The 57671-nt window shown below is 72.7% G+C and carries 46 protein-coding genes and 3 pseudogenes (2 of these 49 only partly in view); 29 read left to right on the forward strand and 20 right to left on the reverse strand.

The window, feature by feature from the left end; genetic code table 11:
- From DDQ41_RS26075 to DDQ41_RS26090, 4 genes are all read right to left on the reverse strand, one after another.
- On the reverse strand, window positions 1-263 hold the start of the coding sequence (locus DDQ41_RS26075) for a thiolase family protein (RefSeq protein ID WP_109296647.1). It extends 964 nt beyond the left edge of the window; the window shows 263 of its 1227 coding nt (coding positions 1-263); it begins with the start codon at window positions 261-263; its stop codon lies beyond the left edge, outside the window.
- A gap of 711 nt (window positions 264-974) precedes the next feature.
- Complete coding sequence (locus DDQ41_RS26080) at window positions 975-2258, reverse strand: HRDC domain-containing protein (RefSeq protein WP_109296648.1); 1284 nt, start codon at window positions 2256-2258, stop codon at window positions 975-977.
- A gap of 82 nt (window positions 2259-2340) precedes the next feature.
- Entirely contained in the window at window positions 2341-3003 is a 663-nt protein-coding gene (locus tag DDQ41_RS26085; protein ID WP_109296649.1) for a helix-turn-helix transcriptional regulator, read from the reverse strand.
- A gap of 481 nt (window positions 3004-3484) precedes the next feature.
- The gene (locus DDQ41_RS26090) at window positions 3485-4162 is read right to left on the reverse strand and encodes a DUF3000 domain-containing protein (RefSeq protein ID WP_109296650.1); all 678 of its coding nucleotides are present in this window, start codon (window positions 4160-4162) and stop codon (window positions 3485-3487) included.
- Between the two features lie 90 nt (window positions 4163-4252).
- Here DDQ41_RS26090 and hemE point away from each other — a divergent pair, with 90 nt between their 5' ends.
- A complete protein-coding gene (gene hemE, locus DDQ41_RS26095; RefSeq protein WP_109296651.1) occupies window positions 4253-5365 on the forward strand; it encodes a uroporphyrinogen decarboxylase in 1113 nt (370 codons plus the stop codon).
- 168 nt (window positions 5366-5533) lie between these two features.
- On the opposite strand, the gene DDQ41_RS26100 is transcribed toward hemE, so the two are convergent.
- Window positions 5534-6937: an FAD-dependent oxidoreductase gene (locus DDQ41_RS26100; protein WP_109296652.1), complete on the reverse strand. Its 1404-nt coding sequence runs from the start codon at window positions 6935-6937 to the stop codon at window positions 5534-5536.
- 28 nt (window positions 6938-6965) lie between these two features.
- Window positions 6966-7982: a DUF4349 domain-containing protein gene (locus tag DDQ41_RS26105; protein ID WP_109296653.1), complete on the reverse strand. Its 1017-nt coding sequence runs from the start codon at window positions 7980-7982 to the stop codon at window positions 6966-6968.
- A gap of 349 nt (window positions 7983-8331) precedes the next feature.
- Between DDQ41_RS26105 and hemG the strand changes: the two genes are divergently transcribed.
- Both hemG and hemQ read left to right on the forward strand, forming a co-directional pair.
- Window positions 8332-9777, forward strand: a complete 1446-nt coding sequence (hemG, locus tag DDQ41_RS26110; protein ID WP_109296654.1) for a protoporphyrinogen oxidase — start codon at window positions 8332-8334, stop codon at window positions 9775-9777.
- A gap of 4 nt (window positions 9778-9781) precedes the next feature.
- Window positions 9782-10501, forward strand: coding sequence for a hydrogen peroxide-dependent heme synthase (hemQ, locus tag DDQ41_RS26115; RefSeq protein ID WP_109296655.1), 720 nt, complete (start codon window positions 9782-9784; stop codon window positions 10499-10501).
- A 70-nt stretch (window positions 10502-10571) separates the two neighbouring features.
- Here hemQ and DDQ41_RS26120 read toward each other — a convergent pair whose 3' ends face one another.
- The 4 genes from DDQ41_RS26120 to DDQ41_RS26135 all read right to left on the reverse strand — a co-directional run bounded on the left by DDQ41_RS26120 (window position 10572) and on the right by DDQ41_RS26135 (window position 16450).
- On the reverse strand, window positions 10572-12167 hold the full coding sequence (locus DDQ41_RS26120) for an alpha/beta hydrolase (protein WP_109296656.1): 1596 nt from the start codon (window positions 12165-12167) through the stop codon (window positions 10572-10574).
- Window positions 12168-12707: 540 nt separating this feature from the next.
- On the reverse strand, window positions 12708-14318 hold the full coding sequence (locus DDQ41_RS26125; protein ID WP_109296657.1) for a DUF692 domain-containing protein: 1611 nt from the start codon (window positions 14316-14318) through the stop codon (window positions 12708-12710).
- A gap of 192 nt (window positions 14319-14510) precedes the next feature.
- The gene (locus tag DDQ41_RS26130) at window positions 14511-15290 is read right to left on the reverse strand and encodes a DUF4142 domain-containing protein (RefSeq protein ID WP_172607569.1); all 780 of its coding nucleotides are present in this window, start codon (window positions 15288-15290) and stop codon (window positions 14511-14513) included.
- Between the two features lie 476 nt (window positions 15291-15766).
- On the reverse strand, window positions 15767-16450 hold the full coding sequence (locus tag DDQ41_RS26135) for a peptidyl-tRNA hydrolase (protein ID WP_394342194.1): 684 nt from the start codon (window positions 16448-16450) through the stop codon (window positions 15767-15769).
- A gap of 303 nt (window positions 16451-16753) precedes the next feature.
- On the opposite strand from DDQ41_RS26135, the gene DDQ41_RS26140 reads away from it, so the two are divergent.
- The gene (locus DDQ41_RS26140) at window positions 16754-17869 is read left to right on the forward strand and encodes a S1 family peptidase (RefSeq protein ID WP_435864027.1); all 1116 of its coding nucleotides are present in this window, start codon (window positions 16754-16756) and stop codon (window positions 17867-17869) included.
- A gap of 750 nt (window positions 17870-18619) precedes the next feature.
- Here DDQ41_RS26140 and DDQ41_RS26145 read toward each other — a convergent pair.
- The 3 genes from DDQ41_RS26145 to zapE all read right to left on the reverse strand — a co-directional run bounded on the left by DDQ41_RS26145 (window position 18620) and on the right by zapE (window position 21793).
- The gene (locus DDQ41_RS26145; protein WP_109296661.1) at window positions 18620-20056 is read right to left on the reverse strand and encodes an alkaline phosphatase PhoX; all 1437 of its coding nucleotides are present in this window, start codon (window positions 20054-20056) and stop codon (window positions 18620-18622) included.
- 194 nt (window positions 20057-20250) lie between these two features.
- A complete protein-coding gene (locus DDQ41_RS26150) occupies window positions 20251-20676 on the reverse strand; it encodes an OsmC family protein (protein WP_109296662.1) in 426 nt (141 codons plus the stop codon).
- A 61-nt stretch (window positions 20677-20737) separates the two neighbouring features.
- Complete coding sequence (gene zapE / locus DDQ41_RS26155; protein ID WP_109296663.1) at window positions 20738-21793, reverse strand: cell division protein ZapE; 1056 nt, start codon at window positions 21791-21793, stop codon at window positions 20738-20740.
- A gap of 423 nt (window positions 21794-22216) precedes the next feature.
- On the opposite strand from zapE, the gene DDQ41_RS26160 reads away from it, so the two are divergent.
- From DDQ41_RS26160 to DDQ41_RS26210, 12 genes and pseudogenes are all read left to right on the forward strand, one after another.
- Window positions 22217-22996, forward strand: a complete 780-nt coding sequence (locus DDQ41_RS26160; protein WP_109296664.1) for a pyrimidine reductase family protein — start codon at window positions 22217-22219, stop codon at window positions 22994-22996.
- 120 nt (window positions 22997-23116) lie between these two features.
- Window positions 23117-23569, forward strand: coding sequence for an indole-3-glycerol phosphate synthase (locus DDQ41_RS26165; RefSeq protein WP_172607552.1), 453 nt, complete (start codon window positions 23117-23119; stop codon window positions 23567-23569).
- A 42-nt stretch (window positions 23570-23611) separates the two neighbouring features.
- Window positions 23612-25006, forward strand: a complete 1395-nt coding sequence (gene murC, locus DDQ41_RS26170) for a UDP-N-acetylmuramate--L-alanine ligase (protein ID WP_109296666.1) — start codon at window positions 23612-23614, stop codon at window positions 25004-25006.
- 35 nt (window positions 25007-25041) lie between these two features.
- A complete protein-coding gene (gene msrB / locus DDQ41_RS26175; protein ID WP_017944744.1) occupies window positions 25042-25449 on the forward strand; it encodes a peptide-methionine (R)-S-oxide reductase MsrB in 408 nt (135 codons plus the stop codon).
- A 102-nt stretch (window positions 25450-25551) separates the two neighbouring features.
- A complete protein-coding gene (locus DDQ41_RS26180; RefSeq protein WP_109296667.1) occupies window positions 25552-26724 on the forward strand; it encodes an acyltransferase family protein in 1173 nt (390 codons plus the stop codon).
- 486 nt (window positions 26725-27210) lie between these two features.
- Window positions 27211-28908: an IS1634 family transposase gene (locus tag DDQ41_RS26185; RefSeq protein ID WP_109297466.1), complete on the forward strand. Its 1698-nt coding sequence runs from the start codon at window positions 27211-27213 to the stop codon at window positions 28906-28908.
- A 338-nt stretch (window positions 28909-29246) separates the two neighbouring features.
- Window positions 29247-29630 carry a CU044_2847 family protein gene (locus DDQ41_RS26195; RefSeq protein ID WP_109296668.1) on the forward strand — a complete coding sequence of 128 codons (384 nt, stop codon included), beginning with the start codon at window positions 29247-29249 and terminating at the stop codon, window positions 29628-29630.
- A gap of 2 nt (window positions 29631-29632) precedes the next feature.
- Window positions 29633-30175: pseudogene (locus tag DDQ41_RS33115) on the forward strand (S1 family peptidase); the annotation flags it as partial.
- A 405-nt stretch (window positions 30176-30580) separates the two neighbouring features.
- Window positions 30581-31663, forward strand: a complete 1083-nt coding sequence (locus DDQ41_RS32705) for a VMAP-C domain-containing protein (RefSeq protein ID WP_245990639.1) — start codon at window positions 30581-30583, stop codon at window positions 31661-31663.
- A complete protein-coding gene (locus tag DDQ41_RS26205; protein WP_109296670.1) occupies window positions 31660-32631 on the forward strand; it encodes an AAA family ATPase in 972 nt (323 codons plus the stop codon). Before DDQ41_RS32705 ends, DDQ41_RS26205 begins: the two co-directional genes overlap by 4 nt.
- Window positions 32603-33907 (forward strand): annotated as a pseudogene (locus tag DDQ41_RS33120) (SAV_2336 N-terminal domain-related protein); the annotation flags it as partial. The gene DDQ41_RS26205 and the pseudogene DDQ41_RS33120, both read left to right, overlap by 29 nt.
- 159 nt (window positions 33908-34066) lie before the next feature.
- Window positions 34067-35368, forward strand: a complete 1302-nt coding sequence (locus DDQ41_RS26210; protein WP_162602743.1) for a TIR-like protein FxsC — start codon at window positions 34067-34069, stop codon at window positions 35366-35368.
- A gap of 123 nt (window positions 35369-35491) precedes the next feature.
- On the opposite strand, the gene DDQ41_RS26215 is transcribed toward DDQ41_RS26210, so the two are convergent.
- Window positions 35492-35644 carry a hypothetical protein gene (locus DDQ41_RS26215; RefSeq protein ID WP_162602744.1) on the reverse strand — a complete coding sequence of 51 codons (153 nt, stop codon included), beginning with the start codon at window positions 35642-35644 and terminating at the stop codon, window positions 35492-35494.
- Between the two features lie 180 nt (window positions 35645-35824).
- A pseudogene (locus DDQ41_RS26220) lies at window positions 35825-36846 on the reverse strand (MerR family transcriptional regulator).
- 99 nt (window positions 36847-36945) lie between these two features.
- Here DDQ41_RS26220 and DDQ41_RS26225 point away from each other — a divergent pair.
- Complete coding sequence (locus tag DDQ41_RS26225) at window positions 36946-37746, forward strand: alpha/beta fold hydrolase (protein ID WP_109296672.1); 801 nt, start codon at window positions 36946-36948, stop codon at window positions 37744-37746.
- Between the two features lie 59 nt (window positions 37747-37805).
- Here the strand turns inward: DDQ41_RS26225 and DDQ41_RS26230 are convergent, their stop codons facing one another.
- Together DDQ41_RS26230 and DDQ41_RS26235 are read right to left on the reverse strand one after the other, a co-directional pair.
- Window positions 37806-38054: a DUF397 domain-containing protein gene (locus tag DDQ41_RS26230; protein ID WP_109296673.1), complete on the reverse strand. Its 249-nt coding sequence runs from the start codon at window positions 38052-38054 to the stop codon at window positions 37806-37808.
- Window positions 38051-38899 carry a helix-turn-helix domain-containing protein gene (locus DDQ41_RS26235; RefSeq protein WP_109296674.1) on the reverse strand — a complete coding sequence of 283 codons (849 nt, stop codon included), beginning with the start codon at window positions 38897-38899 and terminating at the stop codon, window positions 38051-38053. The genes DDQ41_RS26230 and DDQ41_RS26235 overlap by 4 nt, the downstream gene beginning before the upstream one ends.
- Window positions 38900-39015: 116 nt before the next feature.
- On the opposite strand from DDQ41_RS26235, the gene DDQ41_RS26240 reads away from it, so the two are divergent.
- A complete protein-coding gene (locus DDQ41_RS26240) occupies window positions 39016-39495 on the forward strand; it encodes an ATP-binding protein (protein ID WP_109296675.1) in 480 nt (159 codons plus the stop codon).
- 144 nt (window positions 39496-39639) lie between these two features.
- Here the strand turns inward: DDQ41_RS26240 and DDQ41_RS26245 are convergent, their stop codons facing one another.
- Entirely contained in the window at window positions 39640-40029 is a 390-nt protein-coding gene (locus DDQ41_RS26245; RefSeq protein ID WP_109297955.1) for a VOC family protein, read from the reverse strand.
- A gap of 77 nt (window positions 40030-40106) precedes the next feature.
- Here DDQ41_RS26245 and DDQ41_RS26250 point away from each other — a divergent pair, with 77 nt between their 5' ends.
- Complete coding sequence (locus tag DDQ41_RS26250) at window positions 40107-40742, forward strand: nucleoside/nucleotide kinase family protein (protein WP_109296676.1); 636 nt, start codon at window positions 40107-40109, stop codon at window positions 40740-40742.
- A 241-nt stretch (window positions 40743-40983) separates the two neighbouring features.
- Here DDQ41_RS26250 and DDQ41_RS26255 read toward each other — a convergent pair whose 3' ends face one another.
- On the reverse strand, window positions 40984-41817 hold the full coding sequence (locus tag DDQ41_RS26255) for an oxidoreductase (protein WP_109296677.1): 834 nt from the start codon (window positions 41815-41817) through the stop codon (window positions 40984-40986).
- Between the two features lie 206 nt (window positions 41818-42023).
- On the opposite strand from DDQ41_RS26255, the gene DDQ41_RS26260 reads away from it, so the two are divergent.
- The 3 genes from DDQ41_RS26260 to DDQ41_RS26270 all read left to right on the forward strand — a co-directional run bounded on the left by DDQ41_RS26260 (window position 42024) and on the right by DDQ41_RS26270 (window position 45671).
- The gene (locus tag DDQ41_RS26260; protein WP_109296678.1) at window positions 42024-42605 is read left to right on the forward strand and encodes a TetR/AcrR family transcriptional regulator; all 582 of its coding nucleotides are present in this window, start codon (window positions 42024-42026) and stop codon (window positions 42603-42605) included.
- Window positions 42606-43199: 594 nt separating this feature from the next.
- Window positions 43200-44159 (forward strand): hypothetical protein, encoded by a 960-nt coding sequence (locus tag DDQ41_RS26265; protein WP_109296679.1) that lies wholly within the window; start codon window positions 43200-43202, stop codon window positions 44157-44159.
- 375 nt (window positions 44160-44534) lie between these two features.
- Window positions 44535-45671, forward strand: coding sequence for an aminopeptidase P family protein (locus DDQ41_RS26270; protein WP_109296680.1), 1137 nt, complete (start codon window positions 44535-44537; stop codon window positions 45669-45671).
- 249 nt (window positions 45672-45920) lie between these two features.
- Here DDQ41_RS26270 and treZ read toward each other — a convergent pair whose 3' ends face one another.
- Window positions 45921-47672 carry a malto-oligosyltrehalose trehalohydrolase gene (treZ, locus tag DDQ41_RS26275; RefSeq protein ID WP_109296681.1) on the reverse strand — a complete coding sequence of 584 codons (1752 nt, stop codon included), beginning with the start codon at window positions 47670-47672 and terminating at the stop codon, window positions 45921-45923.
- 968 nt (window positions 47673-48640) lie between these two features.
- Here treZ and DDQ41_RS26285 point away from each other — a divergent pair.
- From DDQ41_RS26285 to DDQ41_RS26315, 7 genes are all read left to right on the forward strand, one after another.
- Complete coding sequence (locus DDQ41_RS26285; protein WP_109296683.1) at window positions 48641-49192, forward strand: DUF1707 and FHA domain-containing protein; 552 nt, start codon at window positions 48641-48643, stop codon at window positions 49190-49192.
- Between the two features lie 450 nt (window positions 49193-49642).
- Window positions 49643-50500: a universal stress protein gene (locus DDQ41_RS26290; protein WP_109296684.1), complete on the forward strand. Its 858-nt coding sequence runs from the start codon at window positions 49643-49645 to the stop codon at window positions 50498-50500.
- A gap of 625 nt (window positions 50501-51125) precedes the next feature.
- Entirely contained in the window at window positions 51126-53192 is a 2067-nt protein-coding gene (gene tkt / locus DDQ41_RS26295) for a transketolase (RefSeq protein WP_109296685.1), read from the forward strand.
- Between the two features lie 61 nt (window positions 53193-53253).
- Window positions 53254-54285 (forward strand): phosphogluconate dehydrogenase (NAD(+)-dependent, decarboxylating), encoded by a 1032-nt coding sequence (gene gnd, locus DDQ41_RS26300; protein WP_109296686.1) that lies wholly within the window; start codon window positions 53254-53256, stop codon window positions 54283-54285.
- A 3-nt stretch (window positions 54286-54288) separates the two neighbouring features.
- Entirely contained in the window at window positions 54289-55740 is a 1452-nt protein-coding gene (zwf, locus tag DDQ41_RS26305) for a glucose-6-phosphate dehydrogenase (protein WP_109296687.1), read from the forward strand.
- A gap of 400 nt (window positions 55741-56140) precedes the next feature.
- On the forward strand, window positions 56141-56884 hold the full coding sequence (locus DDQ41_RS26310; RefSeq protein ID WP_167450282.1) for an HAD family hydrolase: 744 nt from the start codon (window positions 56141-56143) through the stop codon (window positions 56882-56884).
- Window positions 56881-57671 carry the 5' portion of a glycoside hydrolase family 65 protein gene (locus DDQ41_RS26315; RefSeq protein WP_109296689.1) on the forward strand. 1606 nt of this gene lie beyond the right edge of the window, so only the first 791 of its 2397 coding nucleotides appear in the window; its start codon is at window positions 56881-56883; its stop codon lies off the right edge, out of view. Before DDQ41_RS26310 ends, DDQ41_RS26315 begins: the two co-directional genes overlap by 4 nt.

Consider the following 57671-nt stretch of genomic DNA (forward strand, 5'->3'; position numbering starts at 1 on the left):
GGGACGGACTGCGGCAGACCCGCGAGGATGCCGGCGGTGCGGCCGATCGTCAGACCCTGGTCGCCGATCTGGGTGGTCGCCGCGATGGCGACCTCGTCGATCCTCGCGGGGTCGAGGTCCGGGTTGCGGCGCAGCAGCTCCCGGATGGCCTTCACGACGAGATCGTCGGCACGGGTCTCGTGGTAGATGCCCTTCGGGCCCGCCTTGCCGAACGGGGTGCGGACGCCGTCGACGAAGACGACGTCCCTGACGGTACGAGGCACGATGGCTCTCCTCCAGGGTGCGGGATGGCACTGCTGCGTGACACGCGGCTAAGCGTGCGCTTGCTACCCTCATGCTACTTGCGGGTAACAGGGTTGCCCACCCCTCGTCGCGGGAGCGGTGAACGTCACACCCCACACGGTCGCGCCTGCCCGCCGCGCGGGGCTCCCGCCACGCCGACGCCTCCGTCGGCGGACACCGCTACCCTGCGCCCCACCCTTGCCCCGCAGCCCCGCAGCCCCGCAGCCCCGCAGCCCCGCAGCCCCGCAGCCCCGCAGTGCCGCGCCGCGTCGGAGCGTTCGCTCCCGGTCGGCTGGCCTTCGGGTGTCGGGTCCCGGTGTGCGGCGTTCGGTGTCGCGGTGCTCGGCGGAAACGTGCCTCGGTTCTAACAGATGACAGATTTCGATATCTGTTATCTGTCATCCGGTATCTGCTATCCGGCACCTGTCGTCTGCTGTCCGTCGTCTGATGTCTACGGGCCGGTGCCCAGTGCCCCAGTGCTCCAGTGCCCCAGTGTCAGGCGGCTGACGTCGGGCTTGCCCCTCGAGCGGCGACGCATACGTCTGCGGTCCGACGACCGACGACCGACGTTCCGACGACCCGACGTCCGCGGTCCGACCTCGGACGTTCGGCCCGCCGTACCCGCCACGCCCCGAGCACGCCCGGCGTCCGGGGGATACGCCGGGCAGCCGGCACCACCCGCGGGCAGTGCGTCAGGGAGTCGCCCGCAGCGCCCTCGTCAGCAGGGGCGTCACCTGTTCGACCTGCCAGGGCCGGGCCCCCAGTGCGGTCAGCACGGAAACGACCGCCTCCGGGCCCGGTTCCGCCGGCGGCTCCCAGCACAGGCGCCGCACGGTGTCCGGTGTGATCAGGTTCTCCTGGGGCAGGTTCAGCCGCTCCGCCAGTACGGACACCGCCGCACGAGCCGCGGACAACCGCGCCGCCGCGGCCGGGTCCTTGTCCGCCCAGGATCGCGGCGGAGGGGGTCCGGTCACCGGCTGGCCCGGCTGCGGTAGCTCCCCTTCCGGCAGCGCCAGCGCGCGGTCCACCGCAGCCTGCCACTGCTCCAGCTGCCGCCGGCCCGCGCGGTGCCCGAACCCCGGCAGGGTCGTCAACGCGTGCACGTTCTGCGGGAGCGCGAGCGCCGCCTCGATGATCGCCGCGTCCCCGAGCACCTTGCCCGGGGACACGTCGCGGCGCTGGGCCACCTTGTCGCGGGCCGTCCACAGCTCCCGTACGACGGCCATCTGACGGCGGCGGCGCACCTTGTGCATGCCCGAGGTGCGCCGCCAGGGGTCCTTGCGCGGGGCGGCGGGTGGGGCCGAGGCGATGGCGTCGAACTCCTGCCGCGCCCACTCCAGCTTCCCCTGCCGGTCCAGTTCCTTCTCCAGCGCGTCCCGCAGGTCGACGAGCAGTTCGACGTCGAGTGCCGCGTACCTGAGCCAGGGCTCCGGGAGGGGGCGGGTCGACCAGTCCACCGCCGAGTGCCCCTTCTCCAGGGCGTAGCCGAGCACCGACTCGACCATGGCGCCCAGGCCCACCCGGGCGAAGCCCGCGAGCCGCCCGGCCAGCTCGGTGTCGAAGAGCCTGGTCGGCAGCATGCCTATTTCGCGCAGGCACGGGAGGTCCTGGGTGGCGGCGTGCAGGATCCACTCGCTGCCGGCGACGGCGTCGCCGAGGGCGGAGAGGTCGGGGCATCCGACGGGGTCGACGAGCGCTGTGCCGGCACCCTGGCGGCGCAGCTGGACGAGGTACGCGCGCTGTCCGTACCGGTAGCCGGAGGCGCGTTCGGCGTCGACGGCGACGGGACCGGAGCCGGCGGCGAAGGCGGCGACGACGGACTCCAGTCCGCCGGGCGTGGAGACCACCGGAGGGACGCCCTCCCGCGGCTCCAGCAGGGGGATCGGCGCCGCCTCGGCGGTGACGCCGCCGTCCGGGGGGCCGCCCCCGGTGGTGCGCAGGTCCGGCTCTGCTGCGGTCTCTTGGGCGTCGGTCACCTGTCAAGGGTATCCGTCAACGGCAAGCGCCCGTCGACGGAACGTTCCGTCGACGGGCGCTGGTCCGGTGTAAAGGCGGGGCTCAGTGGATGATGCCGGTGCGCAGCGCCACGGCCACCATCCCCGCGCGGTCGCCGGTGCCGAGCTTGCGTGCGATGCGGGCCAGGTGGCTCTTGACCGTCAGCGCGGACAGGCCCATCGAGACGCCGATCGCCTTGTTCGACTGCCCCTCCGCGACCAGCCGGAGCACCTCCACCTCGCGGCCCGACAGTTCGCGGTAGCCGCCCGGGTGGCTCGGGGCGCCGGGGGGACGGCGGTGCAGCCGGGCGGCCGCGGCGCCGATCGGGGCGGCCCCGGGGCGGCCGGGGTGGCCGAGGTTGGTGCGGGTGCCGGTCACGACGTAGCCCTTCACCCCACCGGCCAGGGCGTTGCGGACGGCGCCGATGTCGTCGGCGGCGGAGAGGGCGAGGCCGTTGGGCCAGCCTGCGGCTCGGGTCTCGGACAGCAGGGTCAGTCCGCTGCCGTCGGGCAGGTGGACGTCGGCCACGCAGATGTCGCGCGGGTTGCCGACGCGGGGGCGGGCCTCCGCGATGGACGACGCCTCGATGACATCACGCACCCCGAGCGCCCACAGGTGGCGGGTGACGGTGGAGCGGACGCGCGGGTCGGCCACGACGACCATGGCCGTCGGCTTGTTCGGGCGGTAGGCGACCAGGCTTGCGGGCTGCTCGAGGAGAACGGACACCAGGCCTCCTGGGAAGGTGGGGGACGGAGCCGGCTCGGGGATGAAGCCGGGGCGGAGCGTGCTTGCTGGGTCACCACCTCTTCGGCAGCAAACCTGGTCGCCTTTAGAGAAAGATCACGATTTAGTGAGTAACAATTGCGGCAATTAGGACGCGTGAGCGATCATGCTGCGATCCCGTCCGGACATCCCTGCCCGCTCCACGACCCCTCTCCTGAACTCGGCCGCACGCGCTTCACCTCACCCGCCGTCGTGGGCCCCGGGGCGATCGGGCCGGGCGACGCGGACCGCAGTCCGGCGCCGGTCCGCGTTTCTCCACCCCACCCCCCACCACCCGAGCCGACCCCACCACCCGCGCCGCCCGTTCCGTACTCCCCGCGCGTCCCTGCCACGCGGGCCCAGCGGTTCCGCGGCGCTCCCCACCCCGCGGCGCGGGCCCCGGGACGAGGCGGGGAGACAGCCGGGCGGGGCGATGGCGATGCGGCTAGGGCGCGTGCGGGCCCCGGCGCTGGGGCAGGGTGACGACGCCCGCCGCCGCGCCGCCGGAGTCGCCCGCGGGTCCCGCGGGCGGGAGGCCGCCGACCTGGCACAGCAGGTCGCACCACGCCCCGAAGTGCGCCGCGGTGTCCGGGGCGCCGTCGCCGCCCTCGCGCGGGGTCCACGAGGCCCGGATCTCGATCTGTGTCGCGGGACGCCGGTCCGCGAGTCCTCCGAAGTAGTGAGAACCCGCCCGGGTGACCGTGCCGCTCGGCTCCCCGTACGAGAGGTTTCGCGCCTCCAGCGCGCCGGTCAGCCACGACCAGCACACCTCGGGCAGCAGCGGGTCCGCCGCCATCTCCGGCTCGAGTTCGGCGCGCACCAGAGTCACCAGCCGGAACGTCCCCTGCCAGGCGTCGTGACCCGCCGGGTCGTGCAGCAGGACGAGCCGCCCGTCCGCCAGGTCCTCCCCGTCGTCGACGACCGCCGCCTCCAGCGCGTACGCGTGCGGTGCGAGGCGCTGCGGCGGCCTGGCCGGGTCCACCTCGATCCCGGGACGCGGCCGTGCCGCGCGCAGCGCGTCGACCGCGAGCCGGAACGCCCGCGGCGAGGAGCCCCGCCCGGAGCCGTCCGTGCCCTCGGCGCCGTCGGATGGATCGGAGAACTGTCCCTGAGCCGCAGCCATGCGGGGAAGAGTAGGCGGAACCCGGGCCCGGCGCAGGGAGAGACACCCACCCGCGCATGCTCCCTGCCCGTACATGCGAAGATTCTGCGCGTGAGCGCCAACGACCTCCCCCCGGCTCGGAGCACCTCCCCCGCCGGGGGCGCCCCGTCCGCGGGCCAGCAGCCGACGACCGACGCCCTGCGGGATTCCGCGTTCCTCCGGGCGTGCCGACGCGAACCCGTGCCCCACACCCCGGTGTGGTTCATGCGGCAGGCGGGCCGCTCGCTGCCCGAGTACCTGAAGGTGCGCGAGGGCGTCCCCATGCTGGAGTCGTGCATGCGGCCCGAACTCGTCACCGAGATCACGCTCCAGCCGGTGCGCCGCCACAAGGTCGACGCGGCGATCTACTTCAGCGACATCGTCGTGCCGCTGAAGGCCATCGGTATCGACCTCGACATCAAGCCCGGCGTCGGCCCGGTCGTCGCCGAACCGGTGCGCCGCCGCGAGGACCTCGCCCGGCTGCGCGACCTCACCCCCGAGGACGTCTCGTACGTCACCGAGGCGATCGGGATGCTCACCGGTGAACTCGGCGCGACACCGCTCATCGGCTTCGCCGGCGCCCCCTTCACCCTCGCCAGCTACCTCGTCGAGGGCGGGCCGTCCCGCAACCACGAGCACACCAAGGCACTCATGTACGGCGACCCGCAGCTGTGGGCCGACCTGCTCGGCCGGCTCGCCGGGATCACCGCGGCCTTCCTGAAGGTGCAGATCGAGGCCGGGGCCTCCGCCGTGCAGCTCTTCGACTCCTGGGTCGGCGCGCTGTCCCCCGCCGACTACCGCCGCTCGGTCATGCCCGCCTCCGCGAGGGTGTTCGCCGAGGTCGAGGGGTACGGCGTGCCGCGTATCCACTTCGGCGTCGGAACGGGCGAGCTGCTCGGCCTGATGGGCGAGGCCGGCGCGGACGTCGTCGGCGTCGACTGGCGCGTACCGCTCGACGAGGCGGCCCGCAGGGTCGGGCCCGGCCGGGCGCTCCAGGGCAACCTGGACCCGGCGGTGCTGTTCTCCACCCCGGAGGCCGTCGAGGCCAAGACCCGCGAGGTCCTGGACGCGGCGCGCGGCCTGGAGGGGCACGTCTTCAACCTCGGACACGGTGTGCTGCCCACCACCGACCCGGACGCCCTGACCCGCCTCACGGACTACGTCCACACCCGTACGGCACGCTGACCGCCGGGGCGGTCGCCCCGGCGGCCGCGCTTCGTCACCACCCGCCCGCGGGCGGCGCCGCACGGTGCCGTCGCAAGGCGCCGCCGGGGGGCGGTCGTACCGCCCCCCCCGGCGGCAGACGGTCGTACCGCCCTTCGGCGGCGCCGCGCGATACCGCCCGCAGGACCCTCAGCCGGCCTGCGCCACCGCGGCCGTCGCCTTGCGCGCCGCGACCAGCACCGGATCCCAGACGGGGGAGAACGGCGGGGCGTAGCCCAGGTCCAGGGCCGTCATCCGCTCCACCGTCATCCCGGCGGTGAGCGCGACCGCCGCGACGTCCACGCGCTTGCCCGCGCCCTCGCGCCCCACGATCTGGACCCCGAGGAGCCGGCCCGTACGCCGCTCGGCGAGCATCTTGACCGTCATCGGGGCCGCGCCCGGGTAGTAGCCCGCACGGCTGGTCGACTCGACCGTGACCGACACGAAGCGCAGGCCCACCGCGCGGGCCTCCTTCTCGAGCAGGCCCGTTCGGGCGATCTCCAGGTCGCAGACCTTGCTGACCGCGGTCCCCACCACTCCCGGGAAGGTGGCGTAGCCGCCGCCGGCGCCCGCGCCGATGATCTGGCCGTGCTTGTTGGCGTGGGTGCCGAGGGGGATGTGCCGCTCGCGACCGGAGACCAGGTCGAGGACCTCGACGCAGTCGCCGCCCGCCCAGATGTTCTCGTACCCGCGCACCCGCATCGACAGGTCGGTGAGCAGACCTCCGTACGTACCGACCGGGAGCCCCGCCGCCCGCGCCAGCGCCGTCTCGGGTTCGACGCCGATGCCGAGCACCACCACGTCCGCCGGGAACTCCCGGCCCTCCGTGGCGACCCCGCGCACCCTCCCGTCCGGCAGCCCGGGCACGGGAGACGCACCCGCCCCCGGATCCGTGAGGATCCCGGTGACCTCCGCGCCGTTCACGGTGGTGATGCCCATGCCCTCCATCGCCTCGTGCACCAGGCGGCCCATGTCGGGATCGAGCGTCGCCATGGGCTGCTCGCCCCGGTTGACGACGGTGACCTCGAAACCGTGCTTCAGCAGCGCCTCGGCCATCTCCACACCGATGTAGCCCGCGCCCACCACCACCGCACGGCGGCCCTCCAGCCCCGCGAGGGTGTCCAGCAGGGCCTGCCCGTCGTCGAGGGTCTGCACGCCGTGCACGCCCGGCGCGTCGATCCCGGGCAGCCCCGGCCGCACGGGCCGGGCCCCGGTGGCGACGACCAGCTTGTCGTAGCCCGTCCAGGACTCCGCGCCCGACTCCAGGTCACGGCACCTGACCCGCTGCCCCGGGACATCGATCTCGACGACCTCCGTGCGCATGCGCAGATCGATTCCGCGTCTCCGGTGCTCCTGGGGTGAGCGTGCGACGAGTTGCTCGCGGTGCCGCACGTCGCCGCCGACCCAGTACGGAATGCCGCACGCCGAGTACGACGCGAAGTGCGACCGCTCGAAGGCCACGATCTCCAGCTCTCCGGGACCTCTGAGCCTGCGCGCCTGCGAGGCGGCGGACATCCCCGCCGCGTCACCGCCGATGACCACCATGCGCTCCATACGGAACACGCTACGTGGGAGCGGCCGTTCAGTCCTGCCCGGAGCCCTGCCCGCGGTTCTGCGCGGACTGTACGGGGTTCTGCCCGGGGCTCTGCTCGGACTGCCCGGGGTCCTGCGACGGTGAGATGCCGGAGCCCCGGGCTGCGCGCTGCGTCCGCAGCGGCCGGACCACCCACCGCCACACCGCGTACAGCAGGGCGAGCGCCGCGCCGAACGGGAACGCCGCGGCCACCACCGCGGCCACCCACCGCGCGGTCGACGCCAGCGCGCCCCAGCCGCCGGACAGCGCGTCCAGGAAGCCCGGGGCGCCCTCCTCATCCGGCTGTTCCCGCTGCCCGGGCTCGGACAGCCGCAGTGTGATCGTCGCCATCGACGTCCGGTCCTCCAGCGACGCCTGGCGGGCCAGCAGGGACTCCAACTCCGCCTGACGCCTGCTCAGCTCGCCCTCCAGCGTGACCACATCGGACAGCCTCGTCGCCCGGTCCATCAGCGCCCGCACCCGTGCCACGCTCGCACGCTGCGTCGCGACCCGGCTCTCCACGTCGACGACCTGGTCGGTGACGTCCTTGGCGTCGGCCTTGCGGGACAGCAGCTCCCCGGCGCCCGAGAGCCGGGCGAGGACCGCCGCGTACCGGTCCTGCGGCACCCGCAGCACCACCGTGGACTCGACGCGGGCCTCGTCGACCCGCTCCGTGGACTCGTCGGCGACATGCCCGCCGGCCTGCTCGACCGCGGTACGGGCCTGGGCGAGCGCGCGGGCGGCGTCCTTCACCTCCACGGCCAGCTCGGCGGTCCTGATGACATGTGCCGCGGGCAGGCGCTGCGTCCCACCGTCGTCGGGCGCGCCGTCGTCGGGCGCGCCGGCTCTCGCGCCGGCGGCTCCGGCCGAGGCGTCGGCGGCGGATCCGGGGGCGGCGGCCGTCGCGGCCTCGCCTCCGGCGGCCCGGTCGGCGGTCGAGGCGGATCCGTCGTCGGAGGCGCCGCAGCCGGCGAGTGAGAGTGAGACGACGAGTAGCGCCGCCGCCGGCCTGTGCCGTGCACGCATGGTGGTCCCCCCAGGGGAATGCGATGGGTTTCGGTGCCGGTTTCGACGTGCGGCCGCCGAACGGGGTTGCCCCGTCAGGTTCCGAGGCGGTCACGGTAGGGACTCGATTGGGGACGCCGAGCCACCGTGCGCTGCGCCGCCGACCGCGGACCACGGACCGCCGACCGCCGACCGCGGACCACGGACCGCCGACCGCGGACCACGGACCGCGCCGCCCGGTCAGCGCGGCCCCCACCGGCCCGTGCACGCGAGACCAGCCCGTGCACGGGAGACCGGCCCCTGCACGGGCACCGGCCGCCGAGCCCGAGCCGATGCCGGTCCGCCCGGGGCGGTTTGAGAGAGTGGAGGCATGCTGCCCACGTCAGAGGACCCCCGGGCCCGCGCAGGCCGTGTCGTCGTCATCGGCGGTGGTATCGCCGGCCTCGCGGCGGCGCACCGGCTGGCCACGTCCGGAGTGCGGGTGACCCTGCTGGAGGCCGGCGGCCGGCTCGGAGGCAAGCTCCGGACCGGGGAGATCGCCGGAGCCCCCGTCGACCTCGGCGCCGAGTCGGTGCTCGCCCGGCGGCCCGAGGCGGTCGCCCTCGCACGCGCCGTCGGGCTCGGCGACCGGCTGCGGCCCCCGGCCACCACCACCGCCTCCGTCTGGACCCGCGACGCCCTGCACCCCATGCCCCGGGGCCATGTGATGGGTGTCCCCGGCACCCCGGAGGCACTGTCCGGGCTGCTGTCCGCCGAGGGCGTCGCCCGGATCGGGCGGGAGCGCGAACTGCCCCCGGCTGAGCTGGCGGAGGACGTCGCCGTCGGCACGTTCGTGGCCGAGCGCCTCGGTCACGAGGTCGTCGACCGGCTCGTCGAGCCGCTGCTCGGCGGCGTGTACGCGGGCGACGCCTACCGCATCTCCATGCGCGCCGCCGTCCCCGCCCTCTTCGACGCTGCCCGGGCCGCCGGAGGCAACCTGCTGGACGGCGTCCGCGAGGTGCAGCGCCGGACCGCCGAGCGGCACGAGACCGGCCCCGTGTTCATGGGCCTCGACGGCGGGGTCGGCACCCTCCCGGCGGCGGTCGCCGACGCCGTCCGGGCCGCCGGCGGCGAGATCCTCACCGAGACCCCGGTGCTCCGTCTGACCCGCGGCGCCGACGGCTGGCGGATCCGCACCGACGCGGCGGAACTCATCGCGGACGGTGTCGTCCTCGCGGTCCCCGCCTGGTCTGCCTCCGTGCTCCTCGCCGACGCGGCACCGGCGGCGTCCGCCGAGCTCTCCCGGGTCGAGTACGCGTCGATGGCCCTCGTCACGCTCGCCTTCCGCGCCGCCGACACGGCCGTGCTGCCCGCCGGGTCCGGCTTCCTCGTACCCCCGGTGGACGGGCGAACGATCAAGGCGTCCACGTTCTCCGCGCAGAAGTGGGGCTGGGTCGCCGACCGCGCCCCCGGGCTCTTCCTGCTGCGCACCTCCGTCGGCCGGTACGGCGAGGAGAAGCAGCTCGACCGGGAGGACGACGACCTCGTGGCCGCCTCGCTCGGGGACCTCGCCGAGGCGACCGGGCTCACCGCCCGCCCCGTCGCCTCCCGCGTCACCCGCTGGACCGACGGGCTGCCGCAGTACCCCGTCGGCCACCTGGGCCGGGTCGCCCGCGTCCGGGACGCCGTGGCCGCGCTGCCCGGGCTGCGGGTCTGCGGGGCGGCGTACGACGGCGTCGGCATCCCCGCCTGCGTCGGCAGCGGGCAGCGCGCGGCGGACGAGGTCATCGCCACGGCCCCCCTGGTGCGGGGCGCCGTCCGCGAAGGGCGAGAATAGCCCCATGACTGCGCCCGAGAAGATCCCGAACGCCGGTAAGAAGGCGAAGGACCTCAACGAGGTCATCCGCTACACCCTGTGGTCCGTGTTCAAGCTGCGGGACGTGCTGCCGCAGGACGCGGACCGCGCCGGGTACGCAGGCGAGGTCCAGGAGCTGTTCGACCGGCTCGCGGCCGAGGACGTCACCGTTCGCGGTACGTACGACCTGTCCGGTCTGCGCGCCGACGCCGACCTGATGGTCTGGTGGCACGCCGAGACCGCGGACCGGCTCCAGGACGCGTACAACCTCTTCCGCCGCACCCGCCTCGGCCGCGCGCTGGAGCCGGTCTGGTCGAACATGGCGCTGCACCGCCCCGCCGAGTTCAACAAGTCCCACATCCCCGCCTTCCTCGCCGACGAGACCCCGCGCGACTACGTCTCGGTGTACCCGTTCGTACGCTCCTACGACTGGTATCTGCTGCCCGACGAGGACCGCCGCCGGATGCTGGCCGACCACGGCAGGATGGCCCGCGGCTACCCGGACGTCCGCGCCAACACCGTCGCCTCCTTCTCCCTCGGCGACTACGAGTGGCTGCTCGCCTTCGAGGCCGACGAGCTGTACCGGATCGTCGACCTCATGCGGCACCTGCGCGCGTCCGAGGCGCGGATGCACGTCCGCGAGGAGGTCCCCTTCTACACCGGGCGCCGCAAGAGCGTCGCCGACCTGGTGGCCGGTCTGGCCTGACGGCCGAGAACCACCCGGACCAGGAGGCGGGACCCCCGCGGGGCGGCCCGCCTCCCCCCGACCCGGAAGATCAGACGGCGGGCGGCAGCACCCGCTCGACCGCCCGCCGCTCCAGCGACACCGGGTCCGGCTGCGGGTGCGGCGCGCACGACGCGCGCCGCACCGGCGTCCTGCCGGTCAGCAGGTACGCCTCCATATGGCCGTTGACGCAGGCGTTGTCGCCGCCCGAGATGCCGTGCGTCCCCGCATCCCGCTCCGTGACCAGCACCGAACCCGCCAGGCGCTCCTGCAGTCTCAGGGCGCCGGCGTACGGGGTGGCCGCGTCCCGCTCCGCCGCCAGGATCAGCAGCGGCGGCACGTCCCCCGGCCCGGTGCGCACGTCGACCGGCCGCTGCCGCGGCTGCTGCCAGTACGCGCACGGCAGGTTCATCCAGACGTTCGCCCAGGTCTCGAACGGCGCCCGCCGCGCCAGCGCGGTGTTGTCCCGGTCCCACACGGCCCAGTCCGTGGGCCAGGGAGCGTCGTTGCACTGCACGGCCGTGTAGACGGCGTTGCCGTTCTCCTCCTCGGCGGCCGCCGACGCGCGGGGCTTCGCCTGCTTGACGAGCTGCCGCGGATCGCCCTTCAGATACGCCGACAGGGCCAGGGCGCGGCGCGGCCAGTACAGGTCGTTGTAGACGGTCCGGGTGAACGCCGCCTGGAGCTGGCCCGGGCCGACCGCGCCGTCCGCCGGGTTCTCCGCCAGCAGGGCGCGCGCCCGGTCGTAGGCCGCCTGCACCTGCCGGGGCGTCGTGCCGAGACCGTAGGTGGCGTGGTGCCGGGCGACCCAGGCGCGGAAGTCCGCCCACCGGCTCTCGAACGCGAGCGACTGCTCCAGGTTGTTGCGGTACCAGATCTTCGCCGGGTCCGGGTCGACGGGGGAGTCGAGCACCATCCGGCGCACCCGGTCGGGGAACGTCATCGCGTACAGGGCGCCCAGATAGGTGCCGTAGGAGGCGCCGAGGAAGGTCAGCCGCCGTTCGCCGAGGGCCTCCCTCAGCACCTCCAGATCGCGGACGTTGTTGAGCGTGTGGTAGTGCCGCAGGGCCGGGCCCGCGTTGCGGGCGCAGCCCTGCGCGTACGCCCGGGCACGCGCCACGCCCTGCCGCTTCTCGGCGGCGGAGGGATGGACGGGGGCCGAGGTCGGCGCCTTGGTGAACTCCGCCGGGTGCTGACAGGAGATGGGCGCGGAGCGGCCCACGCCGCGCGGCGCGTAGCCCACCAGGTCGTACGCCTCCGCGATGCGCTTCCACTCGGGTTCGTCGGCGAGTGCGGGGAAGTACATGCCGGAGCCGCCGGGCCCACCGGGGTTGTAGAGGAGCGCGCCCTGGCGCACGGACGGCCCGCCCGCCGCCCGCACCCGGCTGACGGCGATACTGATCTGCCGCCCCCACGGGTCGGCGTAGTCGAGGGGCACCCGGACCGCGGCGCACTCGACGGTCGGCGGCAGGTCCTCCTCCGCCGGGCAGGCGCCGAAGGTGACTCCGGCGGCCACGGCACGGGCGGCGGCGACGGCGGTACCGCGGTCCTCCGGGCCGCCGGACCGGGGCGTCCCGGCCGCCGGGGCCGCCGCGAGGGCCGAGAGGATCAGGGAGCCGGCGGCTCCGTACAGGGCTGCTTTTCTCATCGCGTTCCCTTCGCACCACCGGTCGTGGCTCGAAGGTCACCGGGGGTCCGGGTTTTGTAAAGGATCTTGCTCGGGTGTCGCGGTCGATGACCCTTTTGCTGCACGTGCGATGTCGCGCATGTGCTGCTGTGCAGGTGGCGTCGCGCATGTGCTGTTGCGTTCGTGCCGCTGTGTTGTGCTGTGTTGTGCTGATCTGTGTTGTGCTTGTGCCGTCGTGTCTGTGCCGTTGTGTGTGGTGTTGTGTTCGTGGCGTCGTGTATGCGGCGTTGAGGGCGGGCGCTTGGGCGCGGTGTCCCGGGCGGGATGTGTCATCTTCGCGTGGCCGAAGGCTCGTTGCCGGGGATGCTCGTTGCCGGTCGGCCCGCCGCAGGGCCGTCGGATTGGGGCCGTCCGCTTGGACGGCCGTCCGCTCCGAGGCGGTCCGTCGCCGGTTCCGAGGGCGGTCCGTCGCCGGTCGCGTCACCCCGGGGCGGCTGTCGCGGGCCGCCCTCGTGGACGCGGCCTCCGGCAGGTGGTGCGCCGGGCCGGCCCGGCCCGGGCTCACCTCCTGACGAGGGCGGCTCGGGCTGCGCGGACGAAGCGCGTCGCGCGGCGCGGTGGACGGGGCCCCGCCCGGTCCCTCCACCACTGGGCGAGCCGGCGGCGGGCGACCGGGTCCTCGGGCCGCCCCGCGGCGAGCAACTGCTCGGCGAAGTCCAGCGCGTCCCGCCGGTAGCCGCCGCGCATCGGGCGGGACGTGGCGTAGCCGAGGTACGCGGGCCGGTAGCCGGTGCCGAGGATCTGCGGCAGTTCTGGCGCCACCCTGGCGACGACGTCGGCCCGCTTGGCGGCGAGCGCCCGGCTCTGCACCCTCAGCCGCCGGGCGTCGAACCCCTCCGGCGCCGGCGTCCCGGCGACGAGCGCGGACAGCAGGGCGGCCTGTGCGAGCCCGAGGCGCTCCCGCGCGATGTCGTCCGGAGCGCGGCACTGCGCCGTCGCGCCGGCCGGGGACACCGGCTCGTGCGCCGCGCTGCACCCGTCCGCCGCGCCTGTCGCGCTGCACCCGTCCGCCGCGTCCGCCGCGTCCGTCGCGTCCGTCGCGTCCGTCGCGTCCGTCGCGTCTGTCGTGTCCGTCGTGTCCACGTCGTCCGACGGGTACGCGTCGTGCGTCGTGTCCGCGTCGTCCGCTCGGTGCGCGTCGTCCGCCGGGTTTGCTCTGCCTGCCGGGTGCGCCGTGTCCGCCGTGTCCCGCCCGGCCGCCCCGCGGGCACCGTCCGGGAGCCCCGCGAGGGCCCCGGGCGCCGGCCCGTCCGCCGCCCGGGTGCCCGGTGCGCGTCGTGGGGGCGAGTCGAGGACCGCGCGGATCACGTCCAGTTCCGCGGCCAGCTCCTCCCCGGGAGGGAAGGCGTCGTCCCGCTCCAGCAGCACCCCTGGCGGGTCGGTGCGCGAGCACAGTTCGGCGAGGAGGTCGAGGACCGGCCGCGGCACCGGGTGGGCGTGGCTGTCGTGCCAGACGCCGTCGCGCTCCACTCCGCCGGCGACATGGACGTACGCGATCGCCTCGACGGGCAGCTCGTCCAGGGCCCGGAGCGGGTCCTCGGCCCGGTTGACGCGGTTGGTGTGCAGATTGGCGACGTCGACCAGCAGCCGCACCCCGGTGCGTTCGACGAGCTCCGCCAGGAACCGGCCCTCCGTCATCTCCTCGCCGGGCCAGGAGATCAGGGCGGCGATGTTCTCCAGGGCGAGCGGCACGGGCAGGCCGTCCTGTGCGATGCGGACGTTCTCGCAGAGGACGTCGAGCGCGTCCCGGGTGCGCGGGACGGGGAGCAGGTGCCCGGCCTCGAGCGGGGGCGAGGCGGTCAGCGCGCCGCCGGCGCGGACGAACGCGATGTGCTCGGTCACGAGCGGCGCCCCCAGTGCCTCGGCGCGTTCGGCCAGATCGGCCAGCCGGCGCGGGTCCGGCCGTCCCGCCCCGCCGAGTCCCAGGGAGACACCGTGCGGGACGACCGTGACGCCGCGCTCCCTCAACCGCCGTAGCGAGTCGGGGAGATGGCCGGGGCAGACGTTCTCCGCGACGACCTCGACCCAGTCGAGACCGGGCAGCCGCTCCACGGCGGCGGCGATCTCCGGGCGCCAGCCGATACCGGTGCCGAGCCTGTCGAGGTGCTTCATGGGTCCCCCTCCTCCGTGTCTGGAGGGGTCATGGCCCCGACGGGCCATGACCAATCCCGGGGAGCGGACGTTCAGAGCTTCATTTGAGGTTGCGCACACCCCGGTCGGGTGCCGGGCCCGTTGAAAGCGCGGGCCCGGCGCGGTGGTGGCGGGTGCGCCGGGAGCCTCCCGGCGCGGGCCCGCCACGCGTCGTCAGCTGCTCGCGCCCGGTGCCGGCCGGTTGGTGTTGACGGCGGTCGGCGGCCCCGGCTGGGTCGAGGGTTCCGAGGTGGTCTCGATCCCGCCGGGCGGCACGGCCGGGGTGGGCGCCGGGGGCAGGTTGCCGTCCGGCGGCGGCGGCCCCGTGGGGCTGGCCGTCGCAGCGCCCGCGGCCTCGTTGGCGATCGCGTCGAAGTCCACCATGCCGGTGTTCTCGAGCATGGTGATGTGGTCCAGCACGGTCTGGTTCGCGTCGGACGCGAGCTGACGGATCAGGGTGTTGCGGGTGCTGTGGCGGACCTGGGCGATGAGGGCGAACACCTTGCCGTGGGCGTTGCGCAGCAGGTTTGCGAACTTGTACTCGTACTCGCGGCCGCTGGCCGCCGACAGCTCCCTCAGCCAGCCCTGCTGCTGCTCGGTGGGCACGTTCGGCAGCTCCACGCCCAGCTTCGCCGCCACGTCGCGGGCACGCTGGTCGAGGTCGGTGTGACCGACGATGAGATGGTCGCCCGCATCCTTGATCGCCTGGGTCGGGGCACGCTCGAGTGCCTGCTGACCGGCGGGCAGCTCCCACAGCCCGGCGAGCCGCACCTTGACCAGGAAGTCGCGGTCGGTCGCCGTCAGCGGCCCCCACTGGGTTCCCACGGACGAGGCGTTGAGATTGGCCTGGCCAGTCCCGGACCGGTCGGCGTAGGACCATACGGGGAAAGCGAGCGCGCCCACTGTGGCGACCAGTGCCGCGATGATGAGGGCTGTCCCGTTGACGCGACGCAGCAAGTGTGCCTCCCGATCCGATGTGCGTACCGCGGAACCCCGGCTAGGTCACCGGCGGTTCGAACTGCTGGGCAGTACCGGGAGGTACGTACGGGGGAGCGGTCCCGTTCAGCCCGGGGCCGGAAGATCTCCGCGCGGCGGGGTGAGGAGGCCCGCGTGCCGCCCGGGAGGGTCTCGGTAGCGCCCCGGGAGGGTCTCGGTACCGCCGGGACGGTCTCCGCTCCGCAAGCGAAGATCTCGCGTGCGGGGCGGGAGCGCGCCCGTACCGGGTGGGATCACCCGGACGGATCCCCTGTAAGGGAGCCGCTGTGCGGGAGCCGCTGTACAGAACCCCCGGTACAGAACCTCCCCCGTACAGAACCGCCCGTACAGCCCCCCGGTACAGAACCCCCCGGCACAGAACCCCCGTCACGGCGCGGGAGAGTGCCCTACCGCTCGGGAGGAGAGGAGGAGCGCCCGTGCCGTCCGGCAGGGCGTCAGTGCCGCACCGGGTGCTCGGCGACGACCGTCACGGAGCCCGGGGCGACCTCCGTGAAACCCGCGTCCCGGACCGTCGGCAGGCCGCGCGCGGCGAGTTCGGCCCAGCGGCCGGCGGCGGCGGTCCGGACGGCGAGCGGGAAGCCGGCGTCCCGCCACGCCGTCCGCCCGGCCTCGTCCATGTCCCACCACAGCAGCTGCGCCCCGTGCCCGACCTGCGCCATCTCCTTGCCCGTCGACATGTGCAGCCCGGGGTTGAGCCAGAGCAGGGCACAGCCGGGTCCGGCGTCGCCGACCGGCTGTCCGCGATCCTCCAGTTCCGTGCCCGACACCTGGAGCTTCGACAACTCCCTGGGCCAGCCGTCCAGTGGCACCGGCGGGAACACCCGCACCTCGGCACCGCCCCCGGCCGCCGTGATGCCGGGCAGCTCCGACGCCTTGCGCCACTCGGCGCCGCGCGCCCTGCGTACCACCTTGCGGATCCGGCCGTCCTGCCAGTCCCGTACGCGCGCCGCCCATTCGCCGTCCCCGGACGACCGCGCGTCGGAGAGCATCAGCACGACCGCGCGGGCGGCGGTCTCCAGCGCGTCGGTGCGGGACGGCGGCTCGTTCCGCTCGATCCGGACCACGAGCGGCAGGACGAACTGGGGGGCCTCATCGCGCGGCACCGGCTCCTGACGCAAGGGGCTGTTGGTGCTGCCACTGCTGTCCGTGCTGCCGGTGCTGCCGGTGCTGCCCGCGCTGGCCGTGCTGTCCCTGCTGTTCACCCGCGCATTCTGCCAGCCTGCCGGAAGGCAAGGGGGCCCGGCCCGCCCGGGTGGGGACGCGGCCGGCCGCCCAGTCTCTGACGTTGCGTCAAAAAATATTCTTTGCACGGGTGATGAACGGACACGGGGACGGCGTCCGTATCAAGGGCCGGACGCGTTCCCCCCCTCCCGGTCCCCCCTCGGCGACCGGAGTCCGTACCCCCCGCAGGAGGCGAAGAGTTGAGTCACAGGCGTATACCCAAGCGGAAGGCGATACTCGCCGGAGCCGGAGCGGTGGGCATCGCCGCAGCCGCAGTACTGCTGCCGAATGCCAACGCTTCGCAGTCCGGGTCCGAGGACGAGCGGACCGCTCCCAGAAAGCTGAGTGCGGCATCTGCCGCGGATCTCCTCCAGCAGCTGGGCAGGCAACTCGGCGAGTCCTACGGCGGCGCGTACTACGACGCGTCGAAGCAGCAGCTCATCGTGAACATCGTCGGCGATGACAACGATGTGGAGATCGAGGTCAAGCGGGCCGGTGCGGTGGCCCGCAGCGTGCAGAACAGCTTCTCCACCCTGAAGTCCGCCACCCGTACGCTCTCCAGCGAGGCCACGGTGCCGGGCACGGCCTGGGCCATCGACCCCAGGAACAACCAGATCCTGGTGACCGCCGACCGCACCGTCACCGGCGAACGGTGGAACACCGTCGAGTCGGCCGTGGAGTCGCTGGGCGACGGGGTCGCCCGGATCCAGAAGTCGAAGGGCGAGTTCAAGCCCCTGCTGGAGGGCGGCGACGCCATCTTCAGCAACGGCGGTGCGCGCTGCTCGCTCGGCTTCAACGTCACGACCCAGGACGGGCAGTCCGGCTTCCTCACGGCAGGCCACTGCACAGCCGCCTCCGAGCAGTGGTCCGAGCAGCAGGGCGGCCAGCCGGTCGCCACCGCCCAGGAGTCCGTCTTCCCCGGTGAGGGCGACTTCGCGCTGGTGACGTACGACGACCCGAACACCGAGGCACCGAGCGCCGTCGACCTCGGCGACGGACGGGCCCTGGAGATCGGGCAGGCGGCAGACGCGGCCGTCGGCCAGGAGGTCTTCCGCATGGGCAGCACCACCGGCCTCAACGGCGGGCAGGTGACCGGGCTGAACGCCACCGTGAACTACGCCGAGGGCACCGTCACCGGTCTGATCCAGACCAACGTCTGCGCCGAACCGGGCGACAGCGGCGGAGCGCTGTTCACCAGGGACGGCAACGCCATCGGCCTCACGTCCGGCGGCAGCGGCGACTGCACCTCCGGCGGCGAGACCTTCTTCCAGCCGGTGACGACCGCGCTGGAGGCGGTGGGCGCGCAGATCGGCTGACGCGGGCGTACGGGTACCGCCGCCGGCCGCGCCGCTCGCGGACCGTACGGGGGCGGCGCTGACGCCCCGGCCGCTCACGGACCGCACGGCCGGCCCGTACGGGGGCGTACCGCCCGTCGGGACGCGGTGGCAGGGACGGCCCCAACCGGACCCCCGCCGCGACCCCGGCCGGAGCCGTGGTCGGAGCCCTCGTCGGAAACCTCACGGAAGCCGACCGGGGTCCCGGCCGCGACCCAACCGGACCCCAACCGGACCCCGGTCGGACCCAGGTCGGGACCCCGACCGGACCCCGGCCCCGGCTCCGGCTCGGGCCGGAAGGGGAGAGCGAGGGCAGGAGGAGAGGTGGCGGCACGGCCCCGGGCATCGGCGGATGCCCGGGGCCGTGCGGCTGCCCGGACCGCCGTGCGGCCCCGGCCGTTCGCCGGCAGCCCCCTGCCCGCCCCGACACCGAACCGGTCCTTCGGGCGGTGCGGGGTTGGTGTTCCCGAGGTGTTCCGGGGGCAGCCCGCCGACCGTCCAGGTGCGCTGCCTTCCGCCGCCCAGGTGCGGTAACCGCCGCGGCCGGGGTGCGGCGGAGACGTCGGCCGGGAGCGATCGCGGTGCGCCCGCCTCCGCCGGGGCCCGCCCGGCCCGTAGCCCGGCCTATAGCCCGGCCTGTAGCCCGGGCCTGTAGCCCGGCCGGGCCCCGGCCGGGGCCGGAGGGAGCTGGAGACCGGCCCGCAGCCGGCGCCGGCCCGGCGGAGCAGGCGCTCAGTGCCAGGGGCCGGTCACCGCGAACGTCGTACCGGGCGTGTAGCAGTTGACGTACATGGTCCCGCCGTCCGGTGAGAACGTCACGCCCGCGAACTCGCCCCACTCGGGTTCCTCCGGGGTGCCGGTGTTCTGGCGGTTGCGCGCCATCGCGTACACTTCGCCCCGCCTGGTCAGCCCGTACACGTGCTGGGCGCCGTTGCCGTCCTCGCACACCATCAGCCCGCCGCCCGGGGCGAGGCAGATGTTGTCCGGGGACTCACCGGGCAGTTGCAGGTCGGTCGCCGGGCCGAAGACGACGACCAGGGTCAGCCGCCGCCGCTCCGGTTCGTACCGCCACACCTGCCCGAAGTGGTCGGCGGCCGACCCGTCGGTGCTGCGGGCGAAACTGCACACGAAGTAGACGGACGAGCCGCCCCAGTAGCAGCCCTCGAGTTTCTGGGCGTGGGTGATGCCCCTCGGGCCGAAGTCCTGTAGCCGCACGGGGGTCTGACGCGCCTGCGGATCGGGCACGGGGACCCACTGGACTCCGTCGAAGCGTGCCCCGGTCTCCTGGATCGCGGACAGGTCCGGCACCCCCGGGACCCGCATCGCCTCCAGCCGTCCGCCCGCGCGCAGCGAGCCGGTGCCGCCGAGCGGTCTCTCCGGCAGGAAGCGGTAGAACAGCCCGAACGGCCGGTCGAAGGCGTCCTCCGTCTCGTAGACGACGCCGCGGCGCGGATCGACGGCGACTGCCTCGTGCTGGAAGCGGCCCAGCGCGGTCAGCGGTACGGCGCCGGTACGGCGGGGATCGGCGCCGTCCACCTCGAAGACGAAGCCGTGGTCCTTGGTGTAGCCGTTGGTGCCGGCCTGGTCCTCGTTCTCCTCGCAGGTGAGCCAGGTGCCCCAGGGCGTGGGCCCGCCCGCGCAGTTGACGGCGGTGCCCGCGACGGCCACGCGCTCGTCCAGGACGTCGCCGCGGCCGTCGAGGGTCAGTGCCGTGCAGCCGCCCTTGGCCGCCGGGTCGTAGGTGAGGCCCTCGACCGCGGGGACGCCGAGGCCGGCGCTGTGCCGGTTCTCGTGGTTGCGGACGAGATGGATCCTGCCGCGGCGTCCGCGCAGTGCGGTCATGCCGTCGTGGCGGCCGGGCACCGGGCCCTCGCCGGAGCGCAGCGGCTCGCCCTCACGGGAGAGCACCCGATAGCGGAAACCTTTCGGCAGGTCGAGCAGGCCCCGGGGGTCGGGGACGAGGGGGCCGTATCCGCGGTGGCCTCGGGCGGCGGCGGTCCCCGCGAACAACTCGGAGAAGACGCCGGTGAAGGCGATGCCGGCGACCGCGGCACCCGATCCGGCGAGGATCCGACGCCGTGTCGCGGAGGGGGCGCCGGGGCGGTCCGGCGCTTCGGCGCCCCCGCTCCCGGCGGTCCCCGCTGCTTGCTGCCTGCGTTCTGCGGTCATGAGGCGACTCCCTGCTGGCGGACAGAGATGTGACCCGCATGTGTGTACCAGGCGTGCGGTCGCGTGTGAAGCATGCGGGTCACCGTGCCCCTTGGTACGCGTGCCGACGCGTGCGCAACCGTGTTACGCGTGCTGTCGCGTGCGCAGCGCGGGGCGTCGCGCGACGCCCCGCGCGAGCGCTGCGAGGCGGCCTGCTACGCGAGCTTTGCCGTGAGGGTGATCTCCGTACCCGAAAGGGCCTGGCTCACCGGGCAGTTCTTCTTGGCCTCCTCGGCGGCGGCCTGGAAGCCCTCCTGGTCGAGACCGGGGACCCGGCCCTCGACGCTCAGGTGGATGCCGGTGATCCCCTCACCCGGCTGGAAGGTGACGTCGGCCTTGGTCTCCAGGCGGGTGGGCGGTGTACCGGCACCCGCGAGGCCGTGCGAGAGGGCCATGGAGAAGCAGCTGGAGTGGGCGCCGGCGATCAGCTCCTCGGGGCTGGTCCTGCCGTTCGCCTGCTCGGCGCGCGACGGCCAGGAGACGGGGAAGTCGCCGATGCCGGAGGAGTCGAACGTGACGACGCCGGAGCCGGCGAGCAGGTCGCCCTCCCAGACGGTGTGGGCCTGGCGCGTGGTGGCCATGATGGATCCCTTCCCAAAGCACTCGACGAATCGGTTCCAACCGGGCCCAACCTACTGGAGGCTACGGGGCGACGAGCCCCTTGGCGTCCCGCGCGAGTGCCGTCAGCCGGGAGATCGCCCGGTAGTACTTCTTCCGGTAGCCGCCCTTCAGCATCTCCTCACCGAACAGCCGGTCGAAGGGGAGCCCGGAGGCCAGAACCGGCACCTCCCGGTCGTAGAGCCGGTCCGCCAGTACGACGAGCCGCAGCGCCGTCGACTGGTCCGGCACCGGCCGCACGCCGGTGAGGCAGACCGCCCGCACCCCGTCCGTCAGCGCGCCGTAGCGGCTGGGGTGCACTCGCGCGAGGTGCTCCAGCAGCTCCGGGAAGCCGTCGAGGGAGGCCCCCTCGGTGGCGTGAGCGGCCCGGGTGACCTGCTCGTCCGAGAACGGCGCGGGCGCTTCGGGCAGGCCGCGGTGGCGGTAGTCCTCGCCGTCGATCCGCAGCGGCCGGAAGTGTGCGGACAGGCCCTGGATCTCGCGGAGGAAGTCGGCGGAGGCGAAGCGGCCCTCGCCGAGCTTGCCGGGCAGGGTGTTGGAGGTCGCCGCCAGTGCCACGCCCGCCTCGACGAGCCTGCCGAGCAGCGTCGACACGAGCACGGTGTCGCCCGGGTCGTCCAGCTCGAACTCGTCGATGCACAGCAGCCGGTGGCCGCTCAGGGTCGCAACGGTCTGCTGGAAGCCGAGCGCGCCGACCAGGTTCGTCAGCTCGACGAAGGTGCCGAAGGCCTTGAGGGCCGGCTCGGCGGGTGTGGCGTGCCAGAGGGAGGCCAGGAGGTGGGTCTTGCCGACGCCGTAGCCGCCGTCCAGATAGACCCCCCGCGGTGCGGCGGGCGCGGCGGGCTTCCGCGAGAACCAGCGGCGCCTGCCGCTGCCGGTGGCGTGCGCGCCGCCCAGTCCCGCGGCGAACGAGCCCAGCACGGTGACCGCCTCGGCCTGGCTGGGCTGGTTCGGATCGGGGACGTACGTCTCGAAGCGCACCGAGTCGAAGCGCGGCGGCGGGACCATCTCCGCGACCAGGCGGTCGGCGGGGACGCGGGGCTCGCGTGCGCACAGCGAGAGCGGGACTGCTTCGGTCATGGGCGTGGTCGACACAACCACCCACTGTACTGAGTCCGGGCGGCCGCCCTGCGAGGCCGTCGCGGCGGCCGCCCGCGACCGCCGTACCCGACGGCCGTGCGTGACGCCGTGCGCGACCGCCGTACCCGATGGCCGTGCGTGACGCCGTGCGCGACCGCCGTACCCGATGGCCGTGCGTGACGTCGTGCGCGACGGCCGTGCGTGACGTCGTGCGTGACGCCGTGCGCCACCAGGCGGACGCGGGGCGTGAGAGGCGCGGTTGCGCCGCGAGCACGCCCCGGCCGCGGGCGGCCGCTCCCGGCCGTTCCCGGCCGCCCGGGGCCCCGGGGCCGCCGGTGGGACGCCGCGCCCGGGCCCCCGGGCCCACCGACGGGACGCCCGCCCCGGTACGCGCGTGCGCGGCGCCGTGCCAGACTGCTCGGCATGCGACGCCTGTTCCCCCTGCCCGACCCGGACGATCCCGGCGGCGCCCTTGCCGCGGCCGACCGCGAGTGGGGGCTGGCCGAACTGGCCGACGCGTACGCCTATCCGGCCGCGGACGGCCCCTGGCTGCGGGCCAACATGGTCTCGTCCCTCGACGGCGCCGCCCAGCACGACGGGAGGTCGCAGCCGCTGTCGTCCGACGCCGACATGCGGATCTTCGGAACCCTGCGGGCGCTGGCCGACGCCGTGGTCGTCGGTGCCGAGACGGTCCGGCAGGAGGCCTATCGCCCCGCGCGCGCCAGGGACGCCTTCGCCGAGCGCCGCGCGGCCGCCGGACAGGGGCCCGCTCCCGCGGTCGCCGTGGTCAGCGCGAGCCTCGACCTGGACTTCTCGTTGCCCCTCTTCACCTCGCCCCTGGTGCCGACGCTGGTCCTGACCGGCGCGGCCGCACCTCCGGAGCGGGTGGCCGCCGCCGAGGAGGCCGGGGCGGAGGTGATCGTCGCGGGCGACGGGACGGGGGTCGACCCGGCGCGGGCCGTCGGGGCGCTGGCCGGGCGCGGCCTGCGGCGGCTGCTGACGGAGGGAGGGCCGAGGCTCCTGGGTCAGTTCGTCGGATCCGGGGTACTGGACGAGCTGTGCCTGACGGTGTCGCCGACGCTCACCTCCGGTACCGCGCAGCGGATCGCGTACGGATCCGGCCGGGCGGTGCCGGAGCGCTTCGCCCTGGTGTCCCTGCTGGAGGAGGCCGGTTTCCTCTTCACCCGATACCGTCGGACCTGACAAGGGCGGCAGGTCGTACACCGGTTTGTCCCGGCGGGGCACACTACTGGAAGGCCCCGTGTGCAGACGGGGAAGGACGGTTCCGGCAGAAGGGCTCCTGACGTGTTCACAAGCGTACTGATGATCGAGAGGCCCCTCACGGCGACCGACGTGGAGTTCGTGACGACGCTGCACGGGGACGAGCCGGTGTCGTTCATCGTGCTCCTGCAGCCCCGCGGCGACCAGGCCGATCTGCTGCTGCGGGCCATCGACGACGTCGCCATGGGCGAACTCGGGGAGGCCGTCCGCGAGGGCGGGGAGCCGGAGGGGGCGGAGGCCCGGCAGCCCGCGGAACTCGGACTCGTGCACTCCGTGAACGCCCTGCGTGCCGCCGGGGCCGAGGCCGTCGGCCAGGTCGTCGAGAACCACCCGATCGACAAGATGAAGACCGTCGTCGGCGAGTCCGGCGCCGACGAGGTGATCGTGCTGACCGCGCCCCACTACGTGGAGGAGTTCTTCCACCGCGACTGGGCCTCCCGCGCCCGGCACAAGGTCGGCGTACCGGTGCTGAAGCTCTTCGCCCACAGCGAATAGGCTGGGCCTCCCGTACGACGTCGCACCCTGGGAGACACACGCATGGCATCCGGCATCCCCCACGCCATGGAACGGCCGCACTTCATCGGCATCGGCGGCGCCGGAATGTCCGGGATCGCCCGGATCCTCGCCCAGCGGGGTGCCAAGGTCGCGGGCAGTGACGCCAGGGAGTCGGCGACCGCCGAAGCGCTGCGGGCCGTCGGCGCGACCGTGCACATCGGGCACGCCGCCGAGCACCTCGCGGACGACGCCTCCTGCGTCGTCGTCTCCAGTGCCATCCGCGCCGACAACCCCGAGCTGGCCCGCGCCGCCGAACTCGGCGTGCCGGTCGTCCACCGCTCCGACGCGCTCGCGGCGCTGATGCGCACCTCGCGCGCCATCGCGGTGGCCGGCACCCACGGCAAGACCACCACCACGTCGATGCTCGCGGTGGCCCTGACCGAGCTGGGGCTCGACCCCTCGTACGCCATCGGCGGCGATCTCGCCGGGCCCGGTACCAACGCCCGGCACGGCGACGGCGACCTGTTCGTCGCCGAGGCCGACGAGAGCGACCGGAGCTTCCACAAGTACGACCCGGACGTCGCGATCGTCCTCAACGTCGAACTCGACCACCACGCCAACTACGCCTCCATGGACGAGATCCACGAGTCCTTCGAGGCGTTCGTCGCCAAGATCCCGGCGGGCGGGACGCTGGTGGTCGGCGAGCACACGGGGGCCCGCGAACTGGCCGCCCGGGTCTCCGGCCGCCCGGACCTCACCGTCGTCACCGTCGGTGAGGACGAGGGCGCCGACGTCCGGATCCGCTCGATCACCCCCCGCGGCATGACCAGCGAGGTCGCGGTCGCCCTCCCGGACGCCGGGGAGATCGTCTTCACCGTCTCCGTGCCCGGACGGCACTACGCCCACAACGCGGTCGCCGCCCTCGCCGCGGGCGTCCGCACGGGCCTGGACCCGGCCGGGCTGGCCCACGCCCTCACCGCCTACACCGGCGTCGGCCGCCGCCTCCAGCTCAAGGGCGAGGCCGGCGGTGTCCAGGTCATCGACTCCTACGCGCACCACCCCACCGAGATGACCGCCGACCTGGAGGCCATCCGCGCCGCGGCGGGCGACCGGCGGCTGCTCGTCGTCTTCCAGCCCCACCTGTTCTCCCGCACCCGGGAGCTCGGCACCGAGATGGGCCGTGCGCTGGCGCTGGCGGACGCCTCCGTGGTCCTCGACATCTACCCCGCCCGGGAGGACCCGATCCCCGGCGTCACCAGCGCGCTGATCATCGACGCCGCCCGGGCGGCGGGCGCCCGGGTGACCCCCGTCCACGACCACGGCGGCGTCCCGGACGCGGTCGCGGGAATGGCCGCCCCCGGTGATCTGGTTCTCACCATGGGGGCCGGCGATGTGACGGACCTCGGTCCGAGGATCCTGGCCCGCCTGTCGGACTGAGCCCTCCGGGGCCCTAGCGGTGAGGGAGACCGATCATGGCCTACGACGTCGAGAAGCCGGACGAGCAGTGGCGCGCGGAGCTGAGCCCCGCGGAGTACGCCGTGCTCCGGCAGGCTGGCACCGAGCCCGCCTTCACCGGCGAGTACACGGACACCAGGACCAAGGGCGTCTACTCCTGCCGGGCGTGCGGCGCGGAACTCTTCACCTCCGGGGAGAAGTTCGCCTCGCACTGCGGCTGGCCGTCCTTCTACGACCCGAAGGACTCCGACGCGGTGGAACTGCTGCAGGACCGGTCGTACGGCATGGTCCGCACCGAGGTGCGGTGCGCGCGCTGCGGCTCGCACCTCGGGCACGTCTTCGAGGGCGAGGGCTACCCGACGCCGACCGACCAGCGGTACTGCATCAACTCGATCTCGCTGCGGCTGGAACCGGACGAGAGCTGACCCGGCCGGCTCCCGCTCAACATCCCGCTGCACGGGGGGCGCAGGGGACCTGCGCGCCGGGCCCCCGTCCAGGGCCCTTCGCGCGCCCCCGATAATCGCCCCATGCGACACAACGTTCCCGGCAGCCGTGCCCTGGCCGTCCCGTCCGGCAGGGATCGCCTCCCGTCCCTCACCGGACTGCGCTTCTGGGCGGCGCTGCTGGTGGTCGCCTACCACCTCTCGCGGCAGGTCGGCCAGATACCCGGGGCCAGTGAGCTGGCCTGGTACGGCCGCAGCGGAGTGACCTTCTTCTTCGTGCTGTCCGGATTCGTCCTGGCCTGGACGTACGACGGCAGGCAGGTGCCCGCGAAGGTCTTTCTCCGGCGCCGCTTCGCCCGTGTCTGGCCGCTCCTCGCCGTCACGACGGCACTGTCCGTGGGGGTGTGGCTCGCGCTCGGCAAGGCCGTGTCGGCGAAGGCCGTGGCCGCGACGCTGCTGCTGGTCAACGCCTGGATACCCGACCGGGTCATGCTGCAGGGCGGCAATCCCGCCGCCTGGTCGCTCAGCGACGAGGCGTGGTTCTATCTGGTCTTTCCCGTGCTGATGGCCCTGCCGGCCGTGCGTTCGGGCCGTGGGCGGCGCCGGATCTGGGTGGCGGCCTGTGCGGGTGTCGTGCTCGTGTGGCTGAGCGGTGCCCTGATCGCCGCCGGTGTGCCGCGCGTCTGGGCGCTCGACTACCTGCCGCTGACCCGCACCCTTCAGTTCCTGCTCGGTGTGGTGGCCGGACTCGCGGTGGCCAGGGGCTGGCGGCCGCCCATCGGCCTCTGGTCCGCCGTGGCGCTGGTGGTCGGCTGGCACCTCGTGCTGATTCCCTGGTCGGAGGCCGTCCCGGACGCTCTCTGGTACGGCCCCTACCACGCCTCGCACCTGCTCTCCACGCCACTCTTCGCACTCCTCGTGGCCGCGGCCGCGCACGCGGACCTGAGCGGCCGGAAGACGGGACTCGGCGGAAGGTGGTCCATACACCTCGGGCACTGGTCGTTCGCCTGGTACCTGATCCACGAGATCGTCATCCGCGTGTGGGTGGCGAGGCACGGCCGGCCCGAGGGAGTGCCGGACACCGCCGTGGTGTGGCTGGTGGTCATCGTGGTGAGTCTGGCCCTGTCCGCGTGCGCCTACCGCTGGGTGGAGCACCCCCTCGAACGACGGCTGCGCGGCAACGGCCCGGGGGTACCGTCGGGTGGCGGACACACCGGCGACGTGCGGCACACGGCCGAGGCGGTGCGACCGAACTGATCCGGGATCATCCGGTTTGGCTCGTGCGCAATCTCACAACCGCTGTGGCCTTGTTGTGTATTACATGTGAAGAGGCCTAGAACCTCCCTCTACGTGATCACCGGTGTGTGGGGGCAGGTTCGTGGGTGCTGCGCGTCCTCTTGTCTGTCTTGGACGACCGCCTGTATCAGCGAGTCCCGTTGCGTCGCGTAGAGGCCTTGTCATTGCTCCTTGCGTGACCTGCGGGAACGCCGATTACCCGGGCTTCGGGAAGCTTCCCCACCGTCCGCGCCGTGTACTACTACCCACCACCACCGCCAACAACCCGAGCACTAAGAGAAGTTCAACTGCTCCTGAGTTCCGCAGTTCGTAGGCACATACGGGTCTGTCGATCAGTGTCTGCGCAGGTCACGGTGTTTCGGTGCATGCGCGTCGCGTGAATCGCGTGGGCACACGCCTAGTCCATGAGGTATTGATCTTCTTGCTGTGATCGTTGATGCTGTGGGCATGTACTTGCGGACCACCCAGCGGAAGAACAAGAACGGCACGACGGTTCGCTATGTTCAGCTCGCGCACAACCGGCGGGTGGGCGGCACTACGCAGGCCGAGGTGGTGCACAATTTCGGCCGCGAGGACCAGCTCGACACCGACGGCCTGCGCCGTCTGGTCGCCTCGATCAACCGCTACCTGGGCGAGGACGGCGCTGACGCGGCCGCTCCGGCGGCCGGCGGCGGCCTGCAGGTGACCGGCTCGCGCCCGCTCGGGGCGGTCTGGCTTCTGCAGGGCCTGTGGCGGCAGTTGGAGATCGACGCCGCCCTGAAGAAGATCCTCGGCGCGCGCCGGTTCCGCACCGACGTCGAGCGCGTGCTGTTCGCACTGGCCGCCAACCGTGCCATCGCCCCGGCCTCCAAGCTGTCGGCGGCCGAGTGGGCCGGCCGCGACGCGGTGATACCCGGCCTGGAGGCCATGGACGAGAACCAGGCATACCGGGCCATGGACCTGCTGGTGGAGGCCGACGCCCAGGCTGAAGTGCAGGAAGCGGTGTTCTTCGCGGTCGCCAACCTCCTCAACCTCGAAGTCGACCTGCTGTTCTTCGACACCACCAATACCTACTTCGAACGCGACGAACCCGACGAGGGCGAGACCCCGTTCCGCGCCTACGGCAAGAGCAAGGACCACCGCGACGACCTGCCGCAGATCACCATCGGACTGGCTGTCACCAAAGAGGGCGTCCCGGTCCGGTGTTGGTGCTGGCCCGGCGGCACCAGCGACCAGGCGATCCTGCCGCAGGTCAAGGACGACATGCGCGACTGGAAGCTGGGCCGCGTGATCACCGTGGTCGACCGCGGCTTCTCCTCCGCGGACAATCTCGCCTACCTCACCCGCGCCGGCGGCCACTACATCGCCGGGATGCGCATGCGTGACGGAGGCGACCTGGCCGAGGCCGCGCTCGCCCGGCAGGGCCGCTACCAGAGCGTCCGCGACAACCTGCGCGTCAAGGAAGTCAAGCTCGACCAGGCCCCGGGCCGGCGCTTCGTCATCTGCCACAACCCTGCCCAGGAGGAACGCGACCGTCGCCATCGCGAGGAGGCCATCAAGCGGATCGAGGCCGAACTGGAGCGGATCCGGTCCCAGCGTGAACGTGACGCCAAGCGCGCGACCACAGCCAAGGCGCGGGAGCGGGCGGAGGCCGCCCACGTGCGCGCCGAGTGCGCGCTGATCGAACACCCCACCCTGAAGCGGTGGTTGAGAACGTCGAAGAACGGACGGCTGGCCATCGACCGCGCCAAGGTCAAGGCCGAGGAGCGTCTCGACGGCAAGTACCTGCTGACCAGCTCCGATCCGCACCTGAGTGCCGAGGAGATCGCGGTCGGCTACAAGGCTCTCCTGGAAGCCGAGCGCGGATTTCGTGATCTGAAAACGGTGCTGGAACTACGACCGGTCTTTCACCGTCTCGAACACCGCATCCGCGCCCACGTGCTGCTGTGCTGGCTCGCACTGCTGCTGATCCGCGTCGCCGAACGCCGCACCGGACAGACCTGGAACCGGATCAGCACCGAACTCGGCCGCGTGCACGAGGTCACCCTCACCGGCGACGCCGGACAGATCACCCAGACCACCCCGCTCACCAGCCAGCAGGCCGCCCTCTACCGCGCCTGCGGCATCAAACCGCCGCCACGGATCACCGCCGCAGACCCGGCCTGACCAGCCACAACGTGCCCACGTGGGCACACGCCCGCACGGGCGCCATCCCGACGTTTCCGCAGCTCAATCTCTGTTTTCGACTCATCCGCATGCCTACCAACTGCGGAACTCAGGTGCTACCACGGCAGGCTGAGAGTCCCTGCGAGAACGCGCCTTCGCGCAGATCAAGTGCTGGCGATTGCTTCGGCGAGCCGGATGCCCCCGCCGAATCGGTGCCGTCGTACGGGCAGTCCACACACTCCCGACCCGCGACTATGGAGGTTGAAAGAGGTCCACTGGCGCTGAGAATTGATCCAATCCAAGCCCAAAGACCGCTTTGCTCTGACATAGTCAAGGTCATGGCGGAGTTCGTGAAATTCACCTTCGAGGACGGCCAGTCAGTGCTGCTAGAGGTGTTCCCCAGTCCGCTCACGGAGCAGCGAGCGGGAGAGGAACCGGAACCTGGCTCTGCGCCTCTCGTCCCCGTCGCCCGCCCAGGCAGCGGCCGGGTAGCTCGGGCCACACGCGGTGCGCTGGAGCAGGTACTCAAGCCCTTGGTCCCAGTGCTTCAGTCCGTGCACAACACCGTTTCGACCATGGACCAACGCCCTCAGCAGGTCACTGTCGACCTGGGCGTAAAGATCGGTAACGATCTGACACTGGGCATCGTAGCCAACAAGGGCGAGGCGAGCCTGACCGTTTCCGCCACCTGGAACCTCGATGGCACCGCGCCCACGGAGTAACCATGTACGGGAAGTTCAACGTCGATCCTGATGCCCCGGTGCGGAGAGCCTGGGCCACTCTTCATCCACGAAGCTCCGGCTCGGCGACGCTTGGTGCCGGTGTCGTTGTGGCCGACGGCTATCTGTTGACCTGTGCTCATGTGATCAACGCAGCCCTCGGGCGTGAGAGGCTGGCATCGAACGAGCCGACTCCGGCGGAGATGGTCGGAGTTGCCGTCTCCTTCCCCAGCACCGGCAGCGAGCGCCACCCCGTCCAGCTGACCCACTGGCTACCGCCCAAGATCGAGGGCACTCAATGGTGGGAGGGTGATCTCGCGCTCCTGCGCGTGGCACTACCCGGGACGGGCATAGGTCCGGTAGCGATCAGAGAGACCTCGGCGCGGAAGTTGTCCACCTGGTACGCCAACGCGGCTCCTCGGTCCCTGGTAGACGTCGTGGTACAGGCCAGCATGGGACCCTGGTACATCCTTGATCCCGGAGTGGCACCCCTTCAGATTCAACCGGGCCACAGCGGGGCACCGCTGTGGGACCGGGAGCGCGGATGCGTAGCGGGGCTATTGGTATCCACCGAACCCGGCAACCCACGCTCGTACGCCATCAGGGCACCCCAGTTACTGAGGCTGCTTGCTGCCGCGGGGGTTCTCCCGTCGGCAAGGGTCGATTCCCTCAGCCCACGGGAACGAGCGCGTCGTAGAGAGCTGATCGACGCTCTCGACGGGCTGTCCGACGAGAAGCTTGCACGGTGTGCGGAGCGCTTCGGTGACGCCTTGGGGCTCCCCCGCCGTGGGCTCACAAGAGAGGAACTCGTCGACCAGGCTGCCGACCACGCACGGGGCTTCGCGACCTTGCTCAGCGTGCTACCCGGGCACGATGACGCGGTACGGCGTGTTCGAGCAGCAGCGGCAAGAGTAGGGTCCCCTCGCATCCTTGCCCCTGACGAGTACGCCGAGTTGGCCGCGCTGCTCGGCACGGCCGCGCATCAGGAACTCTATGAGGCCGCGCGCCGCGCCGTACCGCATCTCTCCCTGACGACGACCAACGGGGCCGACTGCGACGCCGCCGACCTCGCCGCGTTGATCGAGGATCTGGAGGACAGACAGCTGGAGTCCGGCATCGTGCCGCCGCTGCTACAGGCGATCGAAGAGGTGGCAGCAGGCCGGCCCGAAAACGGCGAGGATCTGCGGTCTTGGTCGGAACGGGTTGCTTCCCGCCTGGGAGTCAGCCAAGGAGCGATGGCGCAGTGCCGGTGGACTTCCAGATCCCGCGCCACCGCCCGCGCGTCGCCGCCAATCCTCAGAGTGTGGCTCTGGCCGGGGGCCGTTGTCGACTCCTTCCACTACGTGATCCGTCTCTACGACGGACAGGGCGAGTTGGCAGAGGTGTGGACCGACATGGACACACTGCGCAGCCGTGCCGAACTCTGTGCCGACCTCTCCAGCGCCATCAATGGCCTCGATCGCTACGAAGACTCGGCAGGGATCGAGTTCCTCTTGGAGGAGGGATCCTTCGGCTTGGCTGTTGACCGCCTGCAGACCCAGGCCGGGGTGCTCGGCCCACGGCTTCTCGGGCTCGATCGGGTTGTGGTCCTGCGCGGACAGCGGGTGTTCCGCGCCGGTGAATGGAGGGCCCGGTGGCAGCGGAGACAAAACCCGGGCTCGGGACCGCACGTAGTGCACGATCAAGAATCAGCGGACAGCACCCTGACGAACAAGCGTGAAATCGCCTGCGTCATCGCCGCATGTCCACCGGAGCAACGGGAACGCACCCTTGCCCTCTGCCGCTGGTTCGGCGTACCCGTGGTGTTGTGGCACAGGGACGCCCATGGTCCCCAGGCCGCCGACGCGTTGCTGCCTGTCGTACGCGAGGACTGGCCGACCAGCCTCCGCGAAGAGGTCAGACGGTGTCGTGCCGAGGCCCGGCACGACACCGCGCACGTGGGCGCCCATCTGGCCCTGCTGTGGGAGGACCCGAGCTGGACACCGCCGCAACCACGGCTGTCGACACCAACGATTTCCGAAGGTGGTGCCGCATGAGTAGTGAGCAACCACTCGAGCGACTGTTCCGCGGTGACGGGGGCAGGTACGACGACTCTGTACCACTGCCACCGCCACCGCCTTGGCGTCGCCCGAGCCGTGATGACGCCTCCGCACGCCCCCAGCGCCCCTATCTCATCGGACCGGAACAGGTGGAGGTGGTCAACGCCGCTCTGCGACTGCGACGCCCACTCCTGGTCACGGGCAACCCCGGCACCGGCAAGTCGTCGCTCGCTCATGCCGTGGCCGCAGAACTCGGACTCGGGCCGGTGCTCGTCTGGCCGGTCAACACCCGTGCAACACTCACCGACGCCCTGTATCGCTATGACGCCATCGGTCGCCTGCGTGAACGCAAGGATGGCGCAGATGACATCGGCAGTTTCGTGCGCCTCGGGCCACTCGGTACCGCGCTGGCGACTCGCCACAAGGGCCGACCACGTCTGCTGCTCATCGACGAGCTCGACAAGAGCGACGTCGACCTGCCCGATGACCTACTGTTCGTACTCGATGAAGGCGAGTTCTCCATTCCTGAACTCGCCCGCCTTCCCGCGCAACAGGCCGAGGTGGCGGTGAACGTGGAAGGCTCACAGGAGAAAACCCTGGTTCGGCACGGGATCGTCCGATGCCGAGACTTTCCCTTCGTCGTGATCACCAGTAACGGGAACCGGGAGTTCCCGCCGGCCTTTCTACGTCGCTGTATCCGACTGGAACTGCCGGAGCCCGACCCCGCCCAGCTTGAAGAAATCGTCCGGGCGCACTTTGCGAAAGGCGGCCTTGAACAGCTGGAGGCGCAATGGCCGCGGGTGCTGAACCTCATTCAAGCATTCACCGACAAGCGCAGCCTCGGCGGCTTGGCCACGGACCAACTGCTGCACGCCGTACATCTGCTCCAGCAGGGAATCCACCCCGAAGTCGCACACCTGAAGGAGGCGGTGCTGCGTGAGCTCAGGAGCGGCGGAGGATGGTGATCCGAGAGAGCTGTCACTGGTCCGGCTGAGGTCGGCGCTCGCCGGTGCGGGCGTCGAGCTGTCACCCCGTGAACTGAGTGACGCCCTGTGGCTCGCCTTACACGCTTCGCCGAAGCTCGACCAGGCGGAACCCTCGGATCACGGCGTCGGGCCCGAGGCCGAATCGGGGTCACTTTCGAGCGCGCAGAGTCAACGGGGCGCAGCACCAGGGGACGAGTCTCCACCGGAGAGCGACCGGCGGCCTGTGTACGCCTTGACCGGGGCGCGCGGTAGCGGCAACTCCGGTGCACCCGTGCGGATCCCCGGGGTCCGAGGGCTGCCGCATCCGCTGGGGATCGCGAGAGCCATGCGCCCCCTGAAGCGTCGGGTGCCGTCCACACACCGTCACGAGCTGGACGAGCATGCCACAGCTGAAACGATCGCCGACATCGGTGTCCTCGACGTCGTGCTACGCCCCGCTCAGGACCGCTGGCTCAAGCTTGTCCTCGCGCTCGATGAAGGTTCCTCGATGCGGATATGGCGTGACACGATCCGCGAACTCATCCATGTGCTCACCGTCTCCGGCATCTTTGGTGCCGTGCGTACCTGCTCCCTCGACACCACCCCTGGTATCACTGGTAGCCGCACCGTTGTACTCGTCGTGACGGACGGCGTTGCCGACCACTGGCATGACGGTTCGGCCCACGGCCGTCTCGCCGGGATGGCAAAGGCGGTGCCAACGGCTGTGCTCAACCTGCTTCCCATGCGTCTCTGGAGCAATACCGCACTGAGTCCGGAGCCCATGCATGTCAGGACTACGGCGCCGGTACAGCCCAACATCCTGATCAATGCGTACAACCCCTGGCTTCCGGCTGGTCTGGAACCGCGACCGCGCCTTCCCGTACCCGTAATCGAACTATCCGAGTGGGGCCTGCGTCCGTGGGCAGAACTGCTCGCTTCACACGGCGGCGTGGCCTCTCTGCGGATCATCGACGCAGGAGCTGACCCTCAAAGCTCGCCGCCGCATTCGGTTGCCTCGCATCACAGCGCCGAACAACGCGTGCGGGAATTTCAGGGCCTGGTCTCGCCTCAAGCATACGAGCTAGCCGGCCATTTGGCTGCCGTCGATCCACTCACGCTGCCCGTCATGCGTGTCGTCCAGTCCGCCGCACTGCCGGGAAGTCATCCCTCCTGCCTCTCTGAAGTCCTACTCAGCGGTCTCATGCATATTGACGAACTCCTGGATGGACAAGAGGTCTTCGCCTTTCCCCCCGACGTACGATCCGTGTTGCGCACAGTAGTCAGGACCAGTGCGGCACTGCGCACAATCGACGCCGTGAACGCATTCGTTGAGCCACTCCTGGGGCGGACCCCGGACTTTCCGGCGCTCATCGCCGACCGCACAGGCTCACTGACCCTCCCACGGGGGGGCGCGCCGTTCACAGAACTCGGGTCCATGAAACCTCAGCGCGTTCGACAAAGTTCGGACCATCGACCGTATTTCTTCCTGAGTTATGCGCACACACCGAGGTACGGGGCGGATGTGCCGGATCCCGACATGTGGGTGGAGCGGCTCTTCCGGGACCTGTGCGGCCATGTGATGGCCATGACCGATCTCCCCGCCGGTGCACCGGCGGGATTCATGGACCGGGAGATACGCTCCGGTGAGGGGTGGTCCGAGCGCCTCGCCGAAGTACTCGCCACCTGCCGGGTCTTCGTACCGCTCCTCTCCCCCCGCTACTTCGCCAGCGAGATGTGCGGCAAGGAGTGGTACGCCTTCGCCCAGCGGGAGATCTTCCACCAGGCCAGGAGTAACCGGCCCGCCGAGGCCATCGTGCCCGCGCTCTGGGTGCCCGTGCCCCCCGAGCAACTACCCGGCCCCGCCGAGGGGCTGCAGTTCAACCACCGCGCCTTCGGCGACCGCTACGTCACCGACGGACTCTACGGACTGATCAAACTCCGGAAATTCGCCGAGGAGTACGAGCGGGCGGTCTACGAACTCGCCAAGCGCATCGTCAGCGTCGCGGACGCCACCGCCGTCGGGCCCGGCAGACCGCTCGACTTCCGGCAGGTCCCCAGTGCCTTCGGCACTCCGGACCGAGCCGACCCGCTCAGCACCGGCCCCCGCCCCATCCAAATCACCGTCGTCGCACCCACCCTGCACGACCTCCCCCCGGGACGCGACCCCCAGTACTACGGCGACATGCCGCAGGACTGGAACCCCTACTACCCGGACGTGCACCGGCCGCTCGCCTATGTGGCCCGCGATCTGGTGCGGAGCCTCTACTATCGGGCCACCATCGTCTCGTTCGACCACGACAGCACACCCCTCGACAGCAAGCGGGCCCCCACCAGACCGGAGCTGCTCATCGTCGACCGCTGGGCCCTGGAGGACGACGAAAGACGAGAGCAGCTCGCCGCCTTCGACGCCGAGGACCGGCCCTGGGTCAGTGTCGTGGTCCCCTTCAACCGCGACGACCACCAGAGCCGCGGCGCGGAGGGCGTCCTCGGCGCCAAGCTCGCCGAGACCCTGCCGACCAAGCTGGGCCAGGGCCGCGCCGCCGCCTGCGGCGTACCGAGCATGGAGGCGTTCGGCCTGCTCCTCCCCCAGGTCGTCGAGGCGGCCGCCCAGCAGTACCTGAGACATGCCCGGGTCTATCCGCCCAACCCTTCGCCCTCCGAAGGGCAGATGTGGCCCAGGCTTCAGGGAGCGCCAACCAGCAGTGGATCAGATCGCGGTGCTCGCGAGACCGAGTAACTGCACAGTCGTCTGTTCACAGGGACATCGTTGCGCTCTGCGACGTGTGGAACCCCCTCTCTGACATCGTCGGGTGAGACACCCCAAAATGATCAGGTTCTGTGGGCGGGTACGACATGAGCATCACCCGCATGACCAGCAGGTGTGTCCCATCCGCAGATGGACGAGGATGGGCAGGGCCTGACGGTCGGCGCTCAGGCGCCGCCACCGGCAGCCGATCGCGCGGTGGTGCCGCCGCAACTGCTGCGTGAGGAAGTGGAGGGTGGAGCTGGACATGTCGACGCCCGGCGGGTGGAGAAGCACGGGAAGCCTCTGGCAGAGCCGGTTCTCTTGGTCGAGAACCCATCTACCAGAGGCTTCACCACTGTCAGCCCAGTTGCCGCACGCCCTACAGGGCGGCGTGGAGTCGCTCGTACGCGGCATCCCCGCCCATTCTGTGAGGAGGCGCGCCCGGGTTCAGCCCGGGGGCCGCGTGGTCCCCGCGTTCAGCGCGGTGCACAGCCAGTCGTGGGCGGAGCCGGGGTTCGGTTCGGGTGGGGCGCCGGGTGGGGTGGACAGTTCGGCCGTGAGCTGCCAGTACACGTCGAAGCGGGGATCGGCGGCCAGTTGGCGGTGCAGGAGCCGGCGGAACGCCGGGGTGTCGCGCGTGCCGCGTGACACGGCGTAGACCGAGACGAAGCAGTCCAGCGCCTCGCCCGCCCGGGGTGGCCGCCCCGCCCGAAGCTCGGCCGACGCCAGTGCGTACGCCTCGCCGAGACCGTCGTACAGCACGGCGGGACGGTAGCCCCGGTCGGGGAGGTGGACGGCCGGCTGCGGCCGGGCGGAACCGGAGCAGCTTCCCGACACCAGCGCGTGCATGCGGGCGAAGGCCCACACCTGCGCGGGCGTCGGGTCGTCGGGGAGGTGCGGCACGGCCTGGTCGAGGAACGCCGAGACCACCCGGGCCGGAAGGCGCGGCGGCAGCCAGTACCGCCAGAACCGCGCCATCGGCGCGCCGTGCTGGGCGGCACGGCCACCGCGCCGACGAGCCGCAGCCGCTCGGTGCGCTCACCTGCCTCGCAGTCCCGCAGCAGCCGCAGGGACGCCTCCTGCCAGCGCAGGGCGGACAGTTGGGAGCCCACCTTCTGCAACTGGCCGGTGATGGCGGCCTTGAGTGCGTCGTCCGTACGGGCATCGTCCCTACCGTCGCCGTTCGTGCCGTCTTCGTCTGTACGGGCGTCGGCGTTCGTACCGGCCGTAGGGCCGTCGTCCCGGCTGTGCAGGATCCGGCGCACCTCGGGCACCGGCAGGCCGAGTTCCCGAAGCGAGCGGATCAGCCGCAGCCGGTCCAGGGCTTCTGGGCCGTAGCGGCGGTGCCCGCCCGTGCTGCGGCCCGACGCGGGGAGCAGGCCCCGGTCCGAGTAGAAGCGGACCGTCTTGACCGTGACACCGGCTCGCTCCGCCAGTTCTCCGATGGTCAGTGGGGCGTTCGTCGGCACGGCTTGAACCTCCCTCAGGGGGAGTTCCTACGGTACCCGCGCCGGGCCGGCCTACGGGGGGCCGGCCCGGCGGGAAGCGACCCCGTGGAGGAGGGACCCATGACGGCGTTTGTGCTGGTGTCGGGAGGCCACACCGGAGGGTGGGTCTGGCGGGACGTGGCCGCCGGACTGAGGGAGTCGGGAGCGGTGGCGTACCCGGTGACCCTGACGGGGATGGGCGACCGCCGCCATCTCGGCGGCCCGGACACGGACATGGGCACCCATGTCGAGGACCTGGTGCAGATCGTGGACCACGCCGACGAGCCCGAGGTGGTGCTGGTCGGGCACTGCTACGGCGGCTATCCGGTGCTCGGGGCCGCGTCCCGGCGCCCGGAACGGGTCGGCCGGATCGTCTTCGTGGACGCGCCGCTGCCCCGCGACGGCCTCTCCGTGCTCCAGCAGGTACGCGAGCAGATGCCGGACGGCCCCGTACGCGACCGGATGCTGGGCCAGCCCGCCCGGGCCGAGGACGGCTGGCGGGTGCCCGCGCCCACCGAGGAGGAGTGGCGGGAGTGGGGGAACCCTGCGGGTGTCCCCGAGGACGGGATCGCGCGTCTGGCGCGTCTCGCCGCGCCGCAGCCGGTGGGCACCCTCACCACGCCGGTCCGGTTCTCGGACGTGGTGGACGAACTGCCCATGACGGGCGTCTTCTGTACGGACGGCGGCACCATGGACATCGCCGGAGTCGAGGCGCTGGTGGCCACGGGCAGCCTGCTCTTCCGGCAACTGGCCGAGCCGCGCTGGGGGTTCTTCGAACTCGCCGCCGGGCACTGGCCGATGCTGTCCACTCCCGGCGAGCTGGTGGAGATCCTGCTGCGGGCCGCGGCGGGGGAGGGGCGGCGGCTCGGCGCCCGCGCCTGAGCGCCGCGACCGGGCTCCCGGGAGGGTGCGGTCGGGCCCCGACGCGGGGCCCGACCGGTTCAGCCCCCGGCCGCGTAGGAGACGAAGCGGGTCCAGGCGGTGGGGGAGAGGGCGAGCTGGGGGCCCGGGGCCTGCTTGGAGTCCCGGACGTGGACGGTGGTGGGGCAGGCGGCGACCTCCACGCAGTCGCCGTCGCCGCCGCTGCTGTAGGAGGACTTGTGCCAGGAGAGCGCGACCTCCACGCAGTCGTCGCCGTCGCCGCCGCTGTAGCTGCTCTTGAACCAGGCCAGTTCTGTGCTGCCGCTCATAGGGCTCCTCGCATCCGACGCAACAGGCTCAGTGAGTCCTCCAGGGTAAGCGCCTGGGAGCGCATCCTGGCATAGCGCATCTGGAGCACACTGATCTCCCGGGGGTCGGAGACGAACTGGCCGCCTCGTTGGCCCTCGCAGTAGCCGAACCACTTGTTCTCGCGGGTCTCCAGCAGTTGCATCGGGCCGTCCAGGCCCGCGTGGCTCTCCCGTACCAGGGGCATGATCTGGAGCTCGATGTTGCGGAGTCCGGCCAGGTCGAGGAGATGGTCGAGCAGCTCGCGGGTGACCGCCGGCCCGCCCATCCGGCGCAGCAGCAGATGTTCTTCGAGGATGAAGCTGTACGCCGTGTTCGGGCGCTCCCTCAGCAGCCGCTGCCGTTCCAGCCGGGCCGCCGTCTGCGCCTCGATCTGGTCGTCCCCCAGCGGCGGTAGCTGGTTGACGAACAGCGTCCGCGCATACGCCTCCGTCTGCAACAGGCCCGGAACCAGACGGCATTCGTAGGTGGCGAGGCTGCTCGCCACCGCCTCCAGCCGCGCCCATCTGCGGAACCACGCCGCCAGCCCGGGCCGTCGCGAGAGATGCTGCGCGGCCCGCCGCAGCACGCCCGTGTTGCCGAGGGCCGCCTCCGCCCGCTCCACGAAGCCGTCGTCCGGCATCCGTCGGCCCAGCTCGATCGAGGCCACCGTGTGCTTGGAGTACCCGACGAGCGGGGCGAAGTCGCCGCGGCTGAGACCCGCGTGCTCGCGCAGGGCCTGGACCACCGCCCCGAACGTCCGCAGACTGTCCGAGGCTTCCGGCTCAGTGGTGTGCGTACCGGCTCCGCCGGTGTCCGTCATCGCCATCGGGCCATCGTCACGGATGGTGACCCGTACCGTCTACCCGGAGTGCGTGTACGCTGACACAGCGTACATGGGGGTCTGCTGGAGAAACCCCAGGTCCGGCCGCAGAATTGGGACCCATGACCGCATCGGCCACCCCACCGGCCATCCCCGCCGCCCCCCAACCGCCCGTCACCGTACGTGTGTTCTTACAGCGCTTCAGCTCCACGCCGCGCGGTGCCCGGCTCGCCCGGCATCTGGCGCTCCACCAACTGCACTCCTGGGGCGTTCCGCACGGGACGGAGACGTCCGAGACGGCCGCCGTCCTGGTCGCCGAACTGGCGGCGAACGCGGTGACCCACGGGCTCGTGCCGGGCCGGGACTTCGAGCTGCGGCTCGCCCTGGAGCCCGGGAAGCTCATCGTGGACGTGTCGGACCCGCGGGGCGAGTGCCGCCCGCCCCGGCCCGGTGAGATGCGGGCCTCGGCCGAACGCCCCGGTGGGGAGGAGGGCGGGCGTGGGCTGGTGCTCGTCGCGGCGCTCGCCGACCGGTGGTCGGTCCTCGACCGGGTGCCGGTCGGCAAGACCGTACGCGCCGAGCTGGACCTGCCGTCGCGGTGAAGCGCCCGGGGCACCGGGGCGACGCGAACCCCGGACGCGCACGTGGAGGGGAGCGCCGGGTGCCGCATACGGACCGGACGCCCGCAGGGTGCCCCCGTGATCGCGAACGCCGGGAGCCCGCGCGGAGAGGGCACCTCGCGGTCGCTACGCGGGCTGGAGCAGGTCCCAGCGGTTGCCGTACAGGTCCTCGAAGACGGCGACCGAGCCGTACGGCTCGTGGCGCGGCTCCTCCAGGAAGCGGACGCCGGCCGCCGTCATCCTGGCGTGGTCGCGGGCGAAGTCGTCGGTGTGGAGGAAGAACCCGACCCGGCCGCCGGCCTGCGCGCCCACGCTCGCCGACTGCTCCTCGCCGTGCGCCCTCGCAAGCAGCAGATCCGTGCCGCCCGTGCCGCCGCCGGGCCGGACCACGACCCATCGCGAACCGTCGCCCCGGTCGGTGTCCTCGACGAGGGTGAAGCCGAGGGCGTCCCGGTAGAAGGCGATGGCCTCGTCGTAGTCGCGGACGACCAGCGCGACGAGGGCTATGCGGGGCAGCGGTGCGGCGGACACGGGGATCGGCTCTCCTTGCTCGGGGGCGCCACAGTATCGCCGACGGGTACACAATGCCTCGCATGGACCCGTCGACGGAGCAGCTCGCCGACCGTGCCGGCCGTCTCGCCCGCCGCGGCGGACGGCACCTCCTCGGCATCGCGGGGCCGCCCGGGGCGGGCAAGTCCACGCTCGCCGCCGAACTCGTGTCGCGACTCGGCCCGGAGCGTGCCGTCCTCGTCCCGATGGACGGCTTCCATCTCGCGCGGGCCGAACTGGAGCGGCTCGGCCGAGCGGGGCGCAAGGGCGCCCCGGACACCTTCGACGCGGCCGGGTTCGCGGCGCTGCTGACCCGGCTCCGTACCCGCGAGGCGGGGACGACCGTGTACGCGCCGGTCTTCGACCGGAGCATCGAGGAGCCGGTGGCGGGCAGTATCGCGGTCGGCCCGGACGTCCCGCTCGTCATCACCGAGGGCAACTACCTGCTGCACGACGAGGGGCCCTGGGCGCGGATCCGCGCACTGCTCGACGAGGTCTGGTACCTGGAGCTGCCCGACGCGGTACGGGTGCCCCGGCTCGTGGACCGGCACGTGCGCTTCGGCAGGGAGCGCTCCGACGCCGAGCGCCGGGTCCGCGACTCCGACGAGTTCAACGCCCGGCTGGTGGCGCGCGGCCGGCACCGCGCCCATCTCACCGTGCGGGCGGGGCCCGGTGCCTGAGCCGCCCCGCTGCCGTGCGCACGGACCGGCCCCACCGGTTGCCCGTACCCGGTCTCACGGGGTGCCCGTACCCGGCCTGACCGGCTGCCCGTACCCGGTCTCACGGGGTGCCCGTACCCGGCCTGACCGGCTGCCCGTACCCGGCCTGACCGGTTGCCCGTACCCGGCCTGACCGGTTGCCCGTACCCGGTCTCACGGGTTGCCCGTACCCGGCCTGACCGGCTGCCCGTACCCGGCCGCGCTATGCGCCGAGGCTGCCCATGGCACGTCCGACGAGCGCGTCGAACGCCCGGTCGGGCAGGATCCGGCGGATCATGATCAGCGGCTTGGCGCCCATGCCCACCGCGTAACGGGTCCTGGGGCGGCGGCTGGTGGCGGCCCGGCCGATGGCGCGGGCGACGACCGACGGGGACGAGGACCGGCGCGCGTTGCTCTCCGACTCGAGGGTCCCGGCCATGGAGGCGATCTGCCCGGCGTACGCGCTGCCCTCGCCGAGCTTGCGGAGCTTGCCGGCGGCGATCGAGCTCCACTCCGTGCGGATGGCGCCGGGTTCCACGACGACCACGTCGACGCCGAAGGGCCTGACCTCCATGCGGAGGGAGTCGCTGAAGCCTTCGAGGGCGAACTTCGTGCCGTGGTACCAGGCACCCATCGGCGTATGGATCTTGCCGCCCATCGAGGTGATGTTGATGACGCGGCCGCTGCGCCGGGAGCGCATGTGCGGCAGCACGAGCTGGATGAGCCTGGCGGCGCCGAAGAGGTTGACCTCGAACTGGTACCGGGCCTCGTCGAGTGCCACCTCCTCGACCGGGCCGTACGAGCCGTATCCGGCGTTGTTGACCAGGACGTCGATCCGGCCGGTCTCGGCGACGATCCGGTCCACGCCGTCGCGCATCGAGCCCTCGTCGGTGACGTCCATGGCGATCGCGCGGACGCCCTGCTCGGCCAGTGCGGACATCCGCTCGACACGGCGGGCGGCGCCGTACACGGTGAATCCGCGGGCGAGCAGCTCCAGGGCTGCGGCTTCGCCGATGCCGGAAGAGGCTCCGGTGACCAGGGCGACCTTGCTCGACATGACGGGTCCTCCGATGGACGCGAGATAAAGTGAACCTGTACTCATAATTATCATGAGCGCTGGTTCATGTTTGTGCAAGTCGAGTGGACGTGATCCTGAACTAGAATTCATCTTCATGCCGCGGGGGCGGGCCGCCGAGTGCCCTCGGCGCGACGGTCCGCCCCGCGAGCGCGGCAGCCCGCCCCTGGCCGAGTTACGGAGGACCCATGGCCGGTTCACGCCCGCTGCGCGCGGACGCCGTCCGCAACCGGACGAAGATCCTGGCCGCCGCGCGCGAGCAGATCACCCTCCACGGACCCGATGTCCCGATGGACGCCATCGCCGAGGCGGCCGGCGTGGCCGTGGGTACGCTCTACCGCCATTTCCCCACCAAGACGGACCTCGTGGGGGCCGTCATCGCCGAGCACAGCGAGACCATCACCGTCGACATCGAGGCCGCGGCGGCACGCGTCGCGGACGGCTCCCACGCGATGGCGGAGATCACCCGGATCGCCGAGCGCACGATCGAGGCCGCGGCCCGGGACCGCAGCGTGAAGGCGGCGGCCCAGACCCTGGGCGCCGCGCACTGGACCGAGCGGCAGGAGCAGCGGTTCAGAGCCGCGACGGAACGGATCATCGCCGCCGCCGTCGCCGACGGGGACCTCCGCCCCGACGTCACCGTCGACGACTTCCTGATGCTGGTCCTCACCGCCCCCACCGACCAGGAGCCCGCCGTGCGCTCCCGGTGGCTGGCGCTCTTCCTGGCCGGGTTCACCGCACAGGCCGGCCGGGGGGCGGAGGGGGGCTGAACGGCTGGCGCGCCTGCCGGCCCGGGGCCTGATGTGCGGCGTCGCCACCGCCGGGTATCCGGCGGTGGCCCGGGTGCCTCGCCGGGTGCCTCGCTGAGGCCCGGGCCGGCGTTCAGGTGCCCGCCAGGTGCCCTCGGGTCCCTCGCCGGGTGCCCCGCCGGGTGCCCCGCCGGGTCCGGGTCCCTCGGCCGGGGACTGGACGCCCCGGCCGGTGTGTCCCCGAGTCCGACGGGTGGCTACGGCCGGGGACCACGCACCTCGGACGGGCCGGCGGGACCCGGCAGGCAGTCGGTCCGTCCGGGCCCCGGAGTCATACGCCCACCGCACAGGCGCCGGATACCTCGCCGCGCCACATATGCGTCACGCATATACGGAGCGAGACGGTGCAAGGCGGCACGCATACACGGAGCGAGACGGTGAAGGGCAGCGCAAGCGTGGCACCGGGGCCGCTTGGGTGCCGAGCGGGCCTGGCAAGCGGGGCCCCTGGTGTGCTCGGTACGCTCGAAACCTGAGCACGCACAGCGCGGAACCGAACACGGGCACCATCCGATCAATCAGGATCCGATCCGAAACACAGGACGAGCGGGGGCCGATGTGAGGCTTTTCCGGCGAGGGCCGAAGCGGGACGGGGACGACACCCCTCGGGACGCGGAGTACGCCTTCTTCTCGGTGGCGGAGGGCTCCCACTTCCGCGGCCAGGTCCGGGAGGCGTTCGCCGAGCGCGGCCTGGAGGTCACCGTCTACGCGGACGCCGTCACCGACAGTGCCGGACGCCAGTTCGGGCTCGGCAACCTGGCCGCCGTCTGCCACAACGACGAGCGGGGCCCCCGCGTATGGCCGAAGGTCATTCGAGACCATGTCGGCATGGTGCTCCGCACCATGGACGCGCCGTCCGCGCTGGACACCCTGCCGCCCGAGCAGATCCGGTCCCAGCTGTACCCCAGGGTGATCGGCTCCGAGGGCCTGGACAGGGAAACGTTCCGCTATGCCCGGCCGCTCGCGCCGGGACTGAGCGAGGTGCTCGCGCTCGACCTCCCCGAGAGCGTGATGATCCTGACCGATGACGCCCTTGCGCCGCTCGGGGACGTACCGGTGCTGCGCGAACGGGCGATGGCCAATCTGCGGGACCTTCCCGTGGAGGGACACGAGACCATCAAGGACGCCGGAGGCATGCGCCTGGAGGTGGTGGTCGGCGACTCCTTCTACACGGCCAGCCGGGTCCTCGCCCTGGACACGCTCGTCCGCCAGGTCACCGGGCAGCGGATCACACCGGACGGTGCCCTCGTAGCGCTGCCGTTCCGGCATCAGATCGCCTTCCACGTCATCCGCGACGCCGGGGTCATCCCGTCCCTGAACGCCCTGGCCGCCTTCGCCGCGTCCGGGTACGCCGACACGCCGGGGGCGATCACCCCCTACGTCTACTGGTGGCGGGCCGGGTCGCTGACCCAGCTCAGCGACCGGGACCGGGACGGGGACGGGCTGCGGATCGTGGTCGGCGAGGAATTCCAGGACATGCTGGAACGTCTCGTGGCACGGCATCCGGGTGACGACTGAGGTCAGGCATCCGGGCGACTGCTGACGGCCGGCATCCGGGCGGCGGCCGAGGCCCGCGGGGCTCCCGGACCGCGCTCCGCTCACGGCAGGCACCGGCGGCGGGCGGAGGGACGCGGCTTCCCGCACGCACCGGGCAACGCAGACGGGGCCGTTGGCCCCGTCAGGCCGAGGACCGCGCGCCGGCCGAGGACCGCGCGCCGGTCGGCCGATGACGGATGACAGATGACAGATGACGGATGACGGATGACAGACGGCCGGTCGATGTCAGATGACAGACGGCCGGCGACCGGCGACCGGCGACCGGCGGCCGGTCGGCCGGGAAGGAATACCCGCGCCCGGCCCTTCCGGGCCGGCCGACACCCTACGGAGGAGCCCATGCCCAGCACTGCCGAGGCCGCGCCGCCGGCGCCGTTCACCGCCGACGACTACCGGGTGCGGATGGCCCGCGCCGCCCGGACAGCCGCCGAGGCCGGGCTGTCCGGTCTCCTGGTGGCTCCCGGCCCGGACCTGGTCCACCTCACCGGCTACCAGCCCGTGCCGACCGAGCGGCTCACCTTTCTCGTCCTCGTAGAAGGGCAGGACCCGGTGCTCGTCGTACCCGCCCTGGAGGCCCCGGACGCGCGGCGCGCCGCCGGCGGGCCCGCGCTCACCCTGCGGGACTGGACGGACGGCAAGGACCCGTACGCCGTCACCGCCGCACTGCTCGAAGGGCGCGGCCGCTACGGGATCAGCGACAACGCGTGGGCCATGCACCTGCTCGGCATGCAGCGCGAACTGCCCGGTACCACCTACACGGCGCTGACGCGGGCCCTGCCCATGCTGCGCGCGGTCAAGGACGAGCGGGAACTCGCCCGGCTGGCGGCGGCCGGTGCCGCCGCCGACGAGGCGTACCGCGAGATCCTCAAGGTCCGCTTCTCCGGCCGCAAGGAGACCGACGTGGCCGCGGACCTCGCCGCCCTGCTGCTGCGGTTCGGGCACTCGCAGGTGGACTTCACCGTCGTCGGCTCGGGCCCCAACGGGGCGAACCCGCACCACGAGGCCGGTGAACGCACCATCGTGGAGGGCGACATGGTGGTCCTCGACTTCGGCGGGCTGAAGGACGGATACGGCTCCGACACCACCCGGACCGTGCACGTGGGCGAGCCGACGGAGGAGGAGCGCCGGGTCCACGACATCGTGCGCGAGGCGCAGCAGGCCGGGTTCGAGGCGGTCCGGCCGGGGGCTGCCTGCCAGGACGTCGACCGGGCGGCGCGGGCGGTGATCGACGGCGCCGGCTACGGGGCGTACTTCATCCACCGCACCGGTCACGGCATCGGCGTCACCACGCACGAGCCGCCGTACATCATCGAGGGGGAGGAGCGGCCGCTGGTGCCGGGAATGTGCTTCTCGGTGGAGCCGGGCATCTACCTCCCCGGCCGCTTCGGGGTGCGGATCGAGGACATCGTGACCGTCACGGACACGGGCGGCCGGCGGCTGAACAGCACACCGCGCGAGCTGGCGATCGTCGAGTGAGCAGCAAGCGGGCGGCGTCCCCTTCCGGTTCGGCTCGGCCGGCCGCTCCCGGTCCGCTCGGCACCCGGCCATGCGCGCCCCGGGTTCCGCGAGGCGCTGCTCGGCCGGCTCAGCAGGGCGAGCCGGCCGGAGCGCGGTTCGGGACGGGCCGGGGTGTGGTTCGGGACGGGCCGGGGTGTGGTTCGGGACGGGCCGGGGTGCCGGGTCACGGGCGTGACCCATGCTGCGCGGTCACACGCACGCTTCGTGTCACACCTCGTGCAGCACCGCACATGACTCGCCCGCCAGTTCGAGCACCCCTGCCGGCCCCGGCGGCACGGCCGGGCCCCACGCGGCGAGCAGTCTGCCGCCCCCGTAGCCCAGGGGAATGCGGGCCGGTTCGCCGCCGAAGTTGACCGCGACCCGGATCTCCCCTCGCCGGAAGACGAACCAGCGTGCCACCTCGTCGTAGGCGACCCGGACGGCCGCCAGGTCCGGGTCGGACAGGTCCGGCTCGCCCCGGCGCAGGGCGATCAGCTCGCGGTACCACGCCAGCAGCCGGGCGTGGGGTTCGCGGACCCGCTCGGAGCGGTCCAGGCAGGACCGCTCCCGGGTGGCGGGGTCCTGCGGGTCGGGGATGTCCCGCGCCGCCCAGCCGGTGCCGGCGAACTCCCGCCGCCTGCCCTGCCGTACCGCCTCGGCGAGTTCCGGGTCCGTGTGGTCGGTGAAGAACTGCCACGGGGTACGGGCGCCCCACTCCTCGCCCATGAACAGCATCGGGACGTACGGTCCCGTCAGCACCAGCGCGGCCGCGCAGGCGAGCAGCCCGGGGGAGAGGGACGCCGACAGCCGGTCGCCCGTCGCCCGGTTGCCGATCTGGTCATGGGTCTGGGCGTAGCCGACGAACCGGTGCGCCGGGGTGCGGACGAGATCGACGGGCCGTCCGTGCGTGCGGCCGCGGAACGTCGAGTACGTGCCGTCGTGGAAGAACACATGCCCGAGGGTCTTGGCGAGTGCGCCGAGCGGCGCGCGCGCGAAGTCGGCGTAGTAGCCCTGCGACTCGCCTGTCAGCGCGGTGTGCAGGGCGTGGTGGAAGTCGTCGTTCCACTGGGTGTGGATCCCGAGGCCGCCCTCCTCGCGCGGGGTGGTCGTCCTCGGGTCGCACCGGTCGGACTCGGCGATCAGGAACACCGGCCGCCGCACCTCGGCCCCGAACCGGTCGACCGCCGCCGACAGTTCCTCGAGGAAGGTCAGGGCGCGGGTGTCGACCAGGGCGTGGACCGCGTCCAGCCGCAGTCCGTCGACGCGGTAGTCCCGCAGCCACGCCAGCGCGCTGCCGATCAGGTACGCGCGCACCTCGTCGGAGCCGGGCGCGTCGAGGTTGACCGCCGAGCCCCACGGCGTGTGGTGGAGGTCCGTCAGATACGGCCCGAACGCCGGCAGATGGTTGCCGGACGGCCCCAGGTGGTTGTGCACCACGTCCAGCACCACACCGAGGCCGAGGCCGTGCGCCGTGTCGACGAAGCGCTTCAGCGCCCCGGGACCGCCGTACGGCTCGTGCACGGCCCAGGGCGCCACGCCGTCGTAACCCCAGCCGTGCGACCCCGGAAAGGGGCACAGGGGCATCAGCTCCACATGGGTGACGCCGAGTTCCGCCAGCTCATCGAGCCGTGCGGCGGCGGCGTCGAGCGTGCCCTCGGGTGTGTAGGTGCCGACGTGCAGTTCGTAGAGGACCGCGCCCACGAGGTCCCGGCCGCGCCAGTCCTCGTTGCGCCAGACGTACGCGTCGGGGGAGACCACGGCGCTCGGCCCGTCCGGGCCGCCGGGCTGCCGGCGCGAGCGGGGATCGGGCAGGACGGGGCCGCCGTCCAGCCGGAAGCCGTACCGGTCCCCGTCACCTGCGTCCGCCTCGGCCGTCCACCAGTCCTCCCGTGACGGATCGCGTTCCATCCCCTGTTCGGTGTCCTCCAGCCACAAGTCGACCCGGTCCTGTGCGTGCGGTGCCCATACCTCGAACAGCACGTGATCGATCCCCTGTCGTGTCGGCGTCGGCGTTCATGTGGGCGTTGATGTGGGCGTTGGTGTTGGTGTTGGTGTTGGTGTTGGTTTTGGTGTCGGTGTTGGCCTTGGCGTTGGCCTTCGTGTCGGTGTTGGTGTTGGCGTCGATGTGGGCATCGGCGTTCATGGCGGCGCAGACGCCGCAGACGACGTCCCTGCGACCGGCGCCGGCGGACTCGTCCCGTGCTGCGTCGTGAGCGGTGGTTTCCTCCCATCCTGGCAATTCCGACCCCGGGAGGCGCCGTACTCGCCGGTACCAGGGTCCGCGCCATGACATCGCCCTCCCCGGCTCCTCGCTCCGCGACACCTCCGTCCCCGCCACCTCCGTCCCCGCCACCGCTCCCCGCCTTCCCACCCGGGTTCCTCTGGGGCGCCACGGCGTCCGCGTTCCGGACGGGGGTCGCCGGGCTGGGACGGCCCGAGGAGCGGCCGCGCGCGGTGCGGGCCCCGCGGCTGTCCGGCCGGGTGCCCGCATGACAGGCGGCGCGCACCCGCGCGGGGGCGGCCCTGCCTCGCCCAGGGCGCCGACGGCCTTCCGCGGCGGCGCGCACCCGCGCGGGGGCGGCACCCGCTCCGCGCGCACCGGGGCAGAAGCAGACCAGACTCCGGGACCGGTCCTCCGGGGCCGGTCACCGGTCTCGCAGAGAGCGGGCGTCTCGCGGAAGGCAGACGCCCTCGCGCAGGCGCGGAGCGGTGGCCGCACGTATGCGGGGAGCGGTGGCCGCACGTATGCGGGTAGCGGGGAGCGCAAGGGCACGGAGCAGGGCCGGCCGTGGCGGAGGCGGGGCAGGGGCCGCCACCCGGCAGCGGCCTTCCAACTCGCCGCAGTCCGGGCCTTCCCCGCAGCCTCCCGGGGAGTGCCGAACCGGCACCGAAGCGATCTCCCCTGTCCCTTCTGGACACCCGGAGCGCCCGATCGGACAATCGGGTCTGTGACGTCCTCCTCCGAGTTCCAGACGCATCCCGCGCGGCCCTCCGACGCCGAGCGGGAGCGCGTGCTCGGGGTGCTCCGGGAGGGCGCCGTCCAGGGCCGGCTCTCACATGACACGTTCGTGCGGCGCATGGAACTCGCCCTGGCCGCCCGCGGACCGGACGAACTCCGGGTGCTCACCGCGGACCTGCGGCCGTACGGCGGCCGTCTGTCCGACAAGCTGTTCGGTGCGGTGGGGAGGGTCTCGGCGTTCTCGATGAGGCTCGGCCGCGCCTGGCGGGCGGAGCGGCTACCTCCGCTGCTGCTGCCGGAGCCCGGGCCGTCGCCCCTGCGCATCGGCCGCGATCCGTCCAACGGGCTGCGGCTCAGCCATGAGACGGTGTCGCGGCTGCACGCCGAACTGTCGCTGCGCGGCGGCCTGTGGGTGCTCCGCGACCTCGGCTCGACCAACGGCACGACCGTCAACGGCCGTCGTGTGACCGGCTCGGTGGTGGTCCGGGCCGGGGACATGGTCGGCTTCGGTCAGATGGGCTTCCGCCTCGACGCGCGCTGAGCGGCGGCTCGGTGGAGTCGGGCGTCGTGGTCGGCGAGGGGCTCCGCCTCGACGCGCGCTGAGAGGCGGCACCCGGCCCGGCGGGGCCCGTACGCGCGTACGCGCAGTCCAGCCACGACCGGGAGCCGGCGACGCACCCGGCGGGGCCCGTACGCGCGTACGCGCAGGGGGTGACCCGGAGCCGCGGGGGCGGGACCGGCGCCCGCATCCCGGGCGGCTGCCCCGTCCTGGCGACGCATCCCGTCCCGGCGGCGTATGCCGTCCTGCCGTATCCCGCAGCCGTCGTCCCCGCCCCAGAGCACCCCGCACACCTTCGGTCACACTCGGTTACCCCCAGAATCGCGCGGTCTCCCCTGAGTCGGTACTTTCTTGATCAGGGGTCCTTTCGCGCCGACGGCCGCGCCCGACGCGCCCGGCCCCTCCGCGAGAGCCCGAGGCAAGGAGGGCAGCATGTCCCGACCGATCGCCGTGGGAGTGGACGGCTCCGACGGAAGTCTCGCGGCCGTGGACTGGGCCGCCGACGAGGCCGCGCTGCGCGCCGCCCCGCTGCGGCTGGTGTACGCCACGCAGTGGATCCCCCACCAGCCGCAGGCCGTGCGGATGACACACGAGGAGCGGGCCGAGGAGGCGGGAGACGTCCTGGGCGCCATGGAGGAGCGCGCCCGCGCCCGCAGGCCCCAGCTGACCCTGGCCGCCGAGGAGGTCGAGGACGCGCCCGCCCGGGTGCTGCTGGACGCGGGGTCCGAGGCCGACATCCTCGTCGTGGGGACGCACGGGCTCAGCGGCATCGGCGGGTTCATGGTCGGCTCCGTCGGGCAGGAGGTGGTCGCGGACGCGAAACAGCCGGTGGTGCTGGTGCGGCCCGACTACCGCGAGGACGCCCATGGCGAGCACGGCCGGAACAAGGTCGTGCTCGGTCTCGACATCGACGACGCCGCGGACGAAGTGCTCGAATTCGCGTTCGACTACGCGGCCCGCCGCGGTGTCCCCCTGCATGTGCTGCACAGCTGGCACGCCCCGTTCCTGCACCGCCACCGGGTGGCCGCCGACACGGACTCGGGTCCGCGGGCCGAGATGGCCTCCGCGCTGGCGCAGGCGGTGCGGCCCTACCGCGACAAGTACCCCGCCGTGGACGTCGCCGAGGAGTCGGCCATCGGCCGGCCGGCCGACCGCCTCGTCGAGGAGGCCGCGGACGCCCGTCTCGTGGTACTCGGGAGGCGCCGGGGGCACGGTTCGCACATCGGCTCGACGACCCATGCCCTGATCCACCACGCCGCCTGCCCGGTGACCGTCGTCCCGCACGGCTGACGCGCCCGCCCCGCGGGCGCCCCTGCGGGTACCCGCCCGCAAGGCGCGTTTCACCCGGTGCGGGTGAGGCTTGCGCCGGGGTGCCCCGGACACGATGCGAGGAGTGCCGGCGGCATCGTCGGCACCAGGGGCCTCCGCCGTCTGCCGAGCGGGCCCGGAGACGGTCGGCGGCCCCGTGCCGGGCCCGTCCGCCGGGCGGGCCGCGACGGCGCGGAGAAGGCCACACGGAGAAGGCCACACGGAGAAGGGCCACGTGGAGAAGGAAGGCCACATGGCGGGAACGCGGATCACGCCGGGAACACGGATCACGCCGAGGGCCCGAAGAACACAGGCCCAGACGGCAGAGGCTCGAAGAACACAGACCCGAAGGACATGGATCCGGACGGCATAGGCCCGGGGAACACCGGCCCGGGCGACACACAGACGCTGGGCACACGGGCACGGAGCACACGTAGAACGCGAACAGGGAGTACGCCGACAACGACAAGCCCGAGAAGTCTGAGAACAGGCCCGAGAAGCCCGACAACGACAGGCCCGACAACAACAGGCCCGACAACAACAGGCCCGAGAACAACGCCGAGAAGCCCGAGAAGCCCGCGAACAAGGCCGAGAACGGGGATCGCTCATGACCGACGACCTGGACACCCTGTCGGTGAACACCATCCGCGGACTGTGCATGGACGCCGTGCAGCGGGCCGAGTCCGGGCACCCGGGCACACCGATGGGCATGGCCCCCGTCGCCTACACCCTCTGGCAGCGTTTCCTCAGGTACGACCCCCGGGACCCGATCTGGCCCAACCGCGACCGCTTCGTGCTGTCCGAGGGGCACGCCTCGGTCCTGCTGTGGTCCCTGCTGCATCTGGCCGGGGTCCATGCCGTCGACCCGGACTACGAGGTGCTGGGCCGCCCGGCCGTCACGCTGGAGGACCTGAAGTCCTTCCGGCAGCTGGACTCCCGCTGCCCCGGGCACCCCGAGTACCGCTGGACGAGCGGCGTGGAGACCACGACCGGCCCGCTCGGGCAGGGCGTCGCCACGTCCGTCGGGATGGCCCTCGCCGGCCGGTGGCTGGGTGCCGCGTACAACCGCGAGGATTTCCCGCTGTTCGACTTCGACGTGTACGCCCTCGCCGGGGACGGCTGCATGATGGAGGGCGTCGCCTCGGAGGCCGCCTCCCTCGCCGGCCACCAGCGGTTGTCCAACCTGTGCTGGATCTACGACTCGAACCGGGTCACCATCGAGGGACACACCGACATCGCCTTCACCGAGGACGTCGCCGCCCGCTTCCTCGCGTACGGCTGGAACGTGACCACCGTCGCCGACGCCAACGACCTCGACGCCACCGCCCGGGCCTTCCACGACTTCCGGGCCGAGGCCGAGCGCCCCACCCTGGTGCTGGTGCACAGCCATATCGGCTACGGCTCGCCCGTCGAGGACTCCCCGAAGGCGCACGGCTCGCCGCTCGGCCCGGACGGAGTCCGTGCGGCGAAGCGATTCCTCGGGCTGCCCGAGGACGAGGAGTTCCGGGTGCCCGACGCCGTGCGGGAGCGGTTCGCCCAGGGCATCGGCGCCCGGGGCGCGGAACTGCGTGCGGCGTGGGAGAAGCGGTTCGAGGACTACCGGGCCTCCTGGCCGGCCGAGGCCGACGAGCTGGAGCGCATGCAGCGCCGCGAACTCCCCGACGGCTGGGACCGGGATCTCCCCGACTTCGCCCCGGACCCGAAGGGCCTCGCCACCCGGGACTCCTCGGGCCGGGTGCTGAACGCCCTGGCGCGGAACGTCCCCTGGCTCCTCGGCGGCTCGGCCGATCTCGCCCCGTCCACGAAGACCAGGCTCACCTTCGACGGCGCGGGCGACCTGCAGCCGAAGGAGCACGGGGGACGCAACCTCCACTTCGGCATCCGCGAACACGCGGCCGCCGCCGTCGCCAACGGGATGGCCCTGACCAAGCTGCGCCCCTACTGGTCCGGCTTCCTGATCTTCTCCGACTACGCCAGGGGCGCCATCCGGCTGTCGGCGCTGATGGAGCTGCCGGTCGTGCACGTCTTCACCCACGACTCCATCGGCGTCGGCGAGGACGGGCCGACCCACCAGCCGGTCGAGCAGCTCGCGGGACTGCGGGCGATCCCGGGTCTCCTGGTGTTCCGCCCGGCCGACGCCGGTGAGGTCGCCGAGACCTGGCGCTGCGTCGCCCGGCTGCGGCACGAACCGGCGGCGCTGGTGCTGTCCCGGCAGGCGCTGCCCACCCTCGACCGCACCCGGCTCGCGGCCGCGTCGGGCGTCGCGCGCGGCGCGTACGTCCTGGCCGACGCACCCTCCGGCGAGCCGCAGGTGATCCTGCTCGCCACCGGCTCCGAGGTGTCCCTGGCGCTTCGGGCCCGGGACGAGCTGGCGGCCGAGGGCGTCGGCGCCCGCGTCGTCAGCATGCCCTGCTGGGAGCTGTTCGACCGTCAGCCGCGTGAGTACCGCGACGAGGTGCTGCCGCCGTCGGTGACCGCGCGGGTGGGCATCGAGCAGGCGTCGACGTTCGGCTGGGACCGGTACGTCGGCGACCGGGGCGCCCTCGTCGGCATGCACACGTTCGGCGCCTCGGCGCCGCTGAAGCAGCTGCTCGCAAAGTTCGGGTTCACCGCCCAGCGGGTCGCGGAGACCGCCCGCGGACTGCTGGCGGCCGGACCGGGGACGGCGCCGTGACGCGCCGTCGCCGAGCAGTACCGCACACCGTCCGCACTCACCGAGAACGGGGAGATCGACCATGACCACGGACACGCCCATGCAGCTCGGCATGGTCGGACTCGGCCGGATGGGCGCCAACCTGGTGCGCCGGCTGATGCGCGACGGCCACCACTGCGTCGTCTACGACCTCGACACCGACGCCGTCAAGCAGCTGGAGAAGGAAGGGGCGACCGCCGCCTCCTCGCTCCACGACCTGGCCGACCGGCTGGAACAGCCGAGGAACGTCTGGCTGATGCTGCCCGCCGGTGTCGTCCAGCCGACCCTGGACCAGCTGGCCACCCTGCTGGCGGCCGGCGACGCCGTCGTCGACGGCGGGAACTCGTACTACCGCGACGACATCGCCCGCGCCGGGCAGCTCGCCCCCGGCGGCATCCACTACGTCGACTGCGGCACCTCCGGCGGAGTGTGGGGCCTCGAACGCGGCTACTGCCTGATGATCGGCGGCGAGGACGAGCCCGTGGCGCGGCTGGACCCGATCTTCCGCAGCATCGCCCCGGGCACCGGCGACGCCGCCCCCACTCCCGGCCGGACCCGCACCGACGGGACCGCGCCGGAGGGCTATCTGCACTGCGGACCCAGCGGGGCCGGCCACTTCGTGAAGATGGTCCACAACGGTGTCGAGTACGGGATGATGGCCGCCATCGGCGAGGGGCTCAGCATCATCAGGCACGCCGACGCGGGCCTGCGCTCCCGCGAGGTCGACGCCGAGACGGCCCCGCTGCGCGAGCCGGAGGCGTACCGGTACGAGATCGACGTGGCCGAGGTCGCCGAGGTGTGGCGGCGCGGTTCGGTCGTCGGCTCCTGGCTGGTCGACCTCGTCGCCGACGCCCTCGCCCGCTCGCCCGGGCTCGACGCGTACACCGGGCGGGTGTCCGACTCCGGCGAGGGCCGCTGGACGGTCCTGGCGGCGGTCGACGAGAGCGTGCCGGCGCCCGTCATCACCGGCGCCCTCTTCGAGCGCTACGAGTCCCGCGAGCTGGGGCGGTTCACCGACAAGGTGCTGTCCGCGATGCGCGGCGAGTTCGGCGGGCACGCCGAGAAGGCGGGGTGACCCGTGACCCGCGGAACCCGCACGGCGCACCGCGGCGCCGTCCCGGACGACCACGTCATCGTGCTGTTCGGCGCCACCGGAGACCTGGCCCGGCGCAAACTGCTGCCGGGGCTCTTCCACCTCGCCAAGGCCGGGCTGCTGCCCGGCCGCTACCGGATCGTCGGCTCCGCCCCCGCCCGTGAGGCGCTCGACGACGACGAGTTCCGCAAACGGGCGCGGGAGTCGGTCGCCGAGTTCGGCAGGTCCGGGCCCGAGGGCAAGGCGTGGCAGACGTTCGAGGAGGCGCTGTCCTTCGGCGCCGCCGACCCCGAGGACCCCGGGCCGCTGCTGGCGGCGGTGCGCGACGCCGAGCAGGCCGTGGGCGGCGGGGCGCGCCGGCTGTTCCACCTCGCCGTGCCGCCGAAGGCCTTCGCGTCCGTCATCGAGATGCTCGGCGCGACGGGTCTCGCCGAAGGCGCCCGGGTCATCGTGGAGAAGCCGTTCGGCACGGACCTGCCCTCCGCGCGGGCCCTCGACGCGACGATCCACGCCGTCTTCGACGAGTCGCGGGTCTTCCGTATCGACCACTTCCTCGGCAAGGAGTCGGTCGACAACATCCTGGCGCTCAGGTTCGCCAACGGCCTGCTGGAGCCGGTGTGGAACCGCGAGCACATCAGCCATGTGCAGATCGACGTGCCGGAGAAGATCGGGATCGAGGGCCGCGCCCGGTTCTTCGAGGGCACCGGCACCTTCCGCGACATGATCGTCACCCATCTCTTCCAGCTGCTCGCCTTCGTGGCGATGGAACCGCCCACCGCGCTGGCCGCCAAGTGCCTGCGCGACGAGAAGGAGAAGGTGTTCCAGTCCATGCGGCCGCTGGACCCGGCGCACGTGGTGCGCGGCCAGTACGACGGCTACCGCGGCGAACCGGGCGTCGACCCCCGCTCGGACACCGAGACCTTCGTCGCGCTGCGCGTCGAGCTGGACAACTGGCGCTGGGCGGGCGTGCCCTTCTATCTGCGATCCGGCAAGTCGCTCGCGGAGGGGCGGCACGTGGTGACGCTCGGCTTCCGGGAGCCCGCCCTGCGGATGTTCGCACTGCCCTCCCACCACCGCCACCGCACCAACGAGCTGGTGATCGACTTCGCCGACCCGGGCAGGATCGCCGCCCGCTTCCTGGTGAAGGAGCCAGGGCCCGCGATGCGGCTCAGCGAGGCCGAGATGGTCTTCAGCTACGCCGAATCCTTCAACACCATGTACGCGCTGGAGGGGTACGAGCGCCTCATCCTGGACGCGATGCTCGGCGACCAGTCCCTGTTCACCCGTTCCGACGGCATCGAACGGCTCTGGGAGGTGTCCACCCCGCTGCTGGACAACCCGCCGCCGGTGGAGCCCTACGCGCCCGGCTCCTGGGGGCCGGAGAGCATCGGCCGTCTCGTCGGCCCGTACCGCTGGAGCCTGCCGGACGGCCGGTGACGTGACCGGAAGCCGCGGAGCGGGCCGCCGCGGGACCGGGAGCCGCGCGGGACCGGGAGCCGCGGGACCGCGGCCCGCGTCCGCTCCCGGGGCGCCGGCCGACCGGCGTCCGGCGTCTGATGTCCGGTGTCTGGTGTCCGATGTCCGATGTCCGGTGTCTGATGTCCGAGGCTCCCGGGAGCCGGCCGGCCCTGGGGGCTTCCGGCCCGGTCCCGCGGGAGCCGGGACGCCGTGTACCGGGCCCGGTCCCGCCGGCGGCCCGCTCCGCGGGTGCCGGGCGGGGCTCCGGGCGGCGGGCTGCTCCGGATGGCACCCGGCACGTCATCCCCACGGGGTACGCGTGTGCGGCGGGCGTACGCCCCCGCCTCCGCGGCCCCCGGCGCCTCCTAGCCTCGACCGCATGCTGGGGCTACCCGATCATGTGCGCACCTGTCTGTTCGACCTCGACGGCGTCCTCACCCGCACGGCGAAGGTCCACGCCGCGGCCTGGAAGGAGATGTTCGACGACTTCCTGCGCGGGCGCGCGGACCGCGAGGGCACCGACTTCGTGCCGTTCGACGCCGTCCGCGACTACGACGAGTACGTCGACGGCCGGCCCCGCGAGGACGGCGTCCGCACCTTTCTCGCCTCCCGCGGCGTCGAACTGCCCGACGGGGCGCCCGACGACCCGCCGGAGCGGGACACGGTGGGCGGTCTGGGCACCCGCAAGAACGAACTGGTGCTCCGCCGGATCAGGGAGGACGGCGTGGAGGCGTACGAGGGCTCCGTCGCCTATGTGCACGCCGTCCGCGACGCGGGGCTGCGCACCGCCGTCGTCTCCTCCAGCGCCAACTGCCGGGACGTGCTCGCCGCCGCCGGTATCGACGACCTGTTCGACGAACGGGTCGACGGGGTCGTCGCCCGGGAGCAGCGGCTCCACGGCAAGCCGGCGCCCGACACCTATCTGGCCGCGGCCCGCGCCCTCGGCGTCCCGCCCGCGGAGGCGGCCGTGTTCGAGGACGCGCTCGCCGGCGTCGAGGCGGGCCGGGCCGGGAACTTCGGCCTGGTGGTGGGCGTCGACCGCGCCGGGCAGGCCGAGGAGCTGCGGCGGCACGGGGCGGACGTGGTGGTGGACGACCTGGCCGAACTGATGGAGTCGCGATGATCAGCCAATCCGGCTACACGGTCGAACCCTGGCGCCTGCGCGAGACCGGGCTCGACCTCGACCTGCTCGCTCAGAGCGAGTCCGTCTTCGCCCTCGCCAACGGGCACATCGGCTGGCGCGGCAACCTCGACGAGGGCGAGCCGCACGGGCTGCCCGGCTCCTACCTCAACGGCGTCCACGAACTCCATCCGCTGCCGTACGCCGAAGCCGGATACGGCTACCCGGAGTCCGGCGAGACGATGATCAACATCACCGACGGCAAGATCATCCGGCTGCTCGTCGACGACCATCCCTTCGACCTGCGCTACGGCGAACTCGGTGCCCACGAACGGGTACTGGACTTCCGCACCGGCGTCCTGCACCGCACGGCGGAGTGGACCTCGCCGGGCGGCCGCACCGTCCGCATCACCTCCGAGCGGCTGGTGTCGCTCACCCAGCGCGCCATCGCCGCCATCGCCTACGAGGTCGAGCCGCTCGACGGACCCGCCCATGTGGCCGTCCAGTCCGAGCTGGTCGCCAACGAGCAGATGCCGCACGAACCCGGCGACCCCCGGGTGGCCGCGGTCGTCGACGCGCCGCTGGAGCCGGAGGAGCACTCCGCGCGGGGCACCGGGCTGCGGCTGGTCCACCGCACCCGGCGCAGCGGCCAGCGGGTGGCGGCCGCGGCCGACCATGTCGTCGAGGGCCCGGACGGGACGGACTGGTCCGCGGAGAGCGAGCCGGACGTCAGCCGGCTCACCGTCACCGCGACGCTGAAGCGCGGCGAGCGGCTGAGGCTGGTGAAGTT

The sequence above is a fragment of the Streptomyces spongiicola genome (assembly GCF_003122365.1).
Taxonomy (GTDB): domain Bacteria; phylum Actinomycetota; class Actinomycetes; order Streptomycetales; family Streptomycetaceae; genus Streptomyces; species Streptomyces spongiicola.

Excerpts from the sequence above, each read along its gene's own strand:
- DDQ41_RS26160 (WP_109296664.1), top strand. The coding sequence starts at position 22,217 with ATGCGACGCCTGTTCCCCCTGCCCGACCCGGACGATCCCGGCGGCGCC.
- DDQ41_RS26185 (WP_109297466.1), top strand. The coding sequence starts at position 27,211 with ATGTACTTGCGGACCACCCAGCGGAAGAACAAGAACGGCACGACGGTT.
- DDQ41_RS26090 (WP_109296650.1), bottom strand. The coding sequence starts at position 4,162 with ATGGCTGCGGCTCAGGGACAGTTCTCCGATCCATCCGACGGCGCCGAG.
- DDQ41_RS26250 (WP_109296676.1), top strand. The coding sequence starts at position 40,107 with ATGGACCCGTCGACGGAGCAGCTCGCCGACCGTGCCGGCCGTCTCGCC.
- DDQ41_RS26260 (WP_109296678.1), top strand. The coding sequence starts at position 42,024 with ATGGCCGGTTCACGCCCGCTGCGCGCGGACGCCGTCCGCAACCGGACG.
- hemQ (WP_109296655.1), top strand. The coding sequence starts at position 9,782 with ATGACTGCGCCCGAGAAGATCCCGAACGCCGGTAAGAAGGCGAAGGAC.
- hemG (WP_109296654.1), top strand. The coding sequence starts at position 8,332 with ATGCTGCCCACGTCAGAGGACCCCCGGGCCCGCGCAGGCCGTGTCGTC.
- DDQ41_RS26195 (WP_109296668.1), top strand. The coding sequence starts at position 29,247 with ATGGCGGAGTTCGTGAAATTCACCTTCGAGGACGGCCAGTCAGTGCTG.
- DDQ41_RS26205 (WP_109296670.1), top strand. The coding sequence starts at position 31,660 with ATGAGTAGTGAGCAACCACTCGAGCGACTGTTCCGCGGTGACGGGGGC.
- DDQ41_RS26255 (WP_109296677.1), bottom strand. The coding sequence starts at position 41,817 with ATGTCGAGCAAGGTCGCCCTGGTCACCGGAGCCTCTTCCGGCATCGGC.
- gnd (WP_109296686.1), top strand. The coding sequence starts at position 53,254 with ATGACCACGGACACGCCCATGCAGCTCGGCATGGTCGGACTCGGCCGG.
- zapE (WP_109296663.1), bottom strand. The coding sequence starts at position 21,793 with ATGACCGAAGCAGTCCCGCTCTCGCTGTGCGCACGCGAGCCCCGCGTC.
- DDQ41_RS26180 (WP_109296667.1), top strand. The coding sequence starts at position 25,552 with ATGCGACACAACGTTCCCGGCAGCCGTGCCCTGGCCGTCCCGTCCGGC.
- DDQ41_RS26165 (WP_172607552.1), top strand. The coding sequence starts at position 23,117 with ATGATCGAGAGGCCCCTCACGGCGACCGACGTGGAGTTCGTGACGACG.
- DDQ41_RS26145 (WP_109296661.1), bottom strand. The coding sequence starts at position 20,056 with ATGACCGCAGAACGCAGGCAGCAAGCAGCGGGGACCGCCGGGAGCGGG.
- DDQ41_RS26225 (WP_109296672.1), top strand. The coding sequence starts at position 36,946 with ATGACGGCGTTTGTGCTGGTGTCGGGAGGCCACACCGGAGGGTGGGTC.
- DDQ41_RS26270 (WP_109296680.1), top strand. The coding sequence starts at position 44,535 with ATGCCCAGCACTGCCGAGGCCGCGCCGCCGGCGCCGTTCACCGCCGAC.
- DDQ41_RS26100 (WP_109296652.1), bottom strand. The coding sequence starts at position 6,937 with ATGGAGCGCATGGTGGTCATCGGCGGTGACGCGGCGGGGATGTCCGCC.
- msrB (WP_017944744.1), top strand. The coding sequence starts at position 25,042 with ATGGCCTACGACGTCGAGAAGCCGGACGAGCAGTGGCGCGCGGAGCTG.
- tkt (WP_109296685.1), top strand. The coding sequence starts at position 51,126 with ATGACCGACGACCTGGACACCCTGTCGGTGAACACCATCCGCGGACTG.
- DDQ41_RS26125 (WP_109296657.1), bottom strand. The coding sequence starts at position 14,318 with ATGAAGCACCTCGACAGGCTCGGCACCGGTATCGGCTGGCGCCCGGAG.
- DDQ41_RS26240 (WP_109296675.1), top strand. The coding sequence starts at position 39,016 with ATGACCGCATCGGCCACCCCACCGGCCATCCCCGCCGCCCCCCAACCG.
- DDQ41_RS26235 (WP_109296674.1), bottom strand. The coding sequence starts at position 38,899 with ATGGCGATGACGGACACCGGCGGAGCCGGTACGCACACCACTGAGCCG.
- DDQ41_RS26310 (WP_167450282.1), top strand. The coding sequence starts at position 56,141 with ATGCTGGGGCTACCCGATCATGTGCGCACCTGTCTGTTCGACCTCGAC.
- DDQ41_RS26105 (WP_109296653.1), bottom strand. The coding sequence starts at position 7,982 with ATGCGTGCACGGCACAGGCCGGCGGCGGCGCTACTCGTCGTCTCACTC.
- DDQ41_RS26150 (WP_109296662.1), bottom strand. The coding sequence starts at position 20,676 with ATGGCCACCACGCGCCAGGCCCACACCGTCTGGGAGGGCGACCTGCTC.
- DDQ41_RS26210 (WP_162602743.1), top strand. The coding sequence starts at position 34,067 with ATGAAACCTCAGCGCGTTCGACAAAGTTCGGACCATCGACCGTATTTC.
- murC (WP_109296666.1), top strand. The coding sequence starts at position 23,612 with ATGGCATCCGGCATCCCCCACGCCATGGAACGGCCGCACTTCATCGGC.
- DDQ41_RS26215 (WP_162602744.1), bottom strand. The coding sequence starts at position 35,644 with ATGTCCAGCTCCACCCTCCACTTCCTCACGCAGCAGTTGCGGCGGCAC.
- DDQ41_RS26120 (WP_109296656.1), bottom strand. The coding sequence starts at position 12,167 with ATGAGAAAAGCAGCCCTGTACGGAGCCGCCGGCTCCCTGATCCTCTCG.
- DDQ41_RS26230 (WP_109296673.1), bottom strand. The coding sequence starts at position 38,054 with ATGAGCGGCAGCACAGAACTGGCCTGGTTCAAGAGCAGCTACAGCGGC.
- DDQ41_RS26290 (WP_109296684.1), top strand. The coding sequence starts at position 49,643 with ATGTCCCGACCGATCGCCGTGGGAGTGGACGGCTCCGACGGAAGTCTC.